The 57,671-nt window shown below is 43.8% G+C and carries 33 protein-coding genes and 1 pseudogene; 17 read left to right on the forward strand and 17 right to left on the reverse strand.

Annotated elements, in window-relative coordinates; translation table 11 throughout:
• The first annotated feature begins 488 nt into the window (after positions 1-488).
• The 7 genes from D7D25_RS11995 to D7D25_RS12025 all read left to right on the forward strand — a co-directional run bounded on the left by D7D25_RS11995 (position 489) and on the right by D7D25_RS12025 (position 11,559).
• Positions 489-911, forward strand: a complete 423-nt coding sequence (locus tag D7D25_RS11995) for a hypothetical protein (RefSeq protein ID WP_148038922.1) — start codon at positions 489-491, stop codon at positions 909-911.
• A 30-nt stretch (positions 912-941) separates the two neighbouring features.
• Positions 942-4,172 (forward strand): TonB-dependent receptor, encoded by a 3,231-nt coding sequence (locus D7D25_RS12000; protein WP_122969196.1) that lies wholly within the window; start codon positions 942-944, stop codon positions 4,170-4,172.
• A gap of 105 nt (positions 4,173-4,277) precedes the next feature.
• Complete coding sequence (locus tag D7D25_RS12005; protein WP_122969197.1) at positions 4,278-6,239, forward strand: RagB/SusD family nutrient uptake outer membrane protein; 1,962 nt, start codon at positions 4,278-4,280, stop codon at positions 6,237-6,239.
• A gap of 21 nt (positions 6,240-6,260) precedes the next feature.
• Positions 6,261-7,598: a DUF4959 domain-containing protein gene (locus D7D25_RS12010; RefSeq protein WP_122969198.1), complete on the forward strand. Its 1,338-nt coding sequence runs from the start codon at positions 6,261-6,263 to the stop codon at positions 7,596-7,598.
• Positions 7,599-7,634: 36 nt separating this feature from the next.
• Positions 7,635-8,789, forward strand: coding sequence for a DUF4998 domain-containing protein (locus D7D25_RS12015; protein WP_122969199.1), 1,155 nt, complete (start codon positions 7,635-7,637; stop codon positions 8,787-8,789).
• Between the two features lie 232 nt (positions 8,790-9,021).
• Positions 9,022-10,545, forward strand: coding sequence for a glutamate--tRNA ligase (gltX, locus tag D7D25_RS12020; protein ID WP_122969200.1), 1,524 nt, complete (start codon positions 9,022-9,024; stop codon positions 10,543-10,545).
• 21 nt (positions 10,546-10,566) lie between these two features.
• Complete coding sequence (locus D7D25_RS12025) at positions 10,567-11,559, forward strand: Stealth CR1 domain-containing protein (RefSeq protein WP_122969201.1); 993 nt, start codon at positions 10,567-10,569, stop codon at positions 11,557-11,559.
• Positions 11,560-11,761: 202 nt separating this feature from the next.
• Here the strand turns inward: D7D25_RS12025 and D7D25_RS12030 are convergent, their stop codons facing one another.
• The 5 genes from D7D25_RS12030 to D7D25_RS12050 form a co-directional block, all read right to left on the reverse strand.
• Positions 11,762-13,009, reverse strand: a complete 1,248-nt coding sequence (locus D7D25_RS12030) for a glycosyltransferase family 4 protein (protein ID WP_122969202.1) — start codon at positions 13,007-13,009, stop codon at positions 11,762-11,764.
• Between the two features lie 5 nt (positions 13,010-13,014).
• Positions 13,015-13,749 (reverse strand): glycosyltransferase family 2 protein, encoded by a 735-nt coding sequence (locus D7D25_RS12035; RefSeq protein ID WP_122969203.1) that lies wholly within the window; start codon positions 13,747-13,749, stop codon positions 13,015-13,017.
• A gap of 53 nt (positions 13,750-13,802) precedes the next feature.
• Positions 13,803-14,639 (reverse strand): glycosyltransferase family 4 protein, encoded by an 837-nt coding sequence (locus tag D7D25_RS12040; RefSeq protein WP_221408009.1) that lies wholly within the window; start codon positions 14,637-14,639, stop codon positions 13,803-13,805.
• A gap of 445 nt (positions 14,640-15,084) precedes the next feature.
• Positions 15,085-16,041 carry a Stealth CR1 domain-containing protein gene (locus tag D7D25_RS12045; protein WP_122969205.1) on the reverse strand — a complete coding sequence of 319 codons (957 nt, stop codon included), beginning with the start codon at positions 16,039-16,041 and terminating at the stop codon, positions 15,085-15,087.
• Positions 16,016-17,086, reverse strand: coding sequence for a glycosyltransferase family 1 protein (locus D7D25_RS12050; RefSeq protein WP_122969206.1), 1,071 nt, complete (start codon positions 17,084-17,086; stop codon positions 16,016-16,018). The genes D7D25_RS12045 and D7D25_RS12050 overlap by 26 nt, the downstream gene beginning before the upstream one ends.
• A 1,015-nt stretch (positions 17,087-18,101) precedes the next feature.
• On the opposite strand from D7D25_RS12050, the gene D7D25_RS12060 reads away from it, so the two are divergent.
• Positions 18,102-20,270 (forward strand): hypothetical protein, encoded by a 2,169-nt coding sequence (locus D7D25_RS12060; protein WP_148038923.1) that lies wholly within the window; start codon positions 18,102-18,104, stop codon positions 20,268-20,270.
• A 6-nt stretch (positions 20,271-20,276) separates the two neighbouring features.
• Here D7D25_RS12060 and D7D25_RS12065 read toward each other — a convergent pair whose 3' ends face one another.
• Positions 20,277-21,257, reverse strand: a complete 981-nt coding sequence (locus tag D7D25_RS12065) for a hypothetical protein (RefSeq protein WP_122969209.1) — start codon at positions 21,255-21,257, stop codon at positions 20,277-20,279.
• Positions 21,258-21,554: 297 nt separating this feature from the next.
• Here D7D25_RS12065 and D7D25_RS12070 point away from each other — a divergent pair, with 297 nt between their 5' ends.
• Positions 21,555-23,618, forward strand: coding sequence for an HD family phosphohydrolase (locus D7D25_RS12070; protein ID WP_122969261.1), 2,064 nt, complete (start codon positions 21,555-21,557; stop codon positions 23,616-23,618).
• A 6-nt stretch (positions 23,619-23,624) separates the two neighbouring features.
• On the opposite strand, the gene guaA is transcribed toward D7D25_RS12070, so the two are convergent.
• Positions 23,625-25,145, reverse strand: a complete 1,521-nt coding sequence (guaA, locus tag D7D25_RS12075; RefSeq protein WP_122969210.1) for a glutamine-hydrolyzing GMP synthase — start codon at positions 25,143-25,145, stop codon at positions 23,625-23,627.
• Positions 25,146-25,363: 218 nt separating this feature from the next.
• Between guaA and D7D25_RS12080 the strand changes: the two genes are divergently transcribed.
• From D7D25_RS12080 to D7D25_RS12110, 7 genes and pseudogenes are all read left to right on the forward strand, one after another.
• A complete protein-coding gene (locus D7D25_RS12080) occupies positions 25,364-26,788 on the forward strand; it encodes a tetratricopeptide repeat protein (RefSeq protein ID WP_148038924.1) in 1,425 nt (474 codons plus the stop codon).
• A 6-nt stretch (positions 26,789-26,794) separates the two neighbouring features.
• Positions 26,795-27,283: a hypothetical protein gene (locus D7D25_RS12085; protein ID WP_122969212.1), complete on the forward strand. Its 489-nt coding sequence runs from the start codon at positions 26,795-26,797 to the stop codon at positions 27,281-27,283.
• A gap of 46 nt (positions 27,284-27,329) precedes the next feature.
• On the forward strand, positions 27,330-28,316 hold the full coding sequence (gene floA / locus D7D25_RS12090; protein WP_122969213.1) for a flotillin-like protein FloA: 987 nt from the start codon (positions 27,330-27,332) through the stop codon (positions 28,314-28,316).
• A gap of 21 nt (positions 28,317-28,337) precedes the next feature.
• Complete coding sequence (locus D7D25_RS12095; RefSeq protein WP_122969214.1) at positions 28,338-29,204, forward strand: nucleoside phosphorylase; 867 nt, start codon at positions 28,338-28,340, stop codon at positions 29,202-29,204.
• Between the two features lie 108 nt (positions 29,205-29,312).
• The gene (locus D7D25_RS12100; RefSeq protein WP_122969215.1) at positions 29,313-32,117 is read left to right on the forward strand and encodes a pitrilysin family protein; all 2,805 of its coding nucleotides are present in this window, start codon (positions 29,313-29,315) and stop codon (positions 32,115-32,117) included.
• 457 nt (positions 32,118-32,574) lie between these two features.
• Positions 32,575-34,944, forward strand: coding sequence for an ABC transporter permease (locus tag D7D25_RS12105; RefSeq protein WP_158602610.1), 2,370 nt, complete (start codon positions 32,575-32,577; stop codon positions 34,942-34,944).
• Between the two features lie 46 nt (positions 34,945-34,990).
• Positions 34,991-35,145 (forward strand): annotated as a pseudogene (locus D7D25_RS12110) (IS1595 family transposase); the annotation flags it as partial.
• A 774-nt stretch (positions 35,146-35,919) separates the two neighbouring features.
• Here D7D25_RS12110 and D7D25_RS12120 read toward each other — a convergent pair.
• The 7 genes from D7D25_RS12120 to D7D25_RS12150 all read right to left on the reverse strand — a co-directional run bounded on the left by D7D25_RS12120 (position 35,920) and on the right by D7D25_RS12150 (position 49,615).
• Complete coding sequence (locus D7D25_RS12120) at positions 35,920-37,488, reverse strand: RagB/SusD family nutrient uptake outer membrane protein (RefSeq protein WP_122969218.1); 1,569 nt, start codon at positions 37,486-37,488, stop codon at positions 35,920-35,922.
• 33 nt (positions 37,489-37,521) lie between these two features.
• On the reverse strand, positions 37,522-40,449 hold the full coding sequence (locus D7D25_RS12125; protein WP_255417293.1) for a TonB-dependent receptor: 2,928 nt from the start codon (positions 40,447-40,449) through the stop codon (positions 37,522-37,524).
• Positions 40,450-40,759: 310 nt separating this feature from the next.
• A complete protein-coding gene (locus D7D25_RS12130; RefSeq protein ID WP_122969220.1) occupies positions 40,760-42,244 on the reverse strand; it encodes a RagB/SusD family nutrient uptake outer membrane protein in 1,485 nt (494 codons plus the stop codon).
• Between the two features lie 21 nt (positions 42,245-42,265).
• Positions 42,266-45,325 carry a TonB-dependent receptor gene (locus D7D25_RS12135; protein WP_255417290.1) on the reverse strand — a complete coding sequence of 1,020 codons (3,060 nt, stop codon included), beginning with the start codon at positions 45,323-45,325 and terminating at the stop codon, positions 42,266-42,268.
• Between the two features lie 17 nt (positions 45,326-45,342).
• Positions 45,343-47,073: a hypothetical protein gene (locus tag D7D25_RS12140; RefSeq protein ID WP_122969221.1), complete on the reverse strand. Its 1,731-nt coding sequence runs from the start codon at positions 47,071-47,073 to the stop codon at positions 45,343-45,345.
• 229 nt (positions 47,074-47,302) lie between these two features.
• The gene (locus D7D25_RS12145; RefSeq protein WP_122969222.1) at positions 47,303-48,568 is read right to left on the reverse strand and encodes an MFS transporter; all 1,266 of its coding nucleotides are present in this window, start codon (positions 48,566-48,568) and stop codon (positions 47,303-47,305) included.
• A gap of 3 nt (positions 48,569-48,571) precedes the next feature.
• Positions 48,572-49,615, reverse strand: coding sequence for a glycoside hydrolase family 130 protein (locus D7D25_RS12150; RefSeq protein ID WP_122969263.1), 1,044 nt, complete (start codon positions 49,613-49,615; stop codon positions 48,572-48,574).
• Positions 49,616-49,924: 309 nt separating this feature from the next.
• Between D7D25_RS12150 and D7D25_RS12155 the strand changes: the two genes are divergently transcribed.
• Positions 49,925-53,959 carry a two-component regulator propeller domain-containing protein gene (locus D7D25_RS12155; RefSeq protein ID WP_122969223.1) on the forward strand — a complete coding sequence of 1,345 codons (4,035 nt, stop codon included), beginning with the start codon at positions 49,925-49,927 and terminating at the stop codon, positions 53,957-53,959.
• 44 nt (positions 53,960-54,003) lie between these two features.
• Here the strand turns inward: D7D25_RS12155 and D7D25_RS12160 are convergent, their stop codons facing one another.
• From D7D25_RS12160 to D7D25_RS12170, 3 genes are all read right to left on the reverse strand, one after another.
• On the reverse strand, positions 54,004-55,284 hold the full coding sequence (locus D7D25_RS12160; RefSeq protein ID WP_122969224.1) for a nucleoside permease: 1,281 nt from the start codon (positions 55,282-55,284) through the stop codon (positions 54,004-54,006).
• 62 nt (positions 55,285-55,346) lie between these two features.
• Positions 55,347-56,702: a peptidoglycan DD-metalloendopeptidase family protein gene (locus tag D7D25_RS12165; RefSeq protein WP_122969225.1), complete on the reverse strand. Its 1,356-nt coding sequence runs from the start codon at positions 56,700-56,702 to the stop codon at positions 55,347-55,349.
• Between the two features lie 144 nt (positions 56,703-56,846).
• Complete coding sequence (locus D7D25_RS12170) at positions 56,847-57,665, reverse strand: DUF4292 domain-containing protein (protein ID WP_221408010.1); 819 nt, start codon at positions 57,663-57,665, stop codon at positions 56,847-56,849.
• Between the last annotated feature and the right edge of the window lie 6 nt (positions 57,666-57,671).

A 57,671-nucleotide genomic window follows, 5' to 3' on the forward strand; every position in this document is an offset into this window, starting at 1 on the left:
AAAAAAACCTTTTATTTGGCCCTACAATAAAAAAATTAACCGTTTTAATTTTAAATTTTCCACACCTTTTTTGTGGCGCTTAGGGGTTAACCTTTTTCCCCCCCCCCCCCCCGTTAACATTGGTTAACACAATAATATTGTTATTGGAGTATATCGCATTTACTCCAATAGTGGTTGTGTTCCGATACTTGCGGCACACTACAGTTTATTTCTCTAAATATACCTTTTTGTTCATTCATCCGCCTCTTTCATTCAATCAACTTTCCACTCTTTTTTCCAAAAAAAAATTTCCAGTCATACCAGATACTCATTCAAATGAGGTCCTTCGCGATGTCGAACGTTCTTCAGGATTGTTAAAGTGGCGGCTGATTCCAACATTACACGAGGACCTCACTATTTATCGAAAAGGATATTCAATATTATGGAAGGGAAACGATAACGTTTCTCATACTCTGAATTATTTATTTCTTAACTAAAAAACATGAGATATGAAAAGAATTCATTCAGGCTATTTAAGTATGATAATTGCTTTATTATTAAATACGACATCATGCGGCAAAAAGTTTGAAGACTGCAATGAGTCGTTGTATTTGAAAAATAATTCACAATCTTCAATTTATTATGCCACTACATTAAAAGAGGGTTTTCTCAATTATGACCCGTCGAATCCGACGTATGCGCCGGATTATAAAATAGGGGCCGGCCAAACCCAGAAAGTCCGAATAGGCATCACACTTTCATGCTGGGAACAAGTAATAGAAAGTGCTGACGGGTACTTGTATATATATATTTACGACGCTGAGACACTGGAATCTGAAGGTTGGGATAACATAAAAAACAAACCATTGAAAAAATACAATTTAACGGCTAAAAATCTCTCTCAAATGAAGTGGACAGTCGTTTACCCATAATAATATCATTCCTTTTAAAAACATTATTGCATGAACAGAAAAATCAATCTCAAACAAAATCTGAAAAGGATTTACGTATCGGCCCGAAAACGAGAGCTATGGGTTTCATTGCTTGTGATAACTCTTTCACTTTCTGCCCAGAATGGTGTGGCAAACTCTTCAGGAATTTCAACAACCCATCTCGAAGCACAGCAGCAGAGGAGAGCAATTACCGGTATCGTTTCGGACTCGAATGGAGAACCTCTGCCAGGTGTAACAGTGCGAGTGGTAGGTCGGGAAGGTGGTGTGATAACCGATATTGACGGACGATATACTATCAATGCTGCCCCTGAAGAATCGCTGAGGTTCAGTTATGTTGGAATGAGACAGGTTACAACAGTAGTGGGTAACCTTACCACCCTTAACATCACCATGCAGGAAGATGCCGAGTTATTGGACGAGGTCACCATTACCGCTTTTGCCACACAAAAAAAAGAGAGCGTAGTCTCTTCCATAGAGACCATTAATCCAAGAGAACTCAGGATTCCTTCGAGCAACCTTACAACTGCTCTGGCGGGACGATTGGCAGGAGTAATTTCTTACCAGCGAAGTGGGGAACCGGGCAACGACAACGCGCAGTTCTTTGTACGAGGGGTTACCACTTTCGGTTACGCCAGCAGCCCGCTCATCCTTTTGGATGGCTTTGAAGTAAGTTCCTCTGATCTGGCACGAGTAGACCCCGATAATATCGAACAATTTGCTGTGTTAAAAGATGCTACCGCGGCCGCTTTATACGGGTCGAAAGGTGCTAACGGAGTAATCATGGTCACTACAAAAAAGGGAGTGGCAGGGAAACCCAAGATTTCGATTCGTGCCGACGGCCGTTTGTCCGCCCCCACCCAAGTGCTGGAAACCGTGGACGGTCCTACTTACATGAGATTATACAACGAAGCGCAGTTCAACGACAACCCGTTGCTCGAACCCTATTACAGCGCGCAAAAAATACAGAATACCATTGATAATCTGAATGAATACGCCTATCCGAATCTCGACTGGTACGATATCATGTTCAAACCCCATACATTCAATCAGCACTATAACATGAATGTGAGTGGGGGAGGCTCTGTGGTAAAGTACTACTTATCCGTGTCTTACGACAAGGATACTGGTATTCTTCGGGATAATAAGTTGAATAACTTCAAGAACAATATCGACATCGACCGATTCAATATTCTTGCTAATATAAGCATGGACCTTACCTCCACCACTAAGATGGACATCAATATGAATTCCATTTTCGAGAACTTCACGGGACCGCTCGATAACACGAATGATATCTTCGCCAGTGTGGTAGCCTCGAATCCGGTGGAGTTTCCTAAATATTACCTGCCCGACGAAAAAACGGCCTACGTGAAACACACGCTGTTCGGTTCAGATGCCACCGGTACGATGATCAACCCATATGCGCAAATGGTGCGTGGTTATAAAGACGGTTCTCTGGGGCGGATTACCTCACAATTTTCATTGGATCAGGATATGGATGCCATTTTGGAAGGATTGATGGCAAGAGCCAAAATATCCATTAAGAACGACAACCGGTATGAGAATTACAGGAGTTACACTCCCTACCTTTATAATATAAAAAGCTATGATGAGTTTAGCGACACTTACGTGCTACAAGAGGTGCGCCGAGGCACCGATGCTCTAAGTAACCCCACTATCACCCGTGAAGGTGAATTCAAAGTATATATGGAAGGCGGCTTCACTTACGCCAACACGTTAAACGATTTACATGACGTAAGCGGATTGTTGATCTACACGCAGGAGGAATCAAAAAACACCGGAATCTATCTGCCGCAGGATATGACCATCCAAAGGACGTTACCTCAACGGAACCAAGGATTACGGGCACGTGTTAATTATGGATTCAACTCAAAATATCTTGCTGAACTAAGTTTAACCTACACCGGTTCGGAAAAGTTCGACAAATCACACCGCTGGGGGATATTCCCGGCTTTTGGGGTAGGATATATCGTGTCGAACGAACCGTTTTGGTCTCCACTGGAGAATACCATCTCCAACTTTAAACTGAAATATTCCTGGGGAAAAGTAGGTAATGACCAGATTGCCGGAGCCGCGGATCGATTCTTTTTCCTCTCCGACATTTCTACCGGAGCAGGCGGATACCGTTGGGGAAGGGATTTCAACACCAATTATGGAGGATTCAACATCAACCGTTATGCCAACCCCATGATCACATGGGAAATTGCACAAAAACAGAATATAGGTGTCGAGGTAGACCTGTTCAAGAACCACGCAGTGAAATTAATCCTGGAATATTTTACAGAAAACCGGAAACAGATCTATCAGGCACGGGCTAATTTGCCTGCAACCATGGGGTTGACCAGTGCCGTACATGGTAACGTGGGAGAAGTGAAGAGCGGCGGATGGGACGGATCTATCGACGTCAATCATTCGTTTAACAAGGATCTCTGGATTCAAGGACGTTTCAATTTCACCTTCGCACAGAATGAGTATGTACAAAACGAAGAACCAGAATATCGCTGGCCCTATTTGAGTGACATCGGGTGGCCCATCAATACATGGAAGGGATACATCGCCGAAAGGTTGTTTATCGATCAGGCCGATGTGAATAATTCGCCTGTACAGGAGTTGGGAAGTGTTCCTCAACCGGGAGACATCAAATACAAAGACATCAATGGCGACGGAAGGGTAAATTCCGACGACCAAGTGCATATTGGTTATCCGACCGTACCTGAGATCACCTACGGATTCGGATTGTCCGGAGGTTATAAGAATTTCGATATCTCCTGCTTCTTCCAAGGACAAGACCGGGTCTCCTTCTTTATCGACCCGAATGCAAGAAGATATGATCCCGACCGGTTCGGTATAGCACCTTTCGCCGGACATAGAGGAGCTCTTAAAATCATCGCCGAGGATCACTGGAATCCGAATAATCCGGTATCGCATGCTTTCTGGCCGAGATTGTCGGCCACCATCAACCAGAACAATAGCGTGCAGAATTCAACCTGGTGGCTCCGCAACGGACGTTTCTTACGGTTAAAAACCGTAGAAGTGGGATACACACTGCCGGACAAGTGGATCGGATCAATACCTTTCAGCATGGTTCGCCTCTATTTCACCGGACAGAACCTGCTTTCTATTTCCGATTTCAAACTCTGGGATCCGGAAATGGCAGGAAACGGGTTGGCGTATCCATTGCAGCGCGTGTACAACGTCGGATTAAACATAACTTTTTAATTATTAAAAGAGTAATCATATGAAACGAGCATGATAATCATTATCACACAAGATCATGACTAAAGCGAGTTCCATATACCGAAATAAAAAAATAAAATAATCCATATGAAATCAAAAATAATTGCCATAAGCTTTATTCTAATCTTATCCGTCATTCTGACCAATTGTAATTATCTGGACATTATCCCAGATAACACGGTACAAGTGGGCAGCTTGTTCGAAAACCGGGATAAGGCGCTCAACGCACTATCCACCTGCTACAGATATATGCCGAATTATGAAAAACTTCACTATTCCATGTCCCTTGCCGGCGATGAATGGGTGGGTCGTCTGGATGCCGACCATGGAGAAAACAGGGAATTGCTGAGAGGGATGCAACTGATGCGTGGGTGGAATAACTCGAACGACCCTATTTTGAATTATTGGGGAAATGGTGGAGGAGCTACCGGTCTATATCGAGGCATTCGCGTATGTAATATCTTCTTCGAAAACATAGACAATGTCCCGGACCTGACACCCGCTGAGCGTAACGACTGGATAGCACAGGTAAAGATACTGAAAGCCTATTACCACTACTACCTGCTCAGGCTATACGGCCCGATTGTGATTGCCGACAAAAACCTGGAACCGTTCTCTACCATAGAGGAGGTACGGCAGGAAAGACAAACCATTGATTCCTGCTTCAATTACGTGTTGAATCTGATCGATGAAGTCTTATTCGATGAAAACGGAATCGCAAGAACAGAACTTGCCATGGAAAGAGAAAGTACTTATTACGGACAAATAGACCAAACCATTGCCCGGGCCATCAAGGCACAGGTACTCCTCACCAGGGCAAGCCCTCTGTTCAACGGAAACTCCGAATATTTCAGCAATTTCAGGAATAAAGCAGGTGAAACCTACTTTCCGATGCAATACGATCCTGAAAAATGGAAGCAGGCGTTGGACGCGATCAAGGAAGCCATCGATTTTGCGGAGGCCCGCGGTAAAAAACTCTATACTTTTGACGGTCAACCCAAGTTCTGGGATATAGACAATTTCCAGACATCCGAAATCATCCAGTACTGCTACAACAAACGTTTCAGTATTGTTTCTCCGTGGAACGACGAATTGATCTGGGGATATTCCGGATTGGATTATGAAGGACAGGGCGGATTTGCACATGCCACTAATATGCGTTCCGTTGCAGAACCTACGACTGCCGGATTTGCATGGCAATGGTTGGGCGCTGATTACCGGATGACCGAGCTTTTCTATACAAAGAATGGAGTGCCTATTGAAGACGACAAAACATTTGACTATGACAACCGTCGGCAGATAACGACTATTCCCAGCGACAACTACCATAAAGGGTATATGCAGGCGGGAGAAAAGACCATTAACCTGCATTTAAACCGGGAACCTCGCTTCTATGCATGGATGGTAGTGGACAGAAGCATCTGGCGGACCCATGATATAGCCAATGATGTAAAGATGCGTTACAATGAATTTCCTGGGGGAAGAGGGTCACAACATACAACCGACTTCTACTGGACAGGTATTGCGGTGAAAAAGCTAGTTCATCCCGAATCGGGCACCGGCCACTGGGCACGTGTGGTAAAATACCCCTATCCTATTATCCGATTGTCGGACCTCTACTTGATGTATGCCGAAGCATATAACGAGTATCACGGACCAGGAGCACCTGCATACGATTACCTGAACAAAGTGCGGGCCACAAGCGGGCTCAAACCGATAGAGCAAGTATGGAGTGATGCCAATATAGTAAGGACGCCAGACAAACACCTCACGAAAGAAGGGTTGCGCGACATCATCCAACGGGAGCGCATGATCGAATTATCCTTTGAAGGACATCGTTATTTTGATATTTTGCGCTGGAAACAGGCAGACAGGTATTTTTTATCACCTGTCAGGGGATGGAACACCACAGGGGTGGATCCGGAACAATTCTATGTGCTAACGACATTACAACCACGCAGATGGCAGACACCCCGCGACTACCTGATGCCCATACCCATTTCAGACTTAAATAGAAATCCGAATTTAACACAAAATCCGGGATGGTAATCTCTTAAATTATACATAATTATGAAACGAATATATTATTTCTATAGCATCATTATTTTATTTGCAGCGGTTTTTATCATGAACAGTTGCCAAGATACCGCGGTGGGAGACACTACTCCCCCGGGGCAGGTGACAAACGTGATTTTCACGCCGCAGTACGGTGGAGGTTACTTCACTTACACCATTCCATCCGATGAGGATTTTCTCTACACCCGGGCAGAATACATTATCGACACCGGTGCGAAAATATCCAAAACCAGTAGTGTTTATTCAGATACCTTATTTATCGACGGGTTTGGACAAAAAAAGGAATACGATGTGCAGATCTTTTCGGTTGACAGGAATAATAATCAATCGGCCCCTGTTGTCATGAAAGTAGTGCCTCTTGAACCTACCACACTGGCAGTATTGGAAACCGTTCAGGTACAGCCCGGATTTTCCTCATTGGTGGTTGACTGGGAAAACGACCAGAAAAAAAATATAACCATTTACGTGAATGTAAAAGTGAGGGAAACGGAAGCCACCAAAATCTATGCTTCCAATCTTGAGAAAGATCGTTTTATGATTGATAATCTGAAAGGAGAACCTCATTTAGTGAATGTATTTATCAAGGATACCTATGAAAATCAAACGCAGACTAAAGATTTTGGAGAGATTACCCCACTGGTCGATGGAGCTATCTCTAAAAAGCAATGGTCTTTTCTTAGGGATAATCTCCTTTACGGTAATAAGTGGGATTATAATAGTGATCCAGATCCCTTTCAACAAAAACCTCTTCCTGAATATCAAGGAACGTATCGCGACGATAGTTTGAAGAATGCAAGGGAAACCTATTATGAAGGGCGGATAGAAAAATTCTGGGATAATGAATATGATTACGAACCCAAATTGAATCTGAACTACTTCCATACTGGTCCGCAGTCTTATCCATTTTCATACTTTATTGATATGGGACGTGAAATCCAAGGGAGCCGCTTTAAAATATGGCAACGTAATGCCTGGGGTATGCTTTATGGCGGTGAAAATGTGGAAATCTGGGAGATATGGATCAGTGACGATAAAGATCCGACCGACGGAGTTTTTGAAGGTTGGGAATTGGTGGGAAGGTATCGAATAGCACAACCGGCCAACGTGATTGAGGCTCGTAACGAGGCCCGTGACGGACATGAATATTTATTTTATCCCGAGAATCCGCGTTTTACCAAACCCTTCCGTTATTTACGCTATAAAGCTATCAAACAGTATGGAGGAGGAAATTCGGGATGTACTTCCGAAATCACCATTTTCGGCACGGAAGCCGACGGATCCATTATCGAAGATCCTGAAACATTGACAGGGGTTTTAGAAGGATGGGAATAGATCAACGGTACATTCATTTTCAAATTAATCATACAGATGAAAAAAATAAAATCAATAATAACATTCAGTATTCTCATCGCTTTCGTGGGGAATTACGGATGCGACAGTATGGAGGATAATTTTAAGCAATATCTCAAAGAATATAACTATTCCGGCAAGATCGACAGTTTGCGCGTTTATCCCGGTTACGAGAGAGTAATATTGGCATGGGATAATCCAAAAGATCAAAAATCAAAATCGATCAGGGTTGTATATGGTAGCGACAGCACTGTTATATCGTTTGACACGTTGGTAGATTCCATCAGTATTGAAGGATTAACCGCGGGGACCGGTTACGAGTTCATTGTCTACACAATGGATGCTCACAACAACCTGTCTGTGCCGACCTATATTACTGCTTTTCCTATTTCACAAGCCTTTGTCGAAAGTTTAACACCGCCCATGGTGGTTGTCCAGACAATCGGTCCCGATCAATACATATCGATGATGGGGACCTCAAACGTGTTGATGAATTTCTCAGGTCATGTTGAATATAGTGTCACCGGGCCGGATGATTTCTCTTTATCAGACGAAATCTACTTACCTGGGTTGGCGGGGAAGACTCAAGTTGATATTCCTGTCGCCGACCTTATATCTTTACCGTTCCTACCTAGAGGGGATTATACATTTAATATCAAAGTCTCTGTATGGCCTCTTCAAGGCAATCTGGTCTCTGTTGACGAAGTATGGCTTTCCAACACTCAGACAATTACGGTAGAACCGGTAAAAATCAATCTGATGACAATTCCCGGAACCGTATCCGACCAGCATAACACCGGTGGCGGCGAAGGTATCCAGATGCTGGTCGATGGCAATCCAAACACCAAATACCTGTGCGGAACACAGCTCACATGGATGATGTGGAAGATGGACCGTGAATTTATTGCCAACACGTATGAACTCACATCGGCAAATGATGCGGACAGCCGAGATCCGAAAGACTGGGTACTGGAAGGGTCAAACGACGGAACCAACTGGACGGTACTCGATCAACAATCCGATATCAAGTTTACAACTCGTTTCCAGAAGAAGACATTCCCGTTATCCAATGTGACCCCCTACTCTCATTACAGGCTAAGGGTTACCGCAAATAACGGATCCAGTATATTCCAATTAGCAGAATGGACACTCTTCTACGATACCAATGAATGAAGGGGTAGAGTAAAACAGACTAAGAGTAGGAGAAAAAAAGTAGTTTTCTCCTACTTTTTTTTCAGGGTAGCTTTTTGACACCGGTATTCGAAAATCAATTCTTTCATCCGTCCCTGCTTTATTTCAATTCATCACCATTTTTTTCTATTTTTGTAGCTGGAAAGAACAAGGTTTTACTTTCGATGGGATATATCAGGAAATGAACACCTTGGGAACTTGAATAAAAAAAATTATGATGGATCACAAGACTAGGGTACGCTTTGCACCCAGCCCCACAGGGCCATTGCATATCGGCGGGGTACGCACGGCACTATACAATTATCTCTTTGCCAGACAACAAGGTGGGGATTTTATCCTGCGGATTGAAGATACTGACTCCACCCGGTTTGTGCCGGGTGCGGAAGAGTATATCCAGGAAACGTTCGACTGGCTGGGTCTTGCCTTTGACGAAAGCCCACTGAAAGGAGGATGCTACGGACCCTATAAACAGTCTCAACGAAAAGATATCTACAAACAATATGTCAATGCGCTGCTCGACAAAGGAGCAGCTTATATCGCGTTCGACACGCCGGAAGAGCTGGAAGCCCAAAGGGCGGCGATTGCCAATTTCCAGTATGACGCTTCCACCAGGGATAGGATGCGTAACTCGCTTACCCTTCCGGAAGAAGAAACAGAATCTTTGATAAAATCAGGCACACAATATGTTGTCCGCATCAAAATAGATCCTGATCAGGAGATTATCGTCGACGATATGATCCGCGGCAAGGTGGTGATCAACTCGTCCGTACTCGACGACAAGGTGATCTATAAATCGGCCGATGAACTGCCCACCTATCACTTAGCCAATGTGGTGGACGACCATCTGATGGAAATAACCCATGTGATCCGGGGTGAGGAGTGGCTTCCCTCGGCTCCTTTGCATGTATGGTTGTACCGCAGCCTGGGCTGGGAAGAAGGCATGCCGCGGTTCGCCCACCTCCCGCTCCTGCTCAAACCGGAAGGAAACGGCAAACTGAGCAAACGTGATGGCGACCGTCTCGGATTTCCCGTTTTTCCATTGCAATGGACAGACCCCAAGACAGGCGAACTATCGTCGGGATACCGCGAAAACGGCTATCTACCGGAAGCGGTCATTAATTTTCTCGCTTTTTTAGGATGGAACCCGGGCACGGAACAGGAGATATTCTCCCTCGACGGACTGGTACAGGCATTTTCTTTCGACAGATGCAGTAAGAGCGGAGCCAAATTCGACGTGGAAAAAGCCAAATGGTATAACCACCAATATATCCTCAAAATGTCCGACCATGAGCTGGCCGAACTGTTTATGCCCGCCTTACAGGAAAAAGGGATCCGCGCGCCCGCGGAAAAAGTGGAAAAAGCGGTCGGATTGGTGAAAGAGCGTGTACATTTTATCCCTGAGCTGTGGGATCAAACATCCTTTTTCTTTGTCGCCCCCACGGCTTACGATGAAAAAACGGTCAATAAACGCTGGAAAGAAGAGACTCCCGCGCAGATGAAGCAACTGGCAGCATTGCTTGAAGCAACGGACGACTTCTCCGCAAAAAACCAGGAGAGAATGGTAATGGAGTGGATCCAACAGAACCAATTACATACCGGAAACGTTATGAATGCATTCCGGTTGGCCATCGTAGGTGCCGGAAAGGGACCGCATATGTTCGACATTACCGAAGTGATCGGCAAAGAGGAAACACTCCACCGTTTGGAACAGGCAATACATGCTCTGCCGCAGAGATAAATTTAATTCTGTATAACAGCAATGGATATCGATTTTGTGATTACCTGGGTTGACATGGACGACCCAAAATGGAAAGCCGATTTCACCAAATATTCGGGTAAAATAGACAACTCGAAAAATGAGGTTTCGGAAGCCCGTTTCCGTGACTATGGCTTCCTGAAATATTGGTTCAGGGGGGTAGAGAAATTCGCGCCATGGGTGAGGAAAATACATTTCGTCACTTGTGGCCAGAAACCCGAATGGCTCAATGCCGATCACCCCCAATTGGCACTGGTAAATCACAGTGATTACATCCCCGAAAAATACTTACCCGTATTCAACTCCTCGCTCATAGAGATATATCTTCATAAAATCCCACATCTGGCCGATCGTTTTGTCTACTTCAATGATGATTTTTTCATCATCGACCATATCGGCCAGGATCGTTTTTACACCAATGGGTTGCCCAATGATATTGCCGCATTCCGCTACAATTCAGGAATGGGATTATGGTCGAAATGCCTGAAGAACAATATCAGGATTATCAATGAAAGGTTTGACAAACATGAAGTGCTGCAACGCGATCAGGATAAATGGTTTCATCCCTCTTACGGTAAAAAAGCCAATCTGACGCGATTACTGAGGCCTTATGGAAAGTTTGTGACACTTATCACGCCGCATAATGCCCAACCCTACCTCAAGTCGACTTTTGAAGAGGTTTGGGAGTACGCCGGAGACAAATTGACCGCGGTATCGACTAACCGCTTTCGCAGTCCCGAGGATTACACCCAGGAGTTGTTCCGTACCTGGCAGATCTGCCGTTCAAACTTTGAACCTTACAACACCTACAAGAATACAAAGATGTTCCCGCTCGTACTCCGGTCGAAGAAGGCGATAAAAGCCATCTACGATCAAAGTTACAAGTTGATCTGCCTCAACGACAACGCCCATATCTGGAACTATACGCAGGTGATGCAGGAGATTGAAAAAGCTTTTGAATCTGTTTTACCGGAAAAGTCTCAGTTCGAATTATAACCATATCACACCCTATGCTATGGAGAAAGAGCTATTAATTTCTGTTATTATCCCGACACTGAATTAGTTATGATAAAAGGAAAAAATACAGTTTTGTTAATGACAGGTGCAATTGATGTTCAACACAGCCAAGTCCCTTTTACCCAGATTACCGATACACAAACACGTCTCGAACAGTACCTCCGTTCGATTGAATATGCCATCAGGAAATACCGTAGCATTCGATGGCGGTTTCAAACTTTTCCATGACGCGTTTCCATTGATAATTTCTTTCAACGTACGATTTACCGTTTTGCGCGATAAGATGTCTGTCGCTGCCGGATAGAGTGAGTATTCTGTTTATCTGTTGGCGGAAATCTTCCCCCTCATAATAAACGAATCCCGCTTGGCTCTGCTCGATATGGGATCTCTGCACCTCACAATGGCCGTTGACCAGAACCGGTTTTCCCGCCGACATTGCTTCCAGCGTTACCATCGACAGGCTTTCGTTGCGGGAAGGGACGATCACCGCCTGACAGTGCTGCAGATAGGTCAGTTTCTGGACCTCGTCTATAAATCCGGTAAAAATAATATTATTGCATTCAACCGGATTGTTCATATGATTCTTGCCGATCATTACGAGCTTTATACCGTTATATTGCGACTTGTTCATCCGGAAGAAATAATCCATCAGTTCCAAGCACCCTTTACCGATATCTATGCGTCCGATATAAACAAAATAAGGGAAAGCGATTGGTGGCGGCGTATTTTCCTTCCCTTCCGGACTGTCGAAACCGACGCCTGTAATGTCGGATCTGATAGTTCGTGTATCAGGATGGACGGATTCTACCAGTCGTTTTTCAAACTCCGTGCTATACATGATAAAGCCCGGCAGGGAGAACATTTTTCTGAAACCTGACAGGTAAAGCTTCGGCTCATCATATGCCAATGGAATGAGGATACTTTTACCGGATACTTTGTGCAATCCAAAATAATTTGGATAGTACAGACAATTAAAAAAAATAAACGCCTTATACCTGTCATTCTCCCGTTCTATATACGAAATCATCCCCTTGCATACAGGATTTTCATTCTCTATCCAGCGTTCAAATATCCGGTCGTGATCTTTCCTTCTTCTGTATCGGATGCGCCTGTACGAAAGGGTAATGATATTGCTTAACGTATATCCTGTATTGTAATACTTGTAATTTCCGCGGATATAACGGCCTACCCATCGAGCTGTTTTCGGCTCTCCTCTCTCATATGTAAACCGCAATACACGTATGCCGTCTATTATTTCCTCACCTGCCAGATAATGGTCTTCCCCGGTAGGATAACCTACAGAACAGGAGGTGAGGACAACCACTTCATACCTTTCTATCAAACGTTCAGCTAGCAACCGGGCATATAACTGCTCCCCTCCGTTCATCTCCTCACCGTATCGCTGTACAACTATTGCTATTTTATCCATTCGTTTCAGTTGTTATTCGGTCGAATTCTCTTTTTCCGCAATTTATGTTTTATAATCCTGAAATTATACCTGAAACGCACTACGATTCCGAAGTTCTCCATGACAAGCTTTCTTTTGTCCCGAAGAAATACTTCATCCTCACCATATGACGATACTCCCGTACTATTAAAGTAGGCTATAATATACTCCCGATATTCAAACTCATAAGATTTGTCACGATGTAATTGCATATTAAGTGCATAATCTGCCGATACTTTATATTCCGTGTTGTATCTGTATTTTTTGAAAACACTCGCAGGATAAATAATTGCCTGATGAAAAATACCTCCTTTAGCCTGTTCGTAACCCGAAACAAAACCTCTTGATTTAATTCCTTCCCTTAAAACATTAGCGTAATAAACCTTATGCTGATCTTTTAGCTCATTTTCCACAAAGGTAGAGAAGTCGGACAAAAGCCTGTCGTCAGCGCCAATGAAATAGACCCACTGCCCACGGATGTATTCCAGCGCCTTGTTCATGGCGTCATATATTCCCTTGTCCGGTTCGCTTTTCCAAAATGCTATCCTGTCTTCATACCTCTTTAGTATCTCCTGGGTTCCATCGGTACTGTTTCCGTCAATTATGATCAGTTCGACGTGGTTTGCACACCGTTGTTCGATAATACTGTCAATACAGCCGGATATGCAGGAAGCGACATTGTATGTAACGCAAATAATACTGACAAATGGTTGTTTTTTCATACGGATTTGAACGAGTGGGATATGAGTCCTGTTTAGGCGCAATTATGTAAGGATTATTCAGCAGCACTCACAAAATCAATTGCGGCATCAAATTTTTTCATGATATTCCCCCATTGAAAATTTTTTTCCACATAAGACTTTCCTTTTTGCGCAATATCCTGCTTATCCCGGGCAGACAAATTCAATATTTTATTTATCTGCGCAATAAAATCTTCTTTATTATAGTACACAAAACCCGCTTCACTTCGGTCAATATGGGATTTTAACACATCACAATGACCGTTAGCTAAAACCGGTTTTCCGGCCGACATTGCTTCCAGTGTAACCATCGAGAGGCTTTCATATCGGGAAGGAATAAGCAGTGCTTCACAATGCTGTAAATAAGATAGCTTTTCTCCTTCATCTATAAATCCGGTAAATATAATATTATCATTCTTCACCTCGGTTTTCAGATGATTTTTACCAATCATTACAAGTTTTACTCCCGGTTTATTCACTTTGGTAAAGTAATCCAATAATTCTTTGCATCCTTTATGTATATCTATGCGTCCGATATACACAAAATACTGAGACTTTATCTCACGTTCTTTGTCTTCATCAAAGAGTGGCGGTTCAAAACCGATACCCGCAATATCCGACTTGATTCTCTGCGTGTCAGGATAAGTTGACTCTACCAAAAGTTTTTCACTTTTGGTATTGTACATAATAAACCTTGGCAAAGAAAACATTTTACGAAAACCTGAAAAATAAAATGAAGGCTCAGCATGGGCTGTAGGAATAAGAATACTTTTTTCTGTCACTTTCTGTAAGCCGAAATAAGTAGGATAATAGAGATAGGAGAAAAAAATAAATGCTTTATATTTCGCCTTCTCCTGCTCTATATAGGACATCATTTTTCTGCTGACCGGACCATGTCCCTCAATCCAAGAATCAAAGACACCCTCGTGATTTTTTCTTTTTTTATATCTGAAACGCCTCAGAAAAAGAATAAAAAGATTGCTCAGTGTATATTTCTCATTATAATATTTCAGGTTTCCCCGAAGATAACGAAATAATCGATGAGTTCCTTTCAGGTTTTCGTTTTCATTTATAAAACGTAATACCCGTCCCCCATTTATTATCTCTTCACCTGGGGGATAATGGTTATCCCATTTATGATAATCCAGCGAACAGGAGGTGAGAACCTCCACTTCATAACGCTCTTTTAAACGTTCAGCCAACAATCGGGCATGTAATTCCGCACCTCCATTAACCTCTTTTCCATATCGTTGTACAACTATTGCTATCTTATCCATATTTTCCTCGTCCTTTTCTAATTATTTCCACCATGGCTTACTATATCTCAAAGGATGATTTCTCCGGAAAGAGACACTTCAGAAAGGGTTCCACTCTTGTCCTGTCTGCGTCAGTAGCATGGTGACTGTCATTGAGACAAAAAAGAGCTGGTCGGTACCTGTTAATAAAATACATATAATCCGGTTTATGTACTCGTATTCTGCACGATTCGCTTCTGCCTACGTAACGTAGTTTACCCCGCCCTACAGCCAAGGCATAGTAAAGGTAAATGATCCGCTGAATGTCATCCTCACTTCTGATATGATGGGTTATGGTGGAATATATCTCATCCCGGAATAGATCTTCACAGACAAGTTGATAATCTGATTTAAGATAGGAATCGATATTATGATGAGGGGTTCCGGAATAGTATTTCCCAAATTTCTCCTCTATGAGTGAGGCTGCCCGATCGATGGTTTTCCGGTAGATATTGGTATGTATTTTGAATGTCTTTTTAAATTTGTTTATCCATTTACCCCAAAAAGCACGTTGTAATCTCGCCACAGGTAATCCCTCTTTTGTGAAAAAGAAACCTGGGGCAACTTCAGCGTTAAAAAACATATCGTCATTTGCATATAAAAAGTGTTCAGATAACTCCGGAATCTTATACAGAAAATGTTCGATTATCACCGAATTATAACAAGGTAATGCCTGGGGAGGAACAAGTTCCCGTATATCTACAATTCTAATTTTTTTGTCCTGCCAATTCAGCCAATCTGGTTTTTGGCCATCCGTGACAATAAAAATCCGACGAATCCATGGAGCATATTTTTCTGCCGAACGTAACGAATATTTCAACTCATCGTTGTTTGCGCTTCGCGCTTTAGTCGTAGCTTCAGAATTCAGGTCAACATTTCTTCCTAAAAACAGATTTTTCCTGGCGACCCATTCCGCGTCGCTTCCATCAACCCACAGATAAACCAAGTCTATATCAAATCGTTCTGTAAATTTCCTCATAATCGTGAAAATGTTGATCTCCGGAAAACTTTTCAGCATACGATTTTTCAACTTCTGCCAGTCCGGGGGTTTTATAAAAATCGTTCAAACCTCTATCTATAACCTGTTTCATAGGCTCTGGCTCAAAATTATCCCAAAAATAGGCATAAATGGAACCTATTTCCTTTAAACTGGTCTGCTGAGATGAGAAAACAGGTTTTCCAAACTGCATGGCCTCAATGACGGGTATCCCAAATCCCTCCAATAGGGAGGGAAAAAGAAACGCCTCACAATTCCGATACATCCATATCTTTTCCTCATACGATATAGCCTCATGTAATGTTACATTGGAAATATTCTCCTCTCTTATGCGTCTTTTTATATTCAAGGCGTAGGTGTTATGTTTTTTATCAGCCCCACTACCTATGATATAAAGGTGTTTTTCTGGAATCAGTTTCATCAGATCAAGCAAGACATGAAAATTTTTTTTTCGCTTGATAATTCCCAATGTAAAAAAGAACGGTTGAATTACGTCGAAGGCAGGTCTTGACGCCATCCTTTCATCCAACAATTGCACTTTATTATAGATTACTTTGCATTCTTTATCATGCAGCTGAAGTTCCCGCTCCACCTCTCTCTTCGTAAACTCGGAAATACAGACAATCTCATCCGCCCGATCTATTTTTTTTTGAAGTCTTCGGTGTCTCCTGATCTTGGAATTACCGGTTCTCTCATAGAGATAATTCAAATCGTGTATAGTCAGAATCAGTTTAGTGCTGGAATGGAATGGCCCAAAACGACTCAACTGATGAATGGAATGCCAGATATCAAATTTTGGGAAAGTATAAGGGCAATATTTTCTGAACCAGTTTGTGGAAGAAATATATTTCATTTTATTGCCGAAAGCACCTATATATCGCTTAGGAACCAGCAAGGTAAGCTCATACAAGGATGTATGGGCATGATAGTTATCCTTAAAATAATAACCATAGCTTAATGCAATTTGCCCTAGCCCAGAATAAAGGTTTTTAAGTGAAGAAAGATCAACCAAGAGTCTTTTTTTCATTTCTTATAATAATAAAACGATAATACAAGCGATTGTATACGGGTCATTATGCTTACCATAATTTCCACTTTAAGTTACAAAAATAGTTTATTTAATTCAATTACAGATATCGGAAGTTTCATTTCGTGGTTGAACAAGTCAAACAACACGGTCCTTCTTATACACGGTAAAAGGAATATCTTATTTTTCGAAAGCTGACTTGAGTGGAAGCAGCTTTTCCAAAAAAGGTTTTATTTTTCACGATCTACATCTCTAACCCGTTGGTTATCATTTAAACAAAAAAAGATCCAGCTGATATATATTTAAAAGATTTCTGAAATCGCTCTTGTGAAAAAGTAGCCGATCAGACTCTATTCTCCCTACATTTTTTATATGTCGTTTGTCTACAGCCAATGATGATATAAAAAAGCACGAACAGTGCATGTCGCCATAAATACGCTTACGGCTTGAGCCTAATGCTAGGGTAAATAAAGTAATCGAATCCATCTGACAAAGATTTTTCAATTTACCCATACACATAGAGCCTGAAAATTCAAATTAAACATGAGTTCGAGGTAAGAAAAGTAATGGTGAATGTTGGCGGAGGGTTTCCCCACTGTGGTGCCTGCCGTAGTGCTGGGCTATCATGCGAAGAAAGGTGGGTATCAAGGCGACTCACCAAGGATAGTACAAAAAATTGTATTTAAAATGAAGAATCTGAAGAATTTTTCTGTTTTCAGATTTTCCATTTACAGTATTATTTATTTATCTTTGAGGATGTAATGAGTAAATAACTACTTTTACGAAATTGGAAATACCCATTAAAAGCATATAAAAAATTGGGTTTAAGCAAATTTACAAATTCTCACAGGAATATCAATTTACATGAAATTGCGATATATTTTGTATAACCCTATACTCTATAGAGTTTTATTTTTATAAGAAGATCATGTTAAAAGAATCACTACACAACATCTTAATCCGCGACATGTGTCAAACCGGGCAGTTATCCACCCGGGCGGCCAATTGTTGTTCAATGGCAGGTTTAATCACTCTTTACGATGTAGTTTCTTATTTCGAAATGGGTCGCTCTTTTTTGCTGCTAAAAAATTCCGGCCGCAAGACATCGGGTGAGTTGGAAATGTTATGCAAAGAAACGCTTTCGCGGCTCGAGGAACCAAAAGAAGAAACCCCGGAAATTGACAGAGAAACAGAAGTGAAGGATTTGCTCGAGAATGATTTTTACCGCTCCATCAATGAAAGACTTATTTCACCCACTGAATTGTTAGATTATTTGTCTCCTTTACAAAAAAAAATATTGGAAAAGGAATATGATAAACTTGTCTCATCTTGTTCTGACCGCACCGCCAGATGGTTAAGAATGGTCGATTTTAACGATTTTGTAAATAATTATCTCATCGAAGAAAACAACGCCCTCATGAAAATCAGGAATTTAGGGAAGAAAGCGTTCCCGGAGCTGGTGGGTTTTAAAGAGACGTTCAAAAAAGTATTATTCCGCATCACACATTCACCGGAGGAAGATTTTCCGAGGGAGAAGCTGATATTGGAAAAAGGCAAATGGTTTGAGGAAGATTTTGTATATGATTACTATGTGCGACAGGGACACGTCCCCATGTTTTGGATACTTGAAAAGGAGCTCAGGTCGGACCACAGCAGGAAAATGGATATTCTCCTCAATACATATCCGATATTTGAAGGATATCGATTCCTGACGTATAAGGAATTACGAGAAAAATACAACCTGTCTGCCCAACGGATCTATCAAATCAAGAATAAAACATTCAAGCATTTCTTTTCAGCAGAAAATCCCCTTTTGACAAACAGGAAGGAGGAATGGGCCTTTTATAAAAACTTAATCGGTGATGAAGAGGTCTTATGGCAAGACGATGATCGCATCTCCACCCTCATAGAACAAGAGAATATTCACTTTACCCGAGGGTTTGTCTTACAGGTGCTTTCCCTACTTACCGATACCACCCATATGCTACTGGGCGGCTTAGACTCCCCGCCGGGAAAGAATATAATGAGAAAAAACAGTGTGTTGATTCCAATTGACCCGGCTTTCGCTTTCAATTTTAATAGATTCATCTCGGATGTCAGATATTTAATTTCCATCAATCAGGCAAGAATTCTCTCAGACTTCGAATCTTATATATTGCGCTCCCCGGGATGGCTAAAATATAAGGAGGAAATACTGGAAGGTGTGATAAAGGTCGCGTCCGAAATCCTTGAGCATGAGTTCGGCCTTGCGACCGTCTCGGGAAAAGTCATCACCCCACCCCCTCCTGTTCTTCCCAAACATCCTTCCGATGTGATATATGAAATATTGAAACAGCAAGGGACACCCATGCACATAGATGATCTATTCACAGAATTCAAAAAGATACTCCCGGGACATAAGTATACCTCCTCCAAACAACTTCGGCCTCTTTTATACCAACATGATCTAATAACCCACAAAGGCCGAAAAAGCATGTATATGCTAAAAGAATGGAAACATATCAAGTCGGGCACCATCAGGGAAACTATCATTGAATTTTTAAACGGGCATGATCGTCCGCGTGCGGTCAGGGAAATAACAAATCACGTTTTGCAATATTTTCCCGAGACAAATATCAACAGCATCCGCACCTCGATGATCAAAGACTCAAAGAAACGTTTCAAGCAATATAAGAACGGGTGTTTCGGTTTAAGCGATAAGACCTATCCGGACAAGACGGGCGACCCGGCGACGCTTGGTATTTCCAACAACCCATTTGACGAGAGGCTGTCTGACTTGGAAAAATTCATCTCACAGCACTGGCATTTCCCTTTTTCCGTTTCAACCGACCAGAATGAGATGTCGTTGTATCGGTGGTGGAGGTTACAATGCGTTCATTTTGACAAACTGACACAAGGGCAAAAAACTGAGGTAGAGAGGATAAAAAATCAATACGCGGGTCTTGACACGGAAAAAAAGGTCTATGAGTGGAACAACCGGTACAATATCCTCATTGGCTTTCTTCTTACTAATCAACGCATGCCGTCCCCGGATAGCCGGGGGCTGGAAAAATTACTGCACGAATGGTACCTCAGGGCAACAAGCGATTTCAACAGGAAGAACGGTTTAAGCGATGAACAAAGAAGAAAATACATGGACATTGAAAAGATGGCGAAAATAGAATATTCGTCCCCCTCTTCATAAATTGTGTCATTTATCCCGGGAAGCATCTATTTTTTCTTTGATATCCTCCAGAATTATTATGGAACGTTCGTCGAGCATCTCCGCCATGGGATATCTCCGGACAGGAACCTTCTCCGGCAAATTCATATTCACCAGCCATTTCAGCACCAGGGTGCACTTTCTGTCGTCACACCCCACCACCACACAGGGAATGGAGTCGCTGTCCGATAAAGCATTTTTGGCCCGACGGACCGCTTTGCGATGGGAGGGATACATTTCCTTGTTGATGAGAAGCATGCCTTTATACTTGTCCAGGACAAGGAACTCCTGTTTCTGAGTCTCCTCATTCCTGGCCACCTTCACCCATGTGGTTTGCCCGACCATTTTTTGCGGAATTCCCAGGGCCCAGTCCACATCAGTCTCATTTTGGGAGAGCTCTATGTGCCCGTCCTCACTCTCTCCCAGATAGATCACCTGCACGGTAGTGCCGCCCTCCATATCGTCTAAAGAGACCGAACCCTCCAGTTTGGTTTTGTGCAGCAAACCCACGATAGATCCGTGTCTCCAATTGAAATGGTAACCGATATCTATGAACAGCCCATATTCCCTTTTATGGATGATCAAGCCCTTGTAAAGCCCCCCTATGGCCAGTTCCGCCTGTTTGAATTGTGGCACGTCGCCGTCAAGGATAATGGAAAACCGCTCCCTGACGATGCGGTGGATCTTACAATAGAACTTTTTCCCGATCAGGCTGGGGGCAACATGGAGCCACGCACTCCTGTCAAAATACCTCCATGGCATATGATTGAAAGAAATATACGCATATAATCCTTTTACCTTGGCTAAAAATCCATATATCTTCACATCCACAACCTTGAACGGAAGGGTATCCGAATGTTGCCTGTGCATTTCAAGTTCATGGAGACGCTCCGATTTCCAATCTTTCTTATTGCTCTTACCGGGAATCTTTAATTTGTTTTTTATTTCATTGGTGATCGTCCGAAGCATTATTCATCGCCATTTCAGGAATATTTTCCCCGTATCTTCGACTTATTGTAACAAAGCTATGCAAAAAAAATCAGACATCCAAATCCATATAGGTTGTCGCCCTTTTCGGATTTCACTTGAACTATCCCGCTGCGAAAAATGGCAGAATAAAGCCCACCACAACCAAATTTACTTTAACTTTGCCGTGACGGATAAATGGCTATGTTTTTTTCACAACATAGATGCCATCTAAAAATAAGAACAATCCATTGATATCGGATGTTTTATGAAAATAGAAACACCATAGATACAAAGACTATGCAAACGAAAAAAAAGAGAATAAGAATCAAGACAAAAGTATTCGTCCCGTTGGTCTTTATTATCGCCGTACTTTTTACCACCTATTTTTTCCCGCGTCAGGGAAGCTTCAAGTATAACTTCAACGAGGGCAGGCCGTGGCAATACGGGCTGCTCACCGCGCCGTTCGATTTCCCCGTGTATAAACCTGCCGCGCAACTGAAGGCGGAGCAGGACAGTATCCTGGAATTTTATGAGCCTTATTTCCTGATTGACGAGGAGATCCGGAAGAACGCTCTCGCCGAATTCGACGCGGATGCCAACCTGAAAGCCAGGGTCGCCGAATTGGCTCCCGAATATAAACTTTATATTCGAAATAAATTAAATGAGGTGTATGATAACGGCATTATGCGTTCGGAAGATTATGACCGGATATACAAATCACACACGCAGGCATTGCGGATAAAAAAAGGCAATGTGGCCGAGTCCAGAAAAGTGGAAAAATTCTTTACTATCCGTTCCGCTTATGAGAAAGTGCTCAATGATACCCCATCAAGCATCGACGCGGGTATCCTCAAAACCGCCAATATCAATGAATATATCCGGGAAAACGTGTTGTATGACGCGGCCACATCGGAAAAGGCCCAAAACGAATTCATCCAGCAGGTCGACATAAGCCATGGCTTGGTCCAAAGGGGGCAACGTATCATTGACCAGGGCGAGATCGTCGACTCACAGACATACAACATACTCTCCTCCCTGAAACGGGTAACGGAGGAGCGAAACGGGGGCACCACCCGGAACAACTGGGTGTTGCTGGGCCAGTTCCTCCTCATCCTGTTCATGTTCGCCTCGTTTTACACCTATCTCCTCTATTTCCGCCCGGCAGAATACCGGAACCGGAAACACGTGCTTTTCATGGTGCTGCAGATCGTCTTCTTCATACTGCTTACGGCCATTACGGTAAGGCTTGAACTTTTCAGCATCTACATCATCCCTTACGCCATCGTCACCATTCTTATCCGCACCTTCATTGACTCACGCACGGCATTATTCGCCAGCCTCACCACCATCCTTGTGAGTTCGCTTATGGTGCCGTTCCCTTTCGAATTCATCATCATCCAGATCTCGGTAGCCATGGTGTCCATCTTCATGCTGAAAGAGTTGACGGAACGTTCGCAACTGATCAAAAGCTCGTTCTTTATCCTGCTCACCTATATCTTGGTTTATATCGGATTGGAATTGTATCAGGAAGGAAATGTGAAAGAGATCCACTGGGTGGTACTGGTCTATTTCCTTATCAACTTCATCTTCATCATGTTCTCCTACTCGCTGGTTTACGTGGTGGAGAAGTCGTTCGGTTTTATTTCGGGCGTCTCATTGGTGGAACTCTCCAACATCAACAAACCCTTACTGAAAGAACTCTCGGAAAAGGCGCCGGGCACCTTCCAGCACTCACTCCAGGTGTCCAACCTGGCAATGGCCGCAGCCGCGAAACTGGGGGCGAACGCGTCGCTGATGAGAACCGGAGCGCTATACCACGACATAGGGAAGATGACGAACCCTGCTTTTTTCACCGAGAACCAGACCCCCGGGATGAACCCGCACGCGGGGCTCCCTCCCGAAGAGAGCGCCCGCATTATCATCAACCACGTGAAAGACGGGGTGAAGATCGCCCAGAAACACAACCTCCCCCGGCAAATAGTGGAATTCATCGAGACGCACCACGGCACAAGCGTGCCAAGGTATTTTTATATCTCCTGGAAAAATGCCAACCCCGGCAAAGAGGCCAACGAGGCGGATTTCCGTTATCCGGGACCCAACCCTTTCTCGAAAGAGACTGCCATTATGATGATGGCCGACGCGGTGGAGGCCTCATCGCGCAGCCTGCCTGAATATACGGAGGAGTCACTCCGGAACCTGGTCGACAAAATTATAGACGGACAACTGGCTGAGGGTCATTTCAAATCGGCTCCCATCACTTTCAAAGACATACAGACGGCGAAAGATGTTTTCGTGGAAAAACTGGTCACGATATACCATTCACGAATTGCCTATCCCGAACTGAAACGGCCGGAAAACTAATCAGAGTTACTCCCATTCGATGGTGGCGGGGGGCTTCGATGAAATATCGTACACAACGCGGTTGACCCCTTTCACCTTGTTGATGATTTCATTCGACACTTTCGCCAGAAATTCGTAAGGCAGATGTGCCCAATCGGCCGTCATGGCATCTGTCGATGTCACGGCCCGCAATGCGACCGTGTTTTCATAGGTGCGCTCATCCCCCATCACACCGACCGACCGCACCGGCAACAAAATAGCTCCCGCCTGCCACACCTTATCATACAATCCGGCCGAGCGGAGATTTGATATGAATATATCGTCGGCGTCCTGCGCCATACGCACCTTTTCAGGGGTAATGTCTCCCAGGATACGAATGCCCAACCCCGGCCCGGGAAACGGATGGCGATGGATCAGGTGAGGTTGCATGCCCAGCTCCAACCCTATCTTGCGCACTTCATCCTTGAACAAAAGCTTCAATGGCTCACACAATTTCAGGTGCATCTTCTCCGGTAATCCCCCCACGTTATGGTGGCTTTTAATGGTAACACCGGTAATGGAGAGCGACTCGATGATGTCGGGATAGATGGTACCCTGTGCCAGCCATTTGATATCTTCCAGTTTATGGGCTTCCCTATCAAACACATCGATAAATCCTTTCCCTATGATCTTGCGTTTACGCTCCGGGTCAGTCACGCCCTCCAGTTCTTTGTAGAAATAGGCTTTCGCATCTACTCCGATTACGTTCAGTCCCAGATGTTCGTAATTCTCCAACACGGTCTCGAACTCATTCTTACGCAACAGGCCGTGATCCACAAAAATACAAGTAAGATTCCTGCCAATGGCTTTGTTGAGCAACACTGCCGTGACCGACGAATCCACACCTCCCGAAAGGGCAAGGATCACTTTGTCGTCACCCAACCGCGCTTTTAATTCCTGCACGGTGGTCTCAATGAAGGAGGCGGGTGTCCAGTCCTTCTTCACGCCGCAAACAGCGAGAAAATTATCCAAGATCTCCGTCCCGCGTTCCGTGTGAAACACCTCGGGATGAAACTGCACTCCCCAGGTTTTCTCATTATCCACCTTGTATGCGGCCAAAGCGACGTCATCGGTCGAGGCAATCACCCGGAAACCCTCCGGCATGTGAACAATCGTATCGCCGTGTGACATCCACACCTGATTCTCCCGATTCATGGATCCCAGCAAAGGATCATTTTCATCAGTGACGCGCAAACGGGCACGCCCATACTCCCGGCTATCGCTCTTCTCCACAACGCCTCCCGCCGATTGCGCCATTAACTGCGCACCGTAGCAAATACCCAATACGGGGTATCGGCCGCGAATCCCATTCAAATCGGTCTTGAAAGCTTCGGTGTCGTTCACCGAGAAAGGACTTCCGGAAAGGATCACTCCCTTTACCGATTCATCTCCGAAAGGGAATTTATTGTAAGGTACTATCTCGCAGTAGGTGTTCAATTCTCTCACGCGGCGACCTATCAGCTGCGTGGTTTGCGAACCGAAATCGAGAATGATAATTTTTTCGTGCATATCGTATTACCGTGGGTTGGGACGCCTACAAACGGCGTCGATTCAAAAAAAGAAGTTTTAAGAACGCAAAGATACGAAAAGACCCCGGAAAAATGGCAAAACTCGAATGAATTGAATGGTTGTTCGTGAGTGAGAGCAAAGAATTATAAATTATCTCGCTGAATATGGAGCAAAAATGAAACAAATTATTATCTTTGAAGATTAGTTTGTAACGCTGTATGAAACGAAACAACTTTTTTTCTGTCTGTATATTGATGTTTTTTTGCTTTTGCGCAAAAGCGCAAACCCTTGACGATGCCAAGAGCTGGTATCTGGAAGGCCGTTATGCCGAAGCGTTACCCGTTTTTCAGACAGAATATCTCAATAATCCCAACAATGCCTCCATCAATCAATGGCTGGGTGCAAGCCTCTATGAAACCGGAAGAATACTCGAAGCACAAAAGTACCTCGAATTTGCCTCGGGACGGAAAATTACCGATGCCTACATTTACCTGGGAGAACTTTACGCGAAGTTGTATCGTTTTGAAGATGCCGCGAAAGAGTTCGACAAATACCAACGGGCCAAACGCAGAGACAGCGAGGCGTTGGAAATACTGGATCGGAAACGGGCAAATGCGGAAAGGCTGCAAAGAGCGGTCAACCGCACGGAAGACCTGCAGATCATCGACAGTCTGGTGATTGTGAAGTCGGATTTTCTGTCGGCTTACAACCTGAGCGCCTCATCAGGTTCAATAATGCCTGTACAGGCATTCTTTTCCGGCCGGTCGATGACGGATGAAACACTCTTTATGAATGAGCGACGCGACAAGATATACTATTCGGAAGGTGATGCGGCAACCGGCACCGATCTCTATACGATGGACAAATTGCTCGACACCTTCGGAAATGAGAAGAGATTGCCGGGAACCATCAACAAAGAGGGCAGCCAGGCATTTCCATTCGTTTTGAGTGACGGGATGACGCTCTATTTTGCCTCTACGGATGAATCTTCCTTCGGCGGATATGACCTGTTCGTCACCCGCTACAATCTCGCCTCGGACTCCTACCTCAATCCCAACCAGTTGAATATGCCCTTCAATTCGCCTTTTAACGATTACATGCTCGCGATTGATGAAGAGAAAGGCATCGGGTGGTTTGCGTCCGACCGGTTTCAACCGGCCGACTCGGTATGTATCTATACCTTTATCCCGAACCCGCAGGTGCGACTGGTCGAAAGTGAGGATGCCGCTTATCTGGCACGGAGAGCGCGGATCTCTTCCATTGCCGACACATGGAAGGAAGGCGCGGACTATGGACCGCTTCGCTCACTGGCACAGCAAAAGAGAGTCTCAAGGGAAGAAACGGCAGGCGATTTCACATTTGTGATCAATGACCGGACCACTTACCATACCCTGTCGGATTTCAGGAATGACCATGCCAGGTCGCTCTTTTCCCGGGCCTTGGCTGATGAAAAACGGTTACAGGCACTCAATGAGGAACTCTCACAGAAAAGAGACCAGTATGCCGGTGGAGCAACAAACGGCCCTCTCGCAGCATCGATCCTCAGCCTGGAAAAAGAAAGTGAATCCATTTTCCGGGAAATTGAAAGACTCAAAATGCAAGCAAGAAATGAAGAAATACGCACTCAGTTTAATCAAAAGTAAACGTATATGACATTCGATCTGATCATCATCCTCGCCGTGATCCTGCTGGGAATAGTGTTCATGCTCATTGAGATCTTCCTCCTCCCCGGGATCAGTATCGCAGGTATTGCCGGCGCTATTTTCCTGATAGGAGGGATAATATATGCCTATATCTTTCAGGGTAGCGCCATAGGGAATATCACACTCGCGGGAACAGCCGTGCTGCTTGGCGGAAGTTTTTTCTGGCTGCTCAAATCAAAGTCATTACGAAGGATCTCCTTAGACACAAACATCGAAGGGAAAGTGGATACCTCCTATTTGCAGAAAATTGGCGTGGGCGACAGTGGCGTGACGCTTTCCCGGTTGAATCCCATCGGGCAGGTATTGATCAACGATGTGGAAGTGGAAGGTAAATCATTCGACGGGGAGTTTCTTGACGAAGACATTGAAATAGAAGTGATAAAGGTGGAAACCTACAATGTGCTGGTAAAGAAAAAAGAGGCTGTTTTACCCTGAGAGTAGACAAAAATAATTTAATATAAAACATCAAAACAAATTTATTATGACAGTTTTATCATTCCCACTGATTATTACGATTGCCGTAATCATCATCTTTTTATTGATATTCTTTCATTACGTTCCCTTTTTCCTGTGGATAAATGCATTATCGGCAGGAGTGCGCATCTCGCTCGTGCAACTCTTCCTGATGCGCCTGCGCCGCGTACCGCCCCACACCATCGTTTACGCGATGATTGAGGGGCACAAGGCCGGACTCAAGATGATTACCCGCGACAACTTGGAAGCGCACTATCTTGCCGGGGGACACGTGGAGAAGGTAGTGCATGCATTGGTATCGGCATCCAAAGCAAACATCGACCTTACTTTTCAGATGGCCACAGCCATTGACCTGGCCGGACGCGATGTGCTGGAAGCCGTCAGGATGTCTGTGAACCCAAAAGTGATCGATACGCCTCCCGTCTCCGCCGTGGCCATGGACGGTATCCAGTTGATCGCCAAAGCCCGGGTGACGGTACGTGCCAATATTAAACGGTTAGTGGGTGGTGCCGGTGAAGAAACTATCCTTGCCCGTGTGGGGGAAGGGATCGTCTCCTCCATCGGCTCGGCAGTCTCGCACAAATCGGTGCTCGAAAACCCTGATTCAATCTCCAAGCTGGTATTGAAAAAGGGATTGGATGCGGGAACAGCATTTGAAATTCTCTCTATCGATATCGCCGACATCGATATAGGTAAAAATATCGGCGCTGTGTTGCAGATGGATCAGGCACAGGCCGACAAGAATATCGCGCAGGCACGCGCCGAGGAGCGGCGGGCCATGGCTATCGCCTTGGAGCAGGAGATGAAGGCCAAAGCCCAGGAAGCCCGCGCCAAAGTGATTGAAGCGGAAGCGGAAGTCCCGATCGCCATGGCCGAAGCATTCCGTAACGGAAATCTCGGTATCATGGACTATTACCGGATGGAAAATATCAAGGCTGATACGGATATGAGGGACTCTATTGCCAAACCGCAGGGTGGCGGAAATAAAAAATAATTATCACAAACAATACATATTATGAGAATCATACCTGAATCGGAATTGATCATCAACTCCGACGGGAGCGCCTTTCATCTCCATATCCGACCGGAGCAACTTTCGGACAGGATCGTAATGATGGGAGATCCCGATCGTGTAACGATGACAGCCTCATTTTTTGACAGCATTGAATGCGATGTGCGCAGCCGGGAATTCCATACCGTCACCGGGATCTATAAAGGCAAACGGATTACCGCGCTCTCGCACGGCATCGGCACCGACAACATAGATATCGTGCTCACTGAGTTGGATGCGCTGGCCAATATCGACTTCAATACGCGATTGGTCAAAGAGGAACTCAAACAGCTAACAATGGTGCGGGTAGGCACATCAGGGGGAATGCAGCCGCATTGCCCCGTGGGTTCTTACGTGGTATCGGAGAAATCAATCGGTTTCGACGGACTTATCCATTATTATGGGGGTTCGGAATCGATCCGCGAAAAGGATTTCGAAGAGGCTTTCCAAAGGGAGGTGGGCTGGTCACCCTACCACTGCTCTCCGTATGTGGTGAGTGCCGACGAGGAGCTTGTCGACCGTATCGGTTTTGACATGATCCGCGGGGTTACCATCTCCGCCATCGGTTTTTACGGCCCCCAGGGAAGGCATGTGCGACTGCCGCTGGCCGATCCCAACCTGAATGCTAAAATCGAATCGTTCCGCTTCGGGGAGCATTCCATCACCAATTACGAGATGGAAAGTTCCGCTATCGCGGGATTAGGGAAGTTGATGGGACACAAGGCAATGACTGTCTGCGCCATAATTGCCAACCGTGTGGCCCTGAAGTCGAATGCCGACTATAAAGGCTCCATAGAAGATCTTTTGCAAATAGTACTGGACAGGATTTAAGATTTTAGATTCAAGATTCAAGACTTAAGATTTCAAATTCAAGATTCAACATACTCCTATCAATTAGTAATTGGTAATTAGTAATTGGTAATTTATAATTAAATTCACATGAAGAAGTTAATCATTCTGTTGCTGCTTGTAACCGGTTCGGCCGCCCATGCACAGCAAAATCCTCCTCTGCCTGTGGATCCGAAGGTGAGGACTGGAAAACTTGAAAACGGACTCACCTACTATATCCGGCAAAACAACCTTCCCGAAAACAGGGCCGATTTTTACATCGCACAGAAAGTGGGATCCATGCAGGAGGAAGACAATCAGGCCGGTCTGGCTCACTTCCTGGAGCACATGGCATTTAACGGGACGACCCATTTCCCCGGGAAAAGCATGCTGAACTATCTGCAGGACAATGGAATTAAGTTCGGCACTAACATCAACGCCTATACCTCTTTCGATGAAACGGTTTATCATATATCCAATATCCCGACAACCAACAAGAACCTGGTAGACTCGGCCCTGCTTGTGCTTCATGACTGGTCCAACGCCATTGCCCTTGAAGAGGAAGAGCTCGAAAACGAACGGGGTGTGATCCGGGAGGAGTGGCGTACCCGCGGTGGCGCGCAACAACGGTTATGGGATCAATTGCTCCCTAAAATGTATCCCGACAGCAAATATGCCAAACGCATGCCTATCGGAAGCATCGATGTGATCAATAATTTCAAACCGGAAGAGATCAGGGCTTACTACCATAAATGGTATCGTCCCGACCTGCAGGGAATCATCATTGTGGGTGATATTGATGTGGATGAGATGGAACAAAAGATAAAGGAACTGTTCTCGCCCATCCAACTCGCTGAGGAAAGGGCTGAACGGGAATACTATCCTGTTCCTGATAACAAGGATCCCATCGTGGCCATTGCCACCGACAAGGAAGCCCGTAATACACAGATAATGCTTTTTTACAAGCACGATACGATGCCCGACGAGTTCAGGAATACCCAGATGGGCTATATCACGGAATATATCTTCAATGCCGCTGCCGCCATGATGAACCAGCGGTTTGCCGAAATCATACAGAAACCCGACGCCCCTTTCACTTCCGCATTCGCATACAATAACGATTACTTCGTGGCCAAAACAAAAGACGCCTGGACCGTAGTGGCAGGAAGCGCCGAAGACAAGATAGAGAATGCGCTGGCAGCTATGGTACGTGAGACGGAAAGGGTGAAACGGCACGGATTCACCGCGTCGGAATATGAGGTGGCACGCACCAACATCCTCAAAGGATATGAAGATGCGTATAACAACCGGGATAAGCAGAGGAACGCTTCCTATTCACAGGAATATGTACGAGCGTTTACCGACGGAGAACCTATTCCGGGCATTGAGTTCGAATACCAATTTCTGCAGGCGGTGGTGCCCAACATCCCGGTAGAGGCGGTCAACCAGACTATTCAACAGCTGATGGGTGATGAAAACATCGTCATTGCCGTTACCGGCCCTGAAAAAGAAGGATTGGCATATCCTGCCGAAGACGCGTTGCTCAACGTACTGGCATCGGCACAGGCTGAAACTATCGAGCCTTATGCCGGAGAGGTGATTGATGAGCCGTTGGTGGCCACGCCTCCCGCTCCGGGCAAGATCGTAAAAGCGGAAAAGGATGAGGCGATGGACGCCACGGTGTGGACACTGGAAAACGGGATGAGGGTGATCCTGAAAAATACCGACTTCAAAGACGACCAGATCGTAATGACCGGTACAAGTGCCGGCGGATACTCCCACTATGGAGCACAGTATCCGGTTAACAGCAGGCTGATGAGCAATGTGGCCACACTGGGAGGAGTGGGTAATTTCAGCGCGACCGACCTACCCAAGGTGCTGGCCGGAAAGACCGCTTCCGCACATCCGGGTATCAGCCTCACCACACAGGATTTCAACGGTTCTTCTTCCATCAGGGATTTCGAAACCATGCTGCAACTGGTTTACCTCTATTTCACTGCTCCACGGCAGGATAACGACGCTTTCCAATCATTCATCCAACGCATGGAGACCCAGTTGAAAAACCAGGAGGCCGAACCGATGGTGGCCTTCAGTGACTCTGTGTCGACTGCTTTGTATGGCGATAATCCATTGACAAAGAGAATAAAGGCCGATGATCTGAAAAAGGTCGATTACAACCGTATCATGGAGATGTATGCCGAACGGTTCTCCAATCCCGGCAGTTTTGTGTTCACCTTCGTGGGTAACATCGATGAGGAAAAGGTTCGTCCCGTAGTAGAACAGTATCTGGCTTCATTACCGGGAAAGGCAGGGAAAGGCGAATTTGCGAAAATACCCATGAACTTCCGGGAAGGAAGCTTCGAGAATATTTTCCAACGGGAGATGCAGAACCCCAAAGCTTCGGTGTTCAACACCATAACGGGAAAAACAACCCGGGAGATGAAGAACCGGATACTGATGGGCATGTTCGACCAGATCCTCGATATCATTTACACCGAGAAAGTGCGTGAGGAGGAAGGGGGTACTTACGGCGTATACGCCGGAGGTTCCATCTCCCGTTATCCGGAGGGGCAAACCATCTTACAGATCAGGTTCGACACTGATCCCGAGAGAATGGAACATCTCAATCAAATGGTTTTGGACCTACTAAAGGAATTCGCGGCAGAAGGCCCGCGTGACAGCGATTTTTCCAAGGTAAAAGAGTACATGAACAAGAGTTATCACGAAAAACTCAAAGAGAACAGTTACTGGCTGAACATCCTCGACAACAAATATTTTTACGGCGAAGACAATCACACTCAATATATTGAAACTGTAAATGCCATCACAAAAGATGATCTTCGCGGTTTCGCCAAAGCTCTGCTCGATCAGGGCAACCTGAAAACAATAGTGATGATGCCGAAAATAACGGAATGATCCTATATCCATAGGATTATCATAATCGAGTAGGAGGTAAACGCTAATCGCAGGCGTTTATCTCCTACTTTCACGTTTACCGACCTCTCCCATCACCGTACGTGCCGTTCGGCAGGTGGCCATTCCTTAATATTGCACTCGAACCATTTAACCATGATAGTCCATCAAACATCGCCAGCCTTGTCGTTGCAATGATTCATTGATGATTGATCGATGGAGTATCGGGCTGTTTTTTTTATTTATATTTGCGATGTATAATGAATAAAGAGCCTAAAAATCATGAGGATTACATTATTAAACAGAGGATTCAAAATCCGGTTATACCCCTATCGTAGCACAAGGCGGATGTGTTTTAACGAAGAACTTCAACAATTAGCTTAAAATTAGTGTAAAGTCAATTTTGATATGATGTGTTTTTTATGTGTCGGACTCAATAGTAAAAATAATAAAAATGTCTATGAATGTTTTAAGACAATTCAAAAAAAATCTCTCCTTACGCATTGTGAATCTTGTAGGATTGTCCATCATGTTCGCTTGCATTCTTCTTTCGTTAGGTTTCATCAATCGGGAATTGAGTTATGACCGTCATCACACTAATTCCGATCGAATAGTTCGCTTGTCATTGCAATTCAACGATGATCCTATTGACGGGCGTATTTATGGCAATACCATTGATAACGTATTGCAGCAAATACCTGAGATAGATCGAATTGTAAAGATGTTCAAAATCAATACAGCAGTGTTGACTTATCAGGGAAATCATCATATAGTCAATGATCTTTACATGGTAAATCGTGAATTCTTGGAAGTATTTGATATCCCGTTGATACAAGGAGTCAAAAATGAGGTGTTACAACGTAAGGGACAGGTGTTGGTTAGCGAAAGTTTTGCTCGTCAATTGTTTGGTGAAATCAGTTTTGATGAGATTCAATTATCGGAATTTTTTATTGAAGGGCAAAACTTCTTAATCTCAGGTATATTTAAGGATATCCCTGAAACTTCACATTTCCGTACTGATTTTTTGTTATATCTCCCAGACAACAGAGAAGCGTATACTTTTACCTATTTGTTATTGAAGGATCAAACTGATGTTCAATCTTTAGCACAAAAAATAACCACGCTCGTTGAAGAAAAAGAGTTATTTCATTCCTTAAAACTTCATACTTTTTTGATGCCATTGACTGATATTCATCTTCATAGTCATAACCTTAGAGAAATGAGCATAAATGGAAACATTCATTATATTTATTTGATTATTGGAGCTAATGTGCTATTATTAATCGTAGTACTGTTTAATGTATGGTTAAATGCAAATTTGATGTTTTCCTATAATCGTCGTTATTATCAAATTTTACGTTTGCATGGAGCGAGTTCGTTGGTTGTATTCAAAGATGAGGTATTATCGGCATCGCTTTGTGGCATTTTATCTATTATAATAGGGCTTGTGTCAGCGTGTTGCGTTCTCTTGTCTGGGTTTATTCCAGGGCATATCACTATCATTGGGACAGTTATATTATGCGGGATTTTCTTATTATCGATCATTGTTGTGTCACTCCTTCCGGTGATTAAAAGTATTTCATATACATCATTTCTCAATACCACCATAGATGTGAAACCTATTGGATTTTCGCATATAAATGTCAAATGGATGTTAACGATACAATATGCAGTGGTGATGATAGTGGTAATTCTGGCGTTTGGCATTAACAAGCAGATGAATTTGGTGAAAGATATACAGGTGGGTGGAAACGAACGAACCATCTTGGTTACGTCTGATCAACCAGAGCAAGTTAGGGTAAACTTTGATCTACTAAAAACGGAGTTGCTTAAACATGTCGAAATTGAAGCAGTGACGACAGCTTTCCAATTACCCGGAGATGCAATACGCGATGTAATACAAGTAAGAAGGGAGAACAATATGGATTGGCAACAATTGCCCATCATGGTTGTTGGAGAGGATTTTCTTCCATTCTTCAATATAAAATTGATTGAGGGTCGGGAATTTGCGCCCGCAAAATACGATTATCAAACAGAAGAGATTATATTTTCTGATCATATTCACGGTAAACAAAAAACGGAACATATTGAAGAGTATGTTATTAACCGTAAAGCTTTGGCAGTATTAGGATTCAACTCTCCAGATGAAGCCATTGGCGAAATACTACAAATCGAACATGGTACAATTGATTATTTTCAACGGGGTGTTATTGTAGGTGTCACGGACGATTTCAATTATACCGGATTGTACCAGGAAACAATTCCGTTGATGATGATGCAACGTCGCTTGTTTCAATATTGTATCATGGTGCGATTTGATCAAGATCGTTTTATGTATGCCCGAACAGTTTTTGAGAAGATTTGGAATGATGTTAATTCTAATTATTCTGCCAATTATGTTTTTATGAATGATGTGTTTAATAAGATGTATCATAATGAAATGAGCGCTCAACAATTGGTGTATTTTTTCTCGCTGTTGTGCTTTTGTATCACTGATTTGGGATTGATTGTTTTCATGGCTTTCATCATCCGCCGGCGAAAAAAAGAGATAGCCTTAAGAAAAGTACATGGAGCTAGTGTTAGTGATATCATCCGAATGCTTAACATGGATTTTATTCGCTATATGGCTTTGGCGTTCGTAATTACAATTCCTGTAGCATGGTACATAATGCATCGTTGGTTAGAGCGATTCGCTTACCGAACATCGCTTGATTGGTGGTTATTTGTGTTGGCGGGATTTATCGTTCTAATAATTTCCTACGCTTCTGTCTCGTTACAATGTTGGCGTGCAGCGACTGTAAACCCGGCGGAAGCAATTGCAAAGTCATAAATTGAAAAATTTCGAGAAAATATAGGAGTTTAGTTTGATTAGCTGAAATACGTTCCATGACATCAAGCCCGAATTCTTACAAAATTACCTGGATGAATTCTGTACAAATTTAATCGCAGATATTTTGGAGAAGTTCTCTTTGGAAGATTGCTGGTAGCCTGTGTAAGCTATAGAAATGAGTTTTGGTATAAATGCGGATAATCATTAAATATTATGATAATTAAACTATCTTTTGTGAAATGTGTTCTTTATTTTTTTATCAATATACTGCACGTTGTTTTTTTTACGGTTTTGGCAGTTCTCTTATTACGCATAGGATTAGAAAACGAGAATAATAGTATCTTCATACTAATATTATTATCTTTTCTTTGTTTAATATTGGCCGCTTATCCTTTGTTTTTTCTTATTTATTTTTTTTAAAATGACAAAAGCATATCTATTTACAGTAAAGAAAATTCAGATACAATCATATATAAACTGAGCACTAAAAATTATGTCGTTTTCAAAATAAACGATATTAATAAAATAAATGTGTGTTTTCCTTTAATCAGATTAACAATTAATTATTATTACAAGATATATTTGAACTCTGGACAAGTACTTATTGTCACATGTCTTACACCAACCAAACAATTAAGGAAGCGGGCAAATATAAAAAAAGAAAAATTAGAACATAAATTTTGGATTGATGATTTCATGAAACATTGATAGAGATGTATTTTCTGGGAGAAAAGAACCCGTCATTTTCCCTTATTATAAACCTCAATGGCTCGCTTTTTTCTATCAATTGGAATAAGTTTGTTCCTTGGGATGTGGAACTTGCAGCCGTTAGAATATACCCATACCGGGCGGACATAAAAAACAGGAGGAAAACCGATAAGATTTCCTCCTGTTTTTTTATTTTATTCCATTCCCTGGTGGGGAATTTCACTTATCAGCCAAAAGGTTCGCCGCAGCAAAACCCTCTTACCTGCGTCAAAACGACGGGTACCCGGGGTTCTGCACCAAGTTCGGATTGACCTGCCATGCATCCTGCGAGATGGGATAGAGTTTGAGGTGCTCACCCGTAGCCCGCTCACAATTGGAAGCCTTCCACATGGTCCGTTCAAATTCACCGAAACGGATATCATCCTGCCTCGACCATCCTTCCCATGCCAGTTCGAGTCTTCTCTCCAAAAGAACCTCCGCAAGTCCCACCGTTTCATAGTTGTGCGCCGCGTTACCGTAGCTGCGTTGGCGCACATCGTTCACCCATTGCGCGGCATCGGTGGCGCTCCCCCCGGAGCGCAACAACGCTTCGGCTTTCATCAGATAGACATCGGCCAGGCGGAAGATATGGAAATCGTTTTCCATCGCGTTCACCAGATCCGACGCATAGGGCCACTTAAGGCAGCGCGCGCCGTCGTGCTGGTTCACGGCTCCCCAGGGTGTGCCGTCGTATTCGGTGCCGGGAATCATGGTGACAGCCACGGTATGATCCAACTCATATCCATGGTCGGTGATGATGATCTCGCCGGTAGTCCGGTCATATTGCTTCCCGATCAGGAACGAACCTTCGTAACGGGGATCTTCGGGATCAAAAAGCTCCACATATTCGGGTTGGGCACAAATGCCGTTCCAGGAGGAAAAACTGCCGCCCAGCGACAACTGGTCTTTATAATGCAACGTGCGGTTCATCATTTGGTTCTGGTTTTCGGTATCGGTTTTCGAGAAAGCCACGGCGAAAATTGCTTCGCGCGAGTTGTGGTTGGTCAACGAAAAATTATCCTTCCACACCGGTTCGAGGATATAGTCCATTCCCAGCACCAGATCGCAATAATCTATCACTTCCTTATAGGCATCGCCGGCGTAAGTAACCTTCCAGGCTTCGGCGTTGAGCAGTAACTTGGCCAGCAATGTGTATGCGGCGCCTTTCGTGAATCTCGCATAAGAAGAAGCATCGGGACAGTCGGTGGCAATCTCTTTCAACTCGCTTATGAGCCAGTCGAAGACCACCTGTCGGGACTGGTTCGCGGGCAACACCTTGTCGATGGGAGAATAGTCGGTAACCAACGGGACATTTCCGAAATAATCGATCCAGGTATAATACCAGAAAGCCCTTACACCCCGGACTTCCGCCATCTTAACTTTTTTCAGGTCATCAGAAATCACATCGGTGTGCTCGATAATGTAAATAGTGGCATTGCACTTTCCGATGCTGTTGGCGGCATTACTCCATCCGGTCTTGACCTGGCTGGTTTGCGCCGTCCAGGTATGCATGAACAGTTCGCGGTATTGCCCGCCATCGTACCAATCGCCGCCGAGGCGGGTAGGCGTAACAGCCATCGATCCGGCACATTCCGACAAATAGAGATAATTGCTTGGCCAATAGGTTCTCAACGAATTATACACATCGCCGATAATGGCGTTGAGTTGTTGTTCGGTTTTCGGAAAATCACCGGCAAGCTGGTCGTACACCACTTCGTCGAGGTTCGTGCAGGCAAATGAAGATATCAGCAGCAAGATGCCCGAGAGGAGGGATAATATGGTTGTCTTTTTGTTCATAATTTCATGTTTTAGGATCATAAATGGTGGATATTAAAAAGTCAGATTCACCCCAAAGGTGAAAGAACGCGCTTTGGGCATATAGTTGCGCGGCTCAATGCCGGGCGAAAGGCCGGCACCGCTGTCGGTGGGTTCGCCGCGGAAGAGCTCCACTTCAGGGTCGAGCCCTTTGTAACCGGTAATGACAAACAGGTTTTGTCCGGCCAGGTAAACGCGTGCTTTTTCGAGCCAGCCAATGGATTGAGTATTGAAGGAGTATCCGACAGCCATGTTATCAAGCCGTATGTGTGACGCATCCTCCAGATAGAAAGACGTCACACGCGAATTCTCACTTAAGGTGGTTACCAATTCGTCGTTCAAGGCGTTGGCTCCGCTTATATAGGTGTTGTTTCCATACGCCGCACGGGGGTTATTCAGTACTTTGTTTCCGACGGTACCCCTGAAGAAAATACTGGCATCCCAGTTTTTCCAGGTGAACGCATTATTCCAGCCGAAGGTCAGGTCGGGTTGCGAATCACCCACATAGGTGCGGTCGTCATCGGTAATTTGCCCGTCGCCACTTATATCTTCGATAATATACTTCCCGTCTTGGGTCAGACCGGTACATTTCAGCATATAGAATTGTCCGATGGGATAACCCACCTCCACCACATGCGAGGTAACGCCCGATGCACCTCGTATCCACGGGTCGCCCGTATAGATGCGCCCGGTCGAATACAATTCGTTGGAAAGTCTGGTGACTTTATTTTTATTGTGTGCGAGGTTGACGGAAGTCGTATAGGTAAATCTCCTGTTTTTCACCACATCGATGTTCAGCAGCAGTTCGATTCCCTTATTACTCATATCTCCCACGTTGGCTTGTATTTGATTGTAAACATAGGTAGGCGTGGAAACATTATAAGTATACAACATGTCGGATGTCTGCTTGTCGTACCATTCAATGGTACCGCTAAGGCGGTTGTTGAACAGCGAGAAGTCGAGACCCACATTCAACATGGCGGTGGACTCCCACTTGAGGTCGGGATTGGCATTCTGCGATATCTTATAAGCCACCAGTTGGGTACCGTCACTATAATAGGTTCCGGCGGCCGAATAGAGTTCGAGGGATTTATAGGGCTGCAACCCGTCCTGGTTACCCGTCACTCCGTATCCGACCCGGAACTTCAGGTCGTTCACCCAGCTGACATCTTTCATAAACGACTCCTGTGAAATGCCCCAGGCGGCCGATGCCGAAGGGAATGTCCCCCATTTATGGTTTTGCCCGAATTTGGATGACCCGTCCCTGCGGACCGTGGCGGTCACCATATAACGGTCCTGATAGCTGTAATGCGCGCGCCCGAAAAACGAGATCAGTTTGTAGCCATTTTTACTGGAAGTGACCTCTCCTATTTTCAAAGAGTTCCCCGACTGGATATTGTCGGCTCCCATGGAATTGACGATAAAGTCGGTCGCTTGGGAGCGCTGGCTCGAGAAGATGTTGTTTTCCCAGGAATAACCCATAATAGCATCGAGCTTATGGGAACCGTTACCGCCGAAATTTGATTGATAATTCGCAGTCCACTCCATCAGCTCACGATCCCATTTGCGCGCCTGTCGGACAGCAAGGCCGTTATTACCTTGTCCGCGCGAGTTGCGGGAATCCTGCCATTCGCTGTAGTCATTACTGAAACGGCTTTTGTAGAGTGATGCCTTTACATTGAGGCCTTCGGCAATATCGAACTGGAGATCTCCCGCTCCGTAAAAATAGTTGTTACTCGCCTTGCGGTAATTCTGATCTTGGTTTTGCACGGGGTTTCCCTGATCGTAATTGTTGTTGGCTCCGGTAAAATAGGAGCCGTCCTCGTTATAGACCGGAAAAACCGGCGGCATGTTATAAGCCAGAATGAAATCATCGGCAAAAGGAAAGCGCAAATCCGACAAATTGCCCGACCCGGTAAGGCCCACACGCAACCGGTCATCAATGGCGCGTTGCTGTAACTGGAAACGGAATGAATGGCGTTTCATATCATTGTCGCGAGCGATACCGGTCCGGTCAAGATAAGTATATGAAGCGCGGTAATTGTGTTTGGAACCTCCACCCGACAAAGAAAGGGAATGGTTGGTGGATATTCCCGTACGAAGCATTTCCCCGAACCAATCGGTATCGGCCCTGTATGAATCGTACTTGCTGATATCGTTATTCAGTTCCCTGTTAGTGGCACGCCATTGGGCCGCGTTCATCATGTCGGGTTTATTGGCAACAACATCCATCGACACGTAGCCGTCGTACTGCATCAGATTCTTGGCACCCGATCCGCGCTTGGTGGTGATGAGAATGACCCCTCCCGCGGCGCGCGAACCGTAAATAGCTGCCGATGAAGCGTCTTTGAGCACCGAGATCGACTCGATGTCGGAAGGAGATACGGTGGACATGTCTCCGCCGGGTATGCCGTCGATCACGATCATCGGTCCCTGGTCGTTCTGCAAGGTGGAGGTTCCGCGCAGGCGTATCTGCGAACTGCGTGTCACGTCGCCCGAACCTGAAGTGATGATCAATCCGGCCACTTTCCCCTGTAACAAGTCGGAAGCATCACGGTTGATACCTTTGTTGAAGTGCTCTTCCGATACATTGGCAATGGAACCGGTGATTTCGCGGCGTGTCTGCGTACCGTAACCGACGACCACCACTTCCTGAAGCAACTCGGCATCTTCCTCAAGCACAATATCAAAAGCGGCACGCCCATCAACCGGTATAATTACCGTTTGCATTCCGACGTAAGATATCTCTAATGAAGCCGAAGAGGGGACATTCTGGAGCACAAAACGCCCATCCGCATCGGTGACGGTGCCGGTAGAAGTACCCTGTACCCGCACCGTCACACCGGTAAGCAACTCACCCCCGGCGTCTTTTACCGTGCCGCTCACAGTAAGATTCTGTGCAAACAGATTCAATGATATTGCCCATATGAGTATGGGCATCATCCCTTTCAGCAGATTTAGCATTTCTTTTTTCATACGTTTTTTCAGATTTTAGTATTATGTAACATCTTAATGAACGGATCTATTTTCTAATAAAGCGAAAAATAGCGAGAATTATTGACCTGAACAAACAAAACACCATAAAATTCGCACTATCCCATATATTAACATTGTAAAAAAACAACTCCCTAGCCCTATCAATGCCTTTGTAAATATTTACCAACTAATTGACAATCGGCTGGTTGCAAGCAAGAATTAACATAAAATCAAAACAATCAACCAAAAATCAATGGCTTTATGGCACACCTATTCCTTAATACCCATCATTCTGGACTATACTTCCACCTGATTTGTCGATTTCTCCCTGAGGAATAGGATACAGATAATTAATTTTTTGAAATCCCCGGCTAGCCAACACCTCCTCGGCAATCCCCCATCGTTTGAGATCTCGGAACCGATGAGATTCAAATCCTAATTCAACCCTTCTTTCATGTATCAACCAACTCGAGACGACAGCCATATTCGACTCATTGACGTTTCTATCAGGTAATGTTCCGGCCGGGGGAGTAGTTCCATCAATAGATATTGAATTCCTGGCCCGTTGACGAACCTGATTGATTATCTCGATTGCGTCTGGGGCATTACCAGTTTTCAGCAATGCTTCCGATTTCCAGAGAAGGACATCGGCGTAACGAATATAAATCTTGTTGCCCGGAGCATCATCATCGCCTTTGAACTCTCCATTCAACGTTCCTGCAATTTTATTCACGTTTCTTGAATCAACATCGACTGTATAAAGCAATCTTGGATCGTTTTCTTCAAACGCCTCGATAAATGATGCCTCAGGGGCTACAAAGCCCCATCCCAATAAAGCGCACAAGCCGTTCCCGTTCCGAGGCGTTTGTAACGGTTCGTGGTTATAGCAAAAAATCACCTCCTGCTCTTGAAATTGTTTATTTACATCGAAGCTGTCGAAATAATTGTCATTTAAACTGTAGTAGCGCGTATTTTCAAGTTCATTCACCAATGTAACGACTTCCTGCCATCTTTCATTGAACAGGGCGACTTTTGCTTGAAGCGCTATAACCGCTCCTTTTGACACGCGCCATTTTTCTTGTGGGTTAGAATATTTACCATCGGGCAATAAATTTTTCGCGTTACTTAAATCCCCATCAATCTGTAGCCAGACCTCCTGGGCTGTTGCTCTTACTGCCACCTCATAGGCTTCATTGAAAGATGTGAGCGGCTTCAACAATAAAGGAACTCCACCGAAATTTGTCACCAGATCAAAGTAATAAAATGCCCTAAGAAAGTATACTTCTCCCAAAAGTCTGTTTTGCTCACTTCTATCGAAATTGAGCTTAGCCATCATCTCCTCATTGGTTAAATAGTCAATGGCAGTATTTACCCTTGAAATCCCTTCGTAATTATATGTCCACAGACCATTGAAACCTCCGTTTGAAGCAATAAAACTAAAATTATCAAACTCATCCATCCACGCCTGATCACCATCGGGATTCCATTTCTTCTGCATATCATCCGAAGCAATATCCTGAAGGATAAAATCTCCTCGGGTCACTGTTCCGTCACTCCACGCCCAATCTCCAATAATATTCAACGTGTTCGATAGTAGTTGATAAGACGAGCTTACGGCATATCGTACTGTGGTAGCCGCCGGTTCAAGGTCAACCTGATCGGGTGTCAACAATCCTATGGGGTCTTTCGACAAATACCCTTCACATCCGGACAAAGGCAATATACCGATTATCAATAATAACAGATTCTTATAAGATTTCATTATTCAAAAGATTTAAGTTGTTTAAAAAGAAAGATTAACTCCCAGGATATAAGTCCTTGACTGAGGATAAGTCCCCATATCAATTAAATCGGTAGATTCAGGATCAAGACCGGTATACTTTGTCCATGTAAAAAGGTTTTGCCCTGACAAATAGATCCTTATGTTTTGTAGGCCAATTCTTTTTAGATCATTAAAGGAATAGCCGATTTCAACATTTTTCAACCTCAGATAAGAGGCATTTTCAACAAATATACTGGACACTTTACTACTTCCATTATCAGTAAAGCTCACTCGTGGAATAGTATTGGTGGAACCTTCTCCATCCCAGGCATTCAGGATATTTGTGGTGTAGTTGAATGGCCGCGTATCATAATCGACAATTTTCTTGGCATCGTTATACCTGTCCACATCACCCACACCTTGGAAGAGTAGAGCCATGTCAAAATTTTTATATGACCCGGAAAGATTCAATCCATACAATAACCCCGGGTTAGGGTCTCCTATGAAATCCCTGTCGTTGTCGTCGATCTTTCCATCTCCATTCAGATCCTTGAATCGTATGTCTCCCGGAACCGATATCGGATTAGCCGTTCCGTGGAGATGGGTCCTGATTTCATTGTCATTCTGATAAATTCCATCAAAAACATAACCATAATAGGCGTTAAGTGGTTGACCGGATTCTGTCCTTGTCACCGTACCGATCAAACTGGGCAGGTTCGGATGAAGTTTTTCCACTCGGTTCTTTACGGTTGTAATATTGGCGTTGATATTGTATTTGAATGCCCTTTCAGAATTCCGCAATGTAACACCCAATTCCCAGCCGCGGTTGCTGACCTCGCCTGCATTCACAATAGTAGGATCCACATCACCTACTATGCTTGGAAGCCCTATTGGCAGAAGAATATCGGTTGTCCGTTTTAGGAAGTAATCTGCGGTAAAATACAATCTGTTCCTGAAGAAACCGGCATCGACTCCCAGGTTGTATTGAGTGGTTGTCTCCCATTTCAGGTCAGGATTCCCATATCTCGATATCAGATATTTGTCTCCATCTTTTCTGATTAATGTGAGATAGGCATAATTGTCAATTTCCTGATTCCCCAATTGTCCGATACTCCCTCTTACCTTAAGATCTGAAAGCCAGTCATGTTTTTTCAAAAACTGCTCTTCAGATAACTTCCATCCGGCAGACAAGGAAGGGAAATATCCCCATTGATTATTCTTAGCAAAACGGGAAGATGCATCTGCCCTGAAATTAGCAGTAAGCATATACCTCATGTCGTAAACATAAGTCAGCGAAGCGAAGTAAGACATCAACGCCCATTCCGAGCCGGCACCTCCATTCCACAGATCCTGCTCCGTGCTGCCAAAGTCGATATACCTGAACTTCTCGGTATCATATTCATACCTTCTTCTTGAGGCATTGATCCCCGATTCGTAATTAGTTATAAATTCACTTCCTATCAAAGCATTCAAGGAATGCCCATTGAACATTTTGTCATAACTTAACGTGTTGTTCCAGGTAAATGTAAATTCTTCCCCTCTACTTTCGTCCAATCCATTGGGCCTGTTTTGGCGCCCCAAACCACGGTCTATTTGGCTGCCGCTGCCATCGTCATCTCCGAAATTGGCAAAAAATGCCTTTTCATGCCTGAAGTTCAAATCAACACCTACATTGGTTCTGAGAGTCAATTCTTTTTCGGGCAAAAAAGAGACTTCCGCGAAAAGGTTACCGAATGTTTTGAAATGCGAGCGGGTGTCGTCCGTGAAATAAGCCAAGGCAATGGGGTTTTGCGTCCATTCGTATTTGTCGCTTTCAAATCCTCCCGCGTCTCTGTTATTATGCACATAAAAGGGAAGGTCAGTAAAAGGATCCCTTTCAGAATAGGTGGGATCATCAGGCGACTTATATACAGGAATAACCGGTGGACGCAAAAGTGCATGTCTTATGATTCCGGGTGCATCACCTTTTGACGAGAGTTTATCCTGGATGGCGTAAGAGAGTTGCATATTGGTTCCCAGTCTTATTCTTTCAGTCAACCGGGAACTGATATTTGTACGAAAATTGAATCGCTTATACTTATCGTTATCATACACCACAATACCGTCCTGACCAGTATACCCAGCCGAAAGCAAATAGTGCAATTTGTCGTTCCCACCACTGGCGGTTATTTGAATATTCTGTGAATAGCCTGGTTCAAAAAGTTCATTCAACCAGTTTGTATTGGCAAAATCGCCACGTCCTTTATCAGCTGTATAAGGGTTAGCACCCGTATAACCCGCATTGTTCCAGGCTTTTTCCACAACATTGATATACTGTTCCGAATTAAGCATCTTGGGAAGATTAGCAGCATGCTGTATCCCGCCATAATAATTTATCTCAAAACCAGTCTTTCCCGCAGTCCCCCTCTTGGTGGTGATGACAATAACACCGGCAGAAGCTCTCGAACCATAAATAGCAGCCGCAGAGGCATCTTTCAAGACTGTCATAGATTCGATATCGGAAGGGTTGAGAAAAGCCAATTCCCGGGTAGGAACTCCATCCACAACATACAGCGGGTTATTGTTCCCGATTGTGCCTTCGCCCCTGATTCTGATATTTATCTCATCACCCGGAGCACCAGTGCTCTGGGTGACCTGAACACCTGCCACCTGGCCCTGAAGTGCTTGTCTCAGGTCCGCGACCCGGCGTCGTTCCATATCATCCACATTCACCGGAGCCACAGCTCCGGTCAGGGTCGATTTCTTTTGCGCCGAATAGCCGACCACCACCAACTCATCCATCAATTGTGTTTCAGGCTGAAGATTTATCTCCAACACCGTTTGACCGGCCACAACTATCTCCTGAACAGAATATCCCACGTATGACACTCTAAGGGTACTATTTACCGGGACAGACAGTTCAAAATTCCCATCTATGTCAGTTACAGTCCCGGCACCCGTTTCCACCGCAAGGACAGTTACTCCGATCAACTCTTCATTGGTAAGGGCGTCTCTGACGGTACCACTGACTTGGATAGTTGTCTGCGCTTGTGCTCCTAAAACAAAACAGACCATTAATACAAAAAATAACGTTTTCTTCATGTCTTTAAAAAGTTAAGTTATTCATACGATATGATTTTCTTATTTACCAAAAGCTTTCCATCCTCTTTTTCCACTTCCACACCCGACGGCAACTCTACAACCAAACAGCTGTAATCGGCCGGTATGCCTATTTCCACAGTACCGGTTACCGACCGGGCCAAATAGGTCTTTGAAATAGTATCAAAGAGATCTACTCCATCTTTTTCAGGCGTGTATGCTACTTTTTTATCCTCTTCATAGGGATTATAAATCAAGAAGGTAGGGTAACTCCTATCCGAGTAAAAATCGGTTATATTACAATCGAGTTTGAGTATTCTCTCGACATTGGTTTTTTCTACCATGGCGCCAAATACCCCAACCGGTGCTGTGCTGTAGAGGCTGAACATAGATTCTTTGGGATTGTCTTTATGCCACTTAGGGCCATCCCCAATAGCAACAGGATGCACGCCCTCCAACCGAGGATTGTTCATATCATCTTTCAAGCGTAACCCTTCGTAAGCAATGATAGCATTGGTATAGCCCCGCATTCCGGGAAGCCATTGGTTTTCATCAGGAATTTCATCGGGATAGAAAAAACGGGAAGCATTCACATTGTTCAACATCCATTTACCGACAGACCTTGCAAATTGAGGTTCATATTTCACCATTGGCACAAATGGCATTGCGGTCAATATACCATTCATCAGGAAAGCATACCCACCTCCATCTGTAATACTTCCCTGTAGGCCGCTTACATCATATTCACCCCATTTATCAGCAATAATCCCCCATCCTGTACGTCCTGTCCTGCTTTTTGTCCCTTCAAAAACCCAATCAAGCATTTTCCGCACATCAAAGTTCATTCCTTCTTCGGCATTTAATCGGGCGGCGGTATAAATTCCAATCGGCAACAGGACTTCATAAAAACGGCTTTCCCTTTGGTTATTCAACGCTTCAATTGCCGATTTCGCGCGGGTCAGATAACGCGGATCTCCAAATTTTTTATAGGCTGCATACAGCACATATCCATGTCCTCCGGCCGCATCTTGTTGTAAAGGAATATGGTTTACCATACCTTTCATTTGGCCATAATCGAAGTACGAATAATCATAATTACCGTCCAAGAGCGAGTCGGCTTTATAAAATTGCTCTGCGATTATCCTTTGGATAAACTCGGCGTTTTCGACACCCGGAAAAACATCACAAACATTATAAAATAGCACATTCGGAAGTACATCATACCACCAATCCCGACCATAACCTCCTCCCAAATGACCTACTTCAGAGGTTGTATTGTTCATCATGATGTTCCATCCGTTGTCCCTATTAAAATAGTTTTGAATCATCTTCACGAAATTATACCCGTTTTGATTGGTTTTGTCGATTCCTATTAAACCGGCACCCAGCAAGGCTGACAGAGAGGTCAGACTTTCGTGAAATTCGCCATTGTTCACCTCAGCTCCCTGACGCACATCATTCACCGCGGTAAAAAGCCCGAATGTCTGTTGTGGTAAATTACGCCGGTTATTATCCAGCCAGATCATCGGTCCGGCGGGTAACTTCGAATTGAAATCAAAAACATACTCATCAAACTGCCGCGCTTTCTTTTTCCAATCCAGAAAACTGTAAGGTTGCGGCATATTGGGCATAAGTTCCACTCTGTGTATGTTGGTTTGAGCAACAGGATTACCATAATTAGCAGGTTCTGTCGCACATGAGAACAGAGAAAACAAGCATGCAAACAGGAATAAATCAGCTATAAACTTCATACGATCAAAAAATTAGACTCAAGAGCCAAGAATCAAGACTAAACGAATGTGCTAATTTGTTTATCCCGATAAATCGGGACGTGTAGTGCCGATGTGCTCATTGAATTATTAAATCATTGTATCATTCAATTTCATTGGCATATTATTCACATTATTCTCATTAACTACACTTCGTTCCGTTGAACGTTGTTTGTCACATTACAATCACTTCTTGTATCTGATGAGTGTTTTATACTGTTGAATTGTCATACTTCACATCAATATCATTGATGATATTCTTTGCAAGAGGTAATGAGAACAGTTGAATAGCGCCAACAATCAGCAACGCATATCTGAGGGCAAAATCTTCCGACACCACGTAAGCAAGCGATATGAATAACCCCATTCCGAAAGCGCGGCCAAAAAACAAACCAATCTCATGACTAAGGATATAGGTATATTCACTTCTCTTCTCAATCGCTTTTACCGCATCAATAGTTTTCATCATGGTAGGAAAATACGCTAAATCGTGAAGGGGTTGAAACAGCACTTTACAGAGTACAAACACAATAACCCCTATCGCCGAAAAGAGAAAAGCGTTAAACAATGTCCCCAGAAAAAAGACCAGCAATCCGAATCCGAATATTGCCATCCTGTGCTTGGGCTTAGCAATCCTTCCCAATGTATAAACCAGGATAGCTGTAAGCAGACCTCCAATACCTTGTATCAGCCCTAAAGCACCCTCATTACCCACAAGGCGCATTACCAGAATAGCCGGTGCCGTCACTAAAAACCCTTGCACCATCCCTTTGAGTCCGGCAAGCGTCAATAACTTCTTCCAGAGAATATGAAAACGGGTGTAAAAGAATTTTTTTTGCACCGGATTAGTGAAATCACCTTTCGACAAGACAGTCCCTGCAATAATTGCTATGAGCAAGCTGATAACGGTAATAATCTGATAACCGTTATTCACATCTAACACCTTGCCGAGAAAATATAACCCACTGACCGATCCCAAGAAAGCTCCCACAATAAGGGGCACGACAATGCTCCACAAAGAGAAAAAGAAAGACTCCAGACCAAAGAAGTAGTTCCTGTTTTCGTCATTTGTGGAATTCAGCGTAAGTAAATAACGGTTAGTCCAAAAGAATCCGGTGGACGCTCCCAAGACAAATCCGGATATACCCAACTCCAAAATTCCGGTAAAATTCACAAACATCATCACCATTAAGGCCAAAGCCGACAATAAAATCCCAAAAACATACAAGGAAGAAGCTTTGAACTTATTCATCATCAACCCGTTGAGCACTGACGTAGCCAACACCCCGGCATACATGCAAAGTTGGTAGATTGCCACATAAGACGGATTACCGGTGTTTCGCATAATATATGCTCCCACAAAAATCTCAATAATGGGCAATATGAGCGCATATAACATATTTGTTATAAGCAGCGTTCTTATATTCAACGGTTGAGAACGGAAGAATCTATACTCACTAAATAAGTTTTTCGACATTTTTTATTTCAAAGAATTTAGTATTTCCTTAATTGAGAATTCGGCTTTGCAAATAACCTCATCACTGGCACCATAGAATAATTTAACAACATCTCCCTCCACATAGTGTCCATTCGTAAATACCACATTGCCAAAGAACCCGGTCTTTTCATATGCGGCCACAGGCTCCATTATAGTTTCCACACTCCGTGCCAGCACTTTGGAGGGATCTTTTAAATCCAATAATAGCGCGCCTAAACAATACCTGTGATCCGCATTGGCTCCATGATATATCTCCAACCAACCCTCGTTGGTCTTAATAGGCGCGGCTCCAGCCCCCACACGTGCCGAATCCCAACTATTGTCCCGGGTAGTTGCGATACATTTGTGATTTCCCCAATGTATCCGGTCGAAAGATTCTGCCAACCAAATGTAATTCCCCCCCAGTTCAGGACTACTGGGACGGTGCAGCGCATAAAATTTGTCATTGATCTTTTCCTCAAAAATGGCACAATCTTTATTATGTGGCGGAAATATCATCCCTTTTCTCTCATAGGTCTTGAAATCTTTTGTAGCAATCAGTCCAACACCAACCGCCACATGCGATACCATGGTATAGGTAAGAAAGAAGCCGTCTTCCATAGTAGCCACACGACAATCTTCGATACCAAACGACTCCAGGGGCCCCTGACCGAAGATTGGCGAATATTCCGGATCCTCGCGAAAATGCAGATCGTCATCGCTGTATACAAGGCGTAAATAGGATAATGTGGTGAGATAATTCTGCCCCTTATATTGTATCACGCGAGGGTCTGAGGCGTCTAATTGAGGATCATCCTCATCAAAACTCATTATCTCTATATGCCCCTCTTTATTATATACCGGAAAACTAATTTTTCCCTCAATCTGTTTTGGCCTTTCAGCCACTCGTAACACCAGCCATGTTTTGCCGTTCATCCTGAATACTCCCGGATTGAGTAAACATGTTATTTCCATTCCTTCTATTCCCGGTTTTAAATCCGAAGGTCGTAATATCGGATTTTTGTCGTATCGTTTTGCAATGTCCATGATATAAAGTTTTTTTGAATCAGGGCGAAAATTAGTCAATTTAATACACAGCAAGGTATCCTAGGTTTTCAAAATAGTACACTTATGTCTCAACTATAGAAAATGTTCCATTACATCAGACATTTTCTGTGCTCGGCAAAACAAATAAATTTGTTCTGCTCTTGCTTAACGAAAATGTTCCATTTTATTTGAAATAGTGGACGTTCCAGGTATCAATACTGCTCAAATTTAAATTGTTTGGTACCGGTTTTCAGAATAAAATGATGTAATTTTGTGATCCACGGTTCTCAATAGATATTAAGCATCCGGATGAAAAATATTTTTCACATATTATTTCTTATTCTGCCTATAACGGGGTATGCTCTTGATTTTGACATTCAATCCTTGACAAATAAAGATGGCCTGTCAAATAGTTCCATCAATGTAATTTTTCAGGACTCTAATCAGCTCATGTGGTTTGGAACATGGGACGGACTTAATTTATATAACAGTAAGGAATTCCAGGTCTTCAAACCTGTACCCGGAGATCCCCAAAGTATCAGCAACAACATTATCAGGGATATTATCGAAGAAAAAAAAGATTTCTTATGGATTGCCACTGATATCGGAATTAATCGGCTCAATATCAAGGAAAGGGTCTTCGAACATTTTTTTGTGGATTCCCTAAGACGGGAAATAACCAATGAACGCTCCTATTTGATTGCCGCAAATTCTCAAGGTAAAATCGTAGCCTATATATATCAACAGGGGTTATACTATTTCGATACCGGGGAGAATGATTTTATCCCTATGGATCTCAATAATAAATTGCACATAAAGAAAATTCTTTTTGATGACAACGATAATTTATGGGTATTGACAAAAGAAAAATCTGTATATACGATCCCATTAGACGCACAGGGAAACCGTTTGTCTGCGCGCAACATAAATCAATTTTCACTGAATGACATAGAAAATATCTTTCATTGTGAATCAGGGCGGATCCTCCTTCAAACATCCGATTATCAATTATATACATATCATGATTCACAAAACGAGCTCACACTTCTCCCTATTCAAAGTGAAATAGGTTATATCAATGATATTGCTTTTCATGAAGAATCAACGTATATAGGGACAAATAAAGGTTTATACCGGTACAACCATCACACGGGGATAATGGCTGTGATAGAAAATATTCCTGTACTAAGCGTATTATATAATATCACCCAGAATATCATATGGGTAGGTACCGACATGAAGGGAATTTACAAAATTGTCCCTTCCAATGAGAGATTTAAAGTTTATTCATCAGAGAATATTCCTAATTTTGGAACTGTCGCTGTGAGAGCTTTTTTTGAAGATGAAAACCAAACCCTGTGGGTCGGCACCAAAGGGGCAGGGATATATAATTTCAGAAGAGATCCGAAAAGCGGAGAATTACAACCAAACAATAATTTCAGTGTGAAAGATGGATTATTAAGCAACTCTGTTTTTGAGATTGTAAAAGGATTTACAAATGAGTACTGGATCGGAACAGATGGAGACGGGATCAACTATTATGATAAAAAATCGAATAGTATCCGCAGTTTGAGCATTCCGGCAGAGTTGCGCCTCTCATCCATTTATGCCATTTTACCTGACAATGATAATACCTTATGGGTAGGAACAAGCGGTCAAGGGATGTACAAACTAAAAATCGATCTCACTGCCACTCCTTACCGTGCCATTGATTACAAGCAATTTATTTTTAAAGAAAAAGAATCGTCATTAAGCAACAATATCGTGTATTCGATTATAAAAGAGAATGACACTCACTTATGGATAGGAACACGGGGAGGTGGAATAAATAAATTTGATATTATCAATGAAACCTTTGAAGTAGTCAAATTTTCCGAAAACAATGCCAGCAGTGATGATGTGCTCTGTTTACATAAAGACAATAAAGGCAACTTATGGGTCGGCACAAGCATGGGGGTAAATAAAGTGTCATGGAACGATAAGACAGAACCTGTAATCTATAATTTCAGCGAGAGAAACGGCATACCCAACAATACCATTCATGGAATTCTGGAAGATAAAAACAATAATTTATGGATTAGCACCAATAACGGACTGACAAAGTTGATCCCCGATGAAGTGGATGAACACTCCTATTATATCATCTCCTATTTTGCAAATGATGGACTACAGGATAATGAATTTTCCGACGGAGCTTATTATCAAAGTCCTTATTCCTCTCTTTTTTATTTCGGAGGAATCAATGGTTTCAACGAATTCGATCCGCTTAAAATTATTCAAAATGAATATATGCCGGAACTTTGGTTGGATGCTTTTTTTGTTGACAATATTGATATGGAGCTATCCGATTACTTAGTCAGAAAGAAAAATATGGAAGTGCTCACACTGTCCCACAAAAACAAATCGTTCAGTTTCCGGTTTGTGCCGATGGATTATCTCGCTTCGACCAAATGTGAAATAGCCTATTTGTTGGAAGGATTTCACGATACATGGGTTAATTTAGGTGCGTCAAATACGATAGTATTCACGAATTTGCCAAAAGGGAAGTATTTACTTAAAGTGAAGGTAAGCAATGCGAATAAAATATGGAGTGATACTCTTTTCCGTTTGCCTATAGAAATGACGCCACCATGGTGGAAAAGTAATTTAGCCTATTTCTCTTATATTGTCCTACTCTTATGCCTCATAGCAATTACAAGGAGACTGGTATTATATCGTATAAAGCTCAATAACGATATAAAAATGAAAGAGATGGAAAAACAAAAAGCAGAAGAAATCCACCAAGGAAAACTCCGTTTCTTCACCAACATAGCACACGAATTCTCCAACTCTTTGACCCTTATATATGGTCCGTGCGAGAAACTAATGAAAGAAAAAGAGATCGACAGCTATACTAAAAAATATCTGGGAGTAATAAAATCCAACTCCGAAAGGATGCTGAACCTGATTGAACAGCTCGTTGAATTCAGAAAAGCCGAAACCGGACATTTAAAACTTAAAATTGAACCCGTTGATATCTCCGAGTTAATTCAATTTGTAATTGATAGCTTTATCGAGATACTGGAACAGAAAAAAATCGATTATTCCATCTCTTTCCTGCCGGATGAAAATATAATATGGGTAACCGATAGAAATAATCTTGAAAAAATCATCTTCAACTTATTGTCAAATGCCGTAAAATACACCCCGGAGGAAGAAAAGATTCAAATTGATATTAAAGCAGAAAATGATCTGTTATCAATCGCAATAAAAAATACCGGTATTGGAATAAAATCAGCATACTTTAATGCTTTATTCGACAGGTTTGAAGTGCTGAACCGCTTTGAAAAGCAGGCGTCTACCGGGAATTATCCCCGACACGGTATTGGTTTGGCATTATCTAAAAGTATTGCAAACCTGCTAAACGGAGATATACGAATAGAAAGCGACGGAGACACCTTTACCCTTTTTGAGGTTTCTATACCACAATCAGAACTCACACCCACTCCATCTGGGGAGATGCCTCTCTTATCTCCTCCCAAATCAGTTGAAGGAGATCTCATAGAGGAAAAAGATCGTTCATCGGGGAAGGATAATTTTCCGAATGAGGGGTTTATCCTGATTGTGGAAGACGATAATGAAATCCGCTCAATGATAAAGGATCTTTTGAGCACAAACTATACCATAGTAGAAGCATCCAACGGGAAGGAGGCTTTACAGATTGTCCATAAGCAACGGCCAATATTGGTTATCAGTGATATTATCATGTCGGAAATGAATGGGGTTGAATTTGTGAAAATAATGAAAACAGAAGAATTCACCCGTCATATCCCAATCATACTCTTATCCTCAAAAAGTTCAATTGAAAGCCAGATTGAAGGGTTCGAGGTAGGCGCGGACGCCTACATAAATAAACCTTTCAACTTTCGTCATCTGGAAGTAATCGTAAAAAATCTGCTGCATAAAAAAGATGTGTGGAAAGAGTATAGTCAATCTCCCTATTCTACCCTTGAACAATATGAGGGTAGCCTTATTCAAAAGGAAGATAAAGATTTGATCCTTCGCGTTACAAAAATTATTCATGACAACATAGAGAACGAAGAACTCACGATAAATTTCATAGCCAATGAGACGGCTATCAGCAAGATACAGCTTTATCGAAAGATTAAGGAAATCACAAAAAAAACACCTACCGAATTCATTCGGTCAGTCAGGCTTACACATGCAGCAAAACTACTGAGGACCACAAATAAAACCGTGCAAGAGATCATCTATGCGTCCGGTTTTAACAACAAGACCTATTTCTACAGAGAATTTCTCAAACAATTCAACAAGACTCCCAAAGAATACAGGGAACCAGGTTAGCCATCTCCCTGCCAAAAGAAACTAATGGATCGTCACCATACGAATTACCCTGTTCGTTCGTGACGATACCGGAACAGGATGGCGAACAGGATGGCAACCACAAGGGCATAACCGGCGAAAATAAACCAGACACTTTGCCAATCGCCAATCAGCAGCGATGTGGTTGTAGAGCCCACGGTCACGTCTGTCCAGGAGCAAAACCGGTTCACCACCCACTGTGCCCATAACGTCCCCACGGTGGCGCCTATCCCGTTGGTCATCAACATAAACAATCCCTGCGCGCTGGCACGGATAGTGTGCGGGGTTTCCTTGTCAACAAACAATGATCCTGAAACATTGAAGAAATCGAAAGCCACGCCATATACCAGCATGGAGAACAACAAGAGCCACACACCGCCGCCGGGGTTACCCAATCCGAAGAACCCGAAGCGCAGTACCCAGGCAAGCATGGCAATCAACATCACGTTCTTGATACCATAACGTTTCAGGAAGAAAGGGATCAGCAGGATGCAGCACGCCTCCGATATCTGGGAAAGGGATATCAATATATTTGAATGCTTTACCCCAAAAGTACCGGCATACTCCGGATAAGCTTCAAAACTGGCGATGAACGGGTTGGCAAATCCGTTGGTGATTTGCAAGGCGACACCCAGCAGCATCGAAAAAATAAAAAAGATTGCCATCTTTCTTATTTTAAAGAGTTTGAAGGCATCCAACCCAAGCGCCTGAAACAGGCTCTTGCTACCTGTCGCCGTTGACACAGGGCAACCGGGCAATGTGAACGCGTAAATCCCCAACATAAAGCCCAATAGGGCACTCACCACAAACTGCATCGAAGAAGTCTGGTATCCCAGTATATCCACAAGCCACATAGTGCAGATAAAACCTATCGTGCCAAATACACGTATGGGCGGGAAAACCCTTACCGTGTCCATTCCAGCCTTTTCAAGAATAGTATAAGCTACCGAATTGGACAAAGCCAATGTGGGCATATAAAAAGCCACGCTCAATGCATAAAGGCCAAAAATAGTGGGGAATGAGACTTCCGTGCCACTAAACAATCCATACAGACCGGCAGAGAGCATGAAGGAGGCAGCCACCAGATGGCTTATTCCCAACAATTTTTGTGCGGGCACCCATCTGTCGGCCACAATCCCCATGATGGCAGGCATAAAAATGGATACTATCCCCTGTACCGAGTAAAAAATACCGATGTGCGATCCCAGTCCGGCAGGCCCCAAATAACGGGACATGGAAGTAAGATAGGCCCCCCAGATGGCAAACTGGAGGAAATTCATGATAGTTAGTCTGATTTTCAATGACATAAGTTTTATCTTCAATTATTATTCATTCCTGTTCGGTTATTATCAAGTGGATGTTCAGTCAATCACCTGCCAAGCCATGGTGCCGGATTGAGTTTGTTTGTCTTTTGCCACAACTGGAAATGCATCGTCGAGACACCTGTGTCCGGATCAGTGAAGATCCGTCCTAATGACTGTCCGGTTTTCACTTTGTCTCCCTGCTTTACAAACAAGTCGTATATATTGGCATAGAACGTATAGTAATCACCGTGACGCACAATCACACAAGTGTTGGAGCCGGGGAAGGAGAATACTTTCGAAACTTCCCCATCGAATACGCTACGGATATTGGCACCTCTCTCAGCCTGAATATCCACTCCGTTACTATTGGTGGTAACATTCCATTCATTATGTTTTTTGGCACCGAAATTACCCACAATGGCTGCTGTGCCGGTAACCGGCATAGGCAGTTTGCCCCTGTTGGCAGCAAAATCCTTCGAGAGGTTAAAGGTTTCGGCCGATGCGGTACTGCCGCCGGCCTCGATTCTGGGCCCCGGCGCGGCAGAGGAGGCACGCTCTTCTGTTTTCTCGGCGGTCTCACGCCCTGTCTCCCCACGGCTCTCACCCCTTCGCCGAGCTTCAGCCCGCTTCTCTTCCGCTTTTCTGCGCCGCTCCGCCTCTTCCGCTTTTCTCCTGGCCTCCGCCTCACGCTCCAGCCGCGCCACCTCTTCGGCGATAAGTCTGGCAATCTGGGCATTTAACTGGTCCGCCCGTTGCTGTTTTTCCCGAAGTGTCCTCTGCAATTCCCGCTCTTGTCCCTTCACAGCCGCCATCTCCGACTGACGCGTTTTCTCTTCTCCCTGTAATCTTTTCTGCTCCTCCTCTAACGAGGCCAATGCCTTTTCTCTGTCAACCTTGGCTTTAGCCAGCAACTCCTGTTTTTCCTTTATTTCAGCATGCTGCTTCTTTATTTCTTCAGCCTGTGTTTTCTGCCATTTGGAATATTCACGCAGATATTGCATTCTCCGCAACGATTCCCCTACCGATTTACCTGATAAGATAAAAAGCAGTTTGTTCTGGCTGAACTTACGGTTCAGCATCCCTTTCATGGCATCGGCATAATATTCCTGCTTCTTTTTCAACTCTTTTTCCAGCCGGGATATCTCACTTTCGAGGCGTGCCTCCTCCTTCCGCAACGCTTCTATCTCCCGGTTCTGCACATCTATCAATTTTTTGCGGGCCGATATCTGGTTGTTGATAAGGTTGATTCGATCCAAGATTGTGGTGGTCTGCTTTTTGACATCGACATAAAGTTTATTCGTATTTCTGATCTCTTCCATCAATGCCTGCTGCTGTCGTTGCAAATTCTCGATCTGCTGGGTTTGGGACAGCAGCAGAACGGCGATTGCGTGGGCAAGGAAGACAAGAATAATCTTTTTCATACGATCATTTATATAGAACTAAGAAGTTAGAACCAAGAAGCCTGAAGTCAAGGAGTTCTGGAGTTTTGGTTCTTGGGCGGTTGACTTTTCTCCCCATTCCCCTCTCTCTCATACTCCCAGTCTGAGCCATCTCTCCCCCTAAAATCACTTCGGAGAAAGAATTTTGAGTATCTCATCGATGGACGTCTTCGTATAATTCGACGGAATATTCAGCTCCAGCTTCAAGGAGTCATTCGTAACTATATCGGAAAAGAGCAACTCGGCATTAATCTTCCGTGATAGAGATGAGAGCGTAATACTCATCTTATGCGGGAATGTGACATTATGCAACACCGTAAAATCATGATATTCCCACTGCATATCCTGTTTTTTCTCCGACTGCATGAGGTGGGCAAAAGTGATCCGGTCATCCCCGTTGACCGTAAATGAATAATCGATCCCCGAGTCGGCGTCTTTGGCCGTCATACGATAGCTCTGATCTGAGGCGCGACTATAGCTGAAAGCGCTGTAATCACCTGCATCAATCTCCTCTTTCCCGGACACAAAAAGCGCATTTGTGAATAGCGATTGCATCGTATAATAGTCGAATCCAACAGGATAAAGCTGCTTTAATGTGGAGAACGATTCCAACACATACCGCTTATTCATCCTGTCGAGTAAAAACAACGTATCGGGGTTAATATGGATCCGGAACATCTCCACACCGAAAAGCGGCTGTATGGAGATCTGAAGGGCTTTGTCCCTCACAATCCGCAGGTTGGCTCTGGAACTATATGATTTCGTGCCGGAAGTCATTCCCATATTGAGTCTGGCTGACAGGGTACGATAGGGGAACTCCCTGGCAATGACATCATTGAAAAGCTCATGATAGGCTTTGTCCTCCACCGGGGCGGTGGAGTAAACGATCTTCTGTTTCGGTTTACATGCGGTAAATGCCACTGCTGATAATAAACAGATGATCAAAATATG

The organism is Proteiniphilum sp. X52 (assembly GCF_003712195.1).
Classification (GTDB): domain Bacteria; phylum Bacteroidota; class Bacteroidia; order Bacteroidales; family Dysgonomonadaceae; genus Proteiniphilum.

Coding starts and splice junctions, on each gene's coding strand:
- D7D25_RS11995 (WP_148038922.1), top strand. CDS start 489: ATGAAAAGAATTCATTCAGGCTATTTAAGTATGATAATTGCTTTATTA.
- D7D25_RS12000 (WP_122969196.1), top strand. CDS start 942: ATGAACAGAAAAATCAATCTCAAACAAAATCTGAAAAGGATTTACGTA.
- D7D25_RS12005 (WP_122969197.1), top strand. CDS start 4,278: ATGAAATCAAAAATAATTGCCATAAGCTTTATTCTAATCTTATCCGTC.
- D7D25_RS12010 (WP_122969198.1), top strand. CDS start 6,261: ATGAAACGAATATATTATTTCTATAGCATCATTATTTTATTTGCAGCG.
- D7D25_RS12015 (WP_122969199.1), top strand. CDS start 7,635: ATGAAAAAAATAAAATCAATAATAACATTCAGTATTCTCATCGCTTTC.
- gltX (WP_122969200.1), top strand. CDS start 9,022: ATGATGGATCACAAGACTAGGGTACGCTTTGCACCCAGCCCCACAGGG.
- D7D25_RS12025 (WP_122969201.1), top strand. CDS start 10,567: ATGGATATCGATTTTGTGATTACCTGGGTTGACATGGACGACCCAAAA.
- D7D25_RS12030 (WP_122969202.1), bottom strand. CDS start 13,009: ATGGATAAAATAGCAATAGTTGTACAGCGATACGGTGAGGAGATGAAC.
- D7D25_RS12035 (WP_122969203.1), bottom strand. CDS start 13,749: ATGAAAAAACAACCATTTGTCAGTATTATTTGCGTTACATACAATGTC.
- D7D25_RS12040 (WP_221408009.1), bottom strand. CDS start 14,639: ATGTCCTATATAGAGCAGGAGAAGGCGAAATATAAAGCATTTATTTTT.
- D7D25_RS12045 (WP_122969205.1), bottom strand. CDS start 16,041: ATGAGGAAATTTACAGAACGATTTGATATAGACTTGGTTTATCTGTGG.
- D7D25_RS12050 (WP_122969206.1), bottom strand. CDS start 17,086: ATGAAAAAAAGACTCTTGGTTGATCTTTCTTCACTTAAAAACCTTTAT.
- D7D25_RS12060 (WP_148038923.1), top strand. CDS start 18,102: ATGGCAGGTTTAATCACTCTTTACGATGTAGTTTCTTATTTCGAAATG.
- D7D25_RS12065 (WP_122969209.1), bottom strand. CDS start 21,257: ATGCTTCGGACGATCACCAATGAAATAAAAAACAAATTAAAGATTCCC.
- D7D25_RS12070 (WP_122969261.1), top strand. CDS start 21,555: ATGCAAACGAAAAAAAAGAGAATAAGAATCAAGACAAAAGTATTCGTC.
- guaA (WP_122969210.1), bottom strand. CDS start 25,145: ATGCACGAAAAAATTATCATTCTCGATTTCGGTTCGCAAACCACGCAG.
- D7D25_RS12080 (WP_148038924.1), top strand. CDS start 25,364: ATGAAACGAAACAACTTTTTTTCTGTCTGTATATTGATGTTTTTTTGC.
- D7D25_RS12085 (WP_122969212.1), top strand. CDS start 26,795: ATGACATTCGATCTGATCATCATCCTCGCCGTGATCCTGCTGGGAATA.
- floA (WP_122969213.1), top strand. CDS start 27,330: ATGACAGTTTTATCATTCCCACTGATTATTACGATTGCCGTAATCATC.
- D7D25_RS12095 (WP_122969214.1), top strand. CDS start 28,338: ATGAGAATCATACCTGAATCGGAATTGATCATCAACTCCGACGGGAGC.
- D7D25_RS12100 (WP_122969215.1), top strand. CDS start 29,313: ATGAAGAAGTTAATCATTCTGTTGCTGCTTGTAACCGGTTCGGCCGCC.
- D7D25_RS12105 (WP_158602610.1), top strand. CDS start 32,575: ATGAATGTTTTAAGACAATTCAAAAAAAATCTCTCCTTACGCATTGTG.
- D7D25_RS12120 (WP_122969218.1), bottom strand. CDS start 37,488: ATGAACAAAAAGACAACCATATTATCCCTCCTCTCGGGCATCTTGCTG.
- D7D25_RS12125 (WP_255417293.1), bottom strand. CDS start 40,449: ATGATGCCCATACTCATATGGGCAATATCATTGAATCTGTTTGCACAG.
- D7D25_RS12130 (WP_122969220.1), bottom strand. CDS start 42,244: ATGAAATCTTATAAGAATCTGTTATTATTGATAATCGGTATATTGCCT.
- D7D25_RS12135 (WP_255417290.1), bottom strand. CDS start 45,325: ATGAAGAAAACGTTATTTTTTGTATTAATGGTCTGTTTTGTTTTAGGA.
- D7D25_RS12140 (WP_122969221.1), bottom strand. CDS start 47,073: ATGAAGTTTATAGCTGATTTATTCCTGTTTGCATGCTTGTTTTCTCTG.
- D7D25_RS12145 (WP_122969222.1), bottom strand. CDS start 48,568: ATGTCGAAAAACTTATTTAGTGAGTATAGATTCTTCCGTTCTCAACCG.
- D7D25_RS12150 (WP_122969263.1), bottom strand. CDS start 49,615: ATGGACATTGCAAAACGATACGACAAAAATCCGATATTACGACCTTCG.
- D7D25_RS12155 (WP_122969223.1), top strand. CDS start 49,925: ATGAAAAATATTTTTCACATATTATTTCTTATTCTGCCTATAACGGGG.
- D7D25_RS12160 (WP_122969224.1), bottom strand. CDS start 55,284: ATGTCATTGAAAATCAGACTAACTATCATGAATTTCCTCCAGTTTGCC.
- D7D25_RS12165 (WP_122969225.1), bottom strand. CDS start 56,702: ATGAAAAAGATTATTCTTGTCTTCCTTGCCCACGCAATCGCCGTTCTG.